Consider the following 57,671-nt stretch of genomic DNA (forward strand, 5'->3'; position numbering starts at 1 on the left):
AGGCCATGTACCGGCCTGTCCGCAAACTGTTTCTGAATGGCCACAAGGCTTTGGACAAAATGAACCGGCCGTTTTCGCGGTTCCAGATGGCCAAAATATCCCAGGAGAACTGCATTTTCCGGCGCACCGATTTCGTTCAGGATCATCCGACGCGCCGCGTCTGGATCCGGGCGCTGAATGCTCAGGTCGAAGGGGCTGCGGATGACCTGAAACTTTTTGTCAACCGAGCGTATCGGACGCGAGGGTTTCGAAAAATACGACACGCTTAGGATGCAGTTCGAAAACACCGGCGCGACATAGTTAACGCCTACCGCGCGCGGATCCTGCCTGTGGTGCCAGATATGCTTGATCCCCAACCGTCTGGCCGGAAACACCCAATTCACATGCAATCGGCCCTCATTTGTGTGGACGATATCTGGCTTTTTGTCCCGCAAAAACCGGACGAGCTGGCCGTAGGTCCGGGTCCAGTATTCCGGAAAGCCAACATCCGCATCCGTCTTATTGTTTGGAGGGCCCATAAGCCTGGGGCCCTGCAAAACATCGACATTTAGACCCAGCGATTGAGCATACTGCCCGACCGACCCGGCTTCGTTGTGGCAAAGGACCAATGGTTCAAACTGATCCCGATCCAGACAGGACGCAAGTTTGAGCGCGGAAACATGACTGCCGCCCAGATCTGCCCAACCTGCAAAGGGAAATAAAACGCGTATCTTTTTCATTCTGGCCTGCCGCCTTTTTGGCTCAGCGCCGGACATCAGGACCGCGCGCTGAACCATAAATCATTGAACTGAAATCTATTGTGTTTGCGTGACGAAGGTTCGAGAAACCGAAAGCGTATCCCCGGGGGACAAGACAGTATCACCCGAAATCGCCGTTGCGGCCCCTCCGGCCGCGTGGGTGACCGAGTATTCGATCACGATCTCTTCAACCGCATCAACCTCTTCAACAACGCCAAGCGCCGCCAACTCGGCCTGCAGGATTTTCGCGGTACCCAGCCGAGTCTGCAGGTCCTCCAGTTCAAATTGCAAGGCATTCAACCTGACAAGCGTATTTGACCGCGCGGTATCGAGCAACTCCAACTCATCGCGTTGCGCGCGGTTCAACTGTTGCCGGGCCAAGCCCAGAGCAATCTCGATATCTACGCTTTTGCTTTCCTGATCGTTCAGCGAGTTGGACAGAGATGACACGCGCGAACTGACCGTGAGGCCCTTTTTCTGTAGTTCCAGAGCATCATCTAGATCCTTACGCGTGATCGCGATCTGATTCGCCCGCAATGCCAGCTGCCGTTCGAGACTTTCAATCTGATCTTTGAGGGTCTCCTGCAATTGGATGATCCGTTCACCCTGCCCTTTCCGGGCCTGTTGATCCGCTTGCAGAATCTCCCCCTGCAGACCTTGTGGGGGTTCAATTTTGGCATCACCGCCGTCCGGAGACAGTGTTGACAGATCAGCCAGCAATCGGCGTTGTTCGGCTTGCAAAGCTTCAATCTGTTCATTGTACAACTGAACTTCACCCTGAACCCGCAATCCGGTAAAGTTCGTTCCTACGTCATTTTGCAACGGCAACCGGTATTCCCCGCCCGCAAGCGCCATCGCCTGTTGCGCGGTCAGTTGTGGCCGATAGGGGTACGAGCCTGGAATCTGGACATCCCCCAATATGTATACAGGCAGATGGCCGATGACTTCGATCGCCAGATGAGGCGGTTCTGCCATCCCCACGCGAGTGCGCATCTGAGTTTCCAGCAGCAGTACCAGTTCTTCGGTCGTTCGCCCTTCAGCATGAACCTGGCCGGCCAGAGGCACCATCAGCATCCCTCCCGAAGAAAGCGCATATTCACCGGAAACGCCTTGCCAGTTCACAAAAGACGCAACCACCGGATCCCAACGCATCGCACGCAAATTGATCTTGTCCTGCGGTGCCAGAACATATTCCTCGGCCTGAAGCGCACCGATAAAACAAGCCGAAGCCGCGATCACAGAAAGCATCAGTTTTTGCAATAATTTCACGACAATCTCCTAAGTGTATTCGTTGGTCCTAACACCGGCAGGCGCGACACGCTAAGCGCAATGGCAAGGACAAAGGGTACGTTCCAGAACCGGGCATAAAAGGTCGTCGCCCCGGCAAGCAGCACGACATACATCAGCATGGCAACGATGGTCAGTGCCCCGACCGATGGCGAGCGGCCGACAGAAATGGCCATCCAGGCCAAGTATATGCTGGCCAAAATAAAGCCGACCATACCGAGCAGAGAAATCAAGCCACCTTCGGACAGAGTCAGCAAATAGGCCGAATGAACCACGATTCCCTGTTCGCTGGCCAGGCTGTACTGGTTTGCACCCAGCCCGATCAACAAAGTGCCACGGGATACCTCGAAGGCCTCTTGCAGCAGGAATAGCCGGTCAGAGAACGTGCCCGCCTGGCTAATGTCACCTGCAAGAACGGCATTCAGAACTCGTTCGCGAAAGACCTCGGGCAAGAAAAGCTCACCAAAGTTCAGGACCACCAAAACCGCAATCAACGTGCTGGCGATCAGGATCACAACATGACGCGGGGACCCGCTGCTGAGGATAATGGCGACAGTCCCCACTATGGTCACGATCAGACCAGAATTCGAACCGGTCAGAATGATGCCGTAAAACAGGATTGGCAGCACGATCAGCCCCCAGATGCGGCTGCTTTGCTTCTGCAGGATCAGGCTAAGCAGGAAAACGATGGCCATCGCCAGCATGAGCGCGCATTCATTTGCCCGCTCGACCAGCGAAAGCATGCGACCATTTGCGGATACAAACCGGTGTGTCGGGTCTTCCATGAAGTTGATTGCATAGATGCCAAACAGCACAACAATGCCCATTCCAATAATAAATGCCTTCATCAGCAGGACGATCTGATCAAAGCTTCGATTGCCGATCAGGATTGGCAGCACGATCAACGAAAAGAAGTACTGAACAAACACAGTCAGCAGCTCGGTCGGATCTCCGTTGATCAACGAACCTACGGTCAGGCCCCCTGTGAAAAACAGGAACGAACTGTACCAGAACCCGCTTGCGGGACCGAATATCTTAACCGGCAGCTGGCCAGTTGCCAGCATGACAAACCCAGCCAGCACAAAGAAGAAATCCGAGAGGGTGAAATAGACGAAATCCACTCTGAGATAGTTCATCGGCGCCAGGGCTACAGCCGCCATCAGGAAATAGAGAGCTGCCATGTCTACGCTTGGCAAATAGCCGATTCCATTGGTCGGCTTGCCAAAGGAAACTGATTGGACCGATGCAGGTCTCATGGGCGCACCTGCTCCTTTCCGTGTAATGCAGGGTTCAGCAATGTACGCCGCAAGTGTAACACACACAGCCCTAACCAAACGGAATTACACAGCATATGCGCCACTGCGGCACCGACCACGCCCAAAACAGAAACCATCGGTGCAATGAGGATCAGAAACAAAATAGTGTTCAACAAACCGATCCGAACCAAGGCCCGGTCTTGCCCCAGACTCAGCAGTGCAGGGTTCAGCAGTATCCCACCAAGATAAATACCTACCGCGATTGCCTGCACGCGCACGACCGGTACTGCAGGGGCATAATCCACACCAAAAATCGCAGTAACGATCGGTTCCAGCATCAAGATCACTGGAATCAAGACAAGGGCAATTACCCCCCAGAACCCGGCGCTGAGACCCGTTAGCATTTTTTGCAAACGGTCAAATTCATTTCGGGCGGCAAACCGGGTGAACTCGGGATAGATCGCCTGGCTTAGCGGTCGTCCAAGACGCAGTGCAGCTTCGCCGCACCGTTTCGCGATATGGTAATATCCCACCATCGTCGGTGAAATCAGAACACCCAATATGATCACGTCCAGGCGCTGCGTGGTCTGACGCAGGATGACAGAGAGATTGCTGTTCCAAACAAAGCGCAGAAACCCGGAATTTTCACCCAGAGTTTGTTTTATTCCAAGCATCGGACGACCATAGCCATTCCGCGACATTTCTCGCAGCCCCGCGGCAAAGGCCAGAACGCCGTCTAAAAGGCTGACAGCAACAAATATCGCGACAAAGCCAGGCAGCCCAAACCCCAGTTGCCAGGCAATCACCCCCAGCACCATCCGCACAGACGCTGCGAAAATATCCAGTTTGGCCAACAGATCGAACCGGTCGAAGGACCGCAACAAAGCCAACCCGGTTGGCCTCAGCGAAACCAGAATTCCCAGCGATGCGACCGGCAGCACCCATGCAAGATCCTGATCCAGCCCCAGCCATCCGGCGATGATCGGTGCGAATGCGATCGCAGCGCCGGCGGCCAATACGCCCCCAACCACGTCAATCAGGACCGACAGCCCGACAAGTCGGCGAAATCGTTCGCGGTCTTCTTCCTCCAGCGCAGTGCTTCCATATCTAATCACCGCCTGCCAGGGCTCAAGATGAAGGAATCGGGAAACGATCCGCGCATAGGCCTCGCCTATTGCCATTACCCCCAAGCCTGCGGCCCCAAGTGCGCGGGCGGCCACCGGCAGAAACACAAGGCCCAGCAAAGCGACTGCTATCTGAGAGGAAAAGATCCATTTCAGATTGCGCAGTAAACGCCGAAGCACAGCAGTCGGGATTGAGGTTGCGCCGGGCTGAGAGGTCATGTCTGACCCACCCGCCCGCCGCACAAACGACCGGCCAATTCCACCCCTTGGCGGCTGCCGGTCATTGGACCACGCCGCAAAAGCGTCGCGGGCGCTGTGCCCTCATATTCGCAAATAAAAACCAATACCCAATCACCAATCTAACAAATCCTACAAGGGTCTGCGAACCGTAATCAGCTGCTTTTCCCAGGCTCATCCGAGTAATGATATGTATAGGCACCATACCCATATTGCCTTTGCTTCCGCATGTTCACACCATTCATGATCGTACCGGAAATCTTGATATTGCTCATCCGCAGCTTTTCGATTGCATCCTTGAGAATTTTTTCGGTGGTCTGCCCCCAGCGCACCACCAAGAACGTACCGTCGACAAGCGGCCCAAGTCGGATCGTGTCATCAATGACCAATGTCGGCGGCGTATCGACCAACACAAGATCGTACTGATTGCGCAACATGCGCCCGTATTCGCCAAGTTGCTGCATCAACTGTTTGCGGGATATTTTTGGACGCAGGTTCAGACTGATCGACGAAACCCCCGGTACCCGTTCGCCATCGACATAAATCTGGCTGGGTTGCACGGCACCGCTCAGCGCGTCCTCGATTTCGACCGGGGCCGCCCCGTTAAGACCCAGTGTTTTTGAGGCACGGCAACGGTGGTTATCCATATCCAACAATAGAACGCGCATCCCATCTGTACCCGCCACTAGGGCCAGCGAAACCGCAACCACGGTCTTGCCTTCTCCAGGAACACCAGAGGTAACCATGACGATGCTGCCGTCATCATTTGTGTTAAACCACATGGTCAAAACACTGCGCAGCGCCTCTACATAAGGCGAGCGGCCCTGATCACGGATAAAGCGCAACAACTCCTGCTGACCATCCGTGTCCGAATCCATCACCGTATCCGGCAGGAAACCCAGATTGGTCAGATCGGTTTGCTGTTCGATCTGGTTTTCGTTTACGATCCGCGTGTTGCTGCCCTCCATCAACAGGGCGATCACAAAGGCCAGAGAGAACCCGACAATCGCGCTGACTGCGACGGCGACTTTGGTATTCGGCCAGAATGCCGAAGTCGGCGCATGAGCAACCGAAACCTGCTGAACCGCCTGGCCAAGAAACTGTTGCTGGGTTTCGAAATCATTCAGCTTTTCAATCGTCGTCTGATACCGGATCCGAAGAAGCTCTAGCGCGCGTTCCATCCGCAGCAATGCAATTTCCGAACCGGTCCGGCTGCGCAATGCCTGTTCAACAACGGCAATCTGGTCAGCAATTTTGTTGACCTCTTCGCTGCTGGCTCCGTTGATCTCATGCACATCTTTTTGCGAGTTCAGCCGCGCAAGTTCCGACCGAAGCCTACCCGGCACGGATTCATCCGCCAGATTTTCTTCAAGAATAAAGGCCGCCATCTGAAGTTCGTCACGGGTCAGTTCGTCACCCAGTTCATTTACGCGGTCCTTAAGAAAAGAAATGGAAGATGAAAGACCTTGCTGCCGCCGCTGCTGCAGGCGAAGGATAAAGGTTTCTGCAACTGTATTGGCAATATCGGCTGCCAGCTGCGGGTCTTCGGCTGTTGAGATGATCTCAATCGCAAGGCTCTCTCCTTGCCGAAGTACGTTATATGTCGACAGTGTATTGTCGATTACACGATTGCGGATAACGGATGTGGATTGCGGGTTTGCGGGATTTTGTGCCCCGGCAAAAGCCTCATTCTCGAACAGGTCCAGCGCTAGGGCGACCTCTGCCGCAAACTCCCGTGACCGCAGGATGTCGATCTCGGTTTCAATTAGGGTGCGGGTCAGTTCATAGGATTCAAGTTCGACACTGTCGGCGCGGACGCGCATATCCAGAGATGTGAGAACGATTTCGGCGCGGGATTTGTATCTTGGGTCCAGTTGATTGACGACCATAAACGTGCCGACGATCACAGCTGCGGTCACTCCGAGGATCAACTTCAGATGACGGTAAATCATCCGCCATATGCCATCCAGACGCTGCTGGCCAAATTGGTTTGCGATATGGTTTTGATCCATTCTCTATCGTCCCTTGTAGCGACCAAGATCACCGTCGCCTGAAATACAAATCTTTGATGCTGCGCCCATGTTCGAACGAATTCTTATCCTATTGATTGGACAGCTTGGCCATTTTTCCGAGTTTTCTTGTCGTTATTTGCTCAATGTTTCCACACAAGAGACAATAGGCCGGAATCCTTGCTGTTGCAGAAGCTAAGAGGCGGCGTCTTTCAAAGTTTTGCAGACCTGATTCATACGACAAAGTACTTAACCTCCAAAAGTGCGGCGACACCGCAAGCGCGCCAATATTACTAGTTAAACCTGTAAAACGTGTTTCCTGCGACAAAGCCGTCCAGCTTTGCCGATCTTGCATAGTGATGCAGATCACTGGTTTTGTTTATGAACCCCGCTCCGCGAAAGTTCAGTGACGTATTGCACAATACACCCGTGCCCGAAGCCGACTTGAATGCGTTCAGCAGGTCGTAAAAGAAAGCATTCTGATCCCGGCGGACTGTTTGGACCCTTGCTGTCCCGTCTACATGCGTGATCGCGGCCAGGTTCTGATTGGTCACCTTCTGCAGATGCAACATATAAGGCGCGGAGTTTTCCCACTCAAAATGTTGGCTGACATCTTCCTCAAGGCAGGATGGGGCCACGGGGCTTGTATCCGGCCGGTTTTTAGCCCTGTTCAGGCGCACGCGGGTTTCGGCCCGGAACGGGGCCGCCAGAATCGAGCGGTTGCCCAATGCGCGCGGACCGATTTCACAGTTCCCTCTGGCCCAACCGATGATCTCACCGGACATCAACGCATCCGCGACATCGTTCAGACGTAGCTCGCTGACCCGCATGCCGCTACTGTCGATTTTATCATCCACAAAGGACTGTCCGGAATAAACCGTCCAATCCAGCTTTGCCTGGCCCGTATAGTGGCGCATGGCATCAACCGCAGTTCCTATGGCGCAGCCGGAATCACTGCTGCAAGGTGGTACAAATACATCTCGGAACAAGCCGCAATTCTGCCACTTGGTGTTCCAATCGCAGTTCAATCCACATCCGCCGGCAATCACCAGCGGATAACCCTCTGTCAGGTTCTGTTCGGCAAAGGCAAGGAACCGTGAAAAAATCGCATCCGAGAGTTTCTGTGCAAGATTACTGAACTGCTGGCTGTGCATTCCGACATTGAAAAACGGGGAATCGGTCAACCGATCCTTGCGCAGAATTTCGGCCAATGGTTGATCTGACAAAAGATAATCTATCAGCGCATGTTCATCCGCGTCATGTGAACCGGGCTCTGCATAGGCACATGCCGCCATCATCCTCCCGGGATCCTCACGCCGTTGTTCACGCGAAAGCACGGGATAATCGGGATCAACCAGTGCGCTCAGGAACGAATATCGGGCACCGGGCCCGGTCATCACCCGACCGACATGAGACAGCTTTAGATCTTCATCAATCTTGTAGAAATCGCCAAGCGTGTCTTCCCAAACCAACACATAACAAGGTTCACCTTGACGAAACGGAGACATCCCATAAGCGCCCCAGATATGTGCCCTTTCATGGGTCGATGAGAAATAGTCGATCTCTTTGCCAAAAAACGTCCGTTTCCCCACGGTCTGAGCATCTTCGCCAATGCCGAAATACCCTGCCCCCGAGGTCGTCACATGTTGTGTTCCGGTCGTTGACCAGCCGCTAAGGGCCAGGATATCAGGCAAGTCCCGGAACCACAGGCCAGAGTCGATAAATGTATCCGGTGTGACTGACGTGTTGCGGGGAAAACTGTCTTTCTCGGATTCATAGGAAAACAGCAGGTTACCGTTTTGGGCATCAATACCCGCAACCGTACCGTCGTGACCCGACTTGAATGACAAAATCTTCATTTCACACCTCTTTACCGCGCTTGTTGCGCGGTCCTGGCAAAACACACCAATTCGTTACTGTTCTATCAAATTGCGTTGGCGCAGCCCCTCTGTAATTGCCCGAGCGGCCAGTTCTGCGCCTGCTTCGTTGAAATGAGAATCCGGCGCATAATACGATGCCGGATCCTCTTGCATTTCGATAACATCCGTTAAGTCTATCACGTCCAGCCCAGCCTGCGCAGCCGCATCTTTCACCAATACTCGCAGCGGGTCGTGGATAAAGGGCTGGGCGACCAGACCCATATAGCGGCTGACCGTCGGAACATACACAATGGCAATCTCACCATCCCATTCTGATGTAATCTGTTTTGCCCGCATCAGAACATCGGTAAATACCGGATTTTCATCAGTTGCCTTGGGATAGTGAATCCCAAGGATCTCGGCCGTTTTCTGCAATGCCAGAAAGTTTCTGAACACCCGTTGCGCCCGCAGGTAATCGCCCCAGGATAAAGTAGTCTCTGCCCACCATCCGGATATCACCGGTGCGGTTAATTCCGACTGGTCCGGATGCTCGATTGGGCCAAAATCTACAGCCGGGTCTAGTGCTGCGCTCAACCATGGCTTCTCAAGCTCTCGTTCCAGATTGCGCCAGTCATTGCCCGCAAAGAAAGAGAAAAGCGTGAGGTCGGGCTGGAACTCTGGCCCGTACCGGCCCAAAACCGCCAGTTGATACAGCGGGCCAATGCCCCTGTGGCCGGTGTTAAGCAGGTTCGGCATGCCCTGACGCAGCTTATCCGCCAGATGCTCACCCTCTCTCAGGCAGAACCCCTCGGAAAACGAGTCACCCAGCAGCATCACACTCACATCGTTTTCATAGACCGATGGTGGATTGCGAAACCCCAGACGATCCGGCGTGTAGGTCACCGGCTCGCCCAGCACCGAGCACAATAGCATCTTGTCACCCGGCATGGGGGCCAGATACGCAGTTTCGAGCAGTTGTGTATCCAGCGCATCGTTTACATGTTTCATTGTCCTGCCCGGAGGCAAGTTTTCCTTGTATTCTTCGACGCTTACCTCATCGCCGACAAATCCGACTAGCCCTAGGCGTCCGGGGATTATTTTGATGGTCAGATAGGCCTCAAATGCAAACAGAGCCGCCAAAAGCGATACCGCGCTCAAACCAACAGTCAGCCTGGCTTCGTTCGACAAGAAGGCCGCGCACAAGGCCAGGGCCAGCCCAATCGCGCCCGGAGCCAGTATGTATCGGATCAACCGCGCTGTTCCATTGGCAAATTCCGCTGAATTTACCAGTGCATATGCGACGACCCCAAAGAAATAGAGAGCGGCGACCAGACATAGGATTGACCCGAAACGCGAACTGCGGGTTTTTTCAGTCATTCCATCTGGTCCCTTTCGACCGATATCGACATTTGCCGTCATTAACGGCGAAACCGGGCGAATTCAGTTGAACCGATTTGCGTATCATCGGCAAGCTTTTCTGCGGCGGCCTGAAAAGCGCAGGAAGCAGACGCATCGCCTGACCCTCTAGAATATGAAAAACGCTCAAAAACAACAGGATAAATACACACAGCACACAACACTCGAATACAAAACAAAACCAGATTTTTTTACCACCGTTATGCCGAAAAGCAAATCACCCGCTCTTTCAACGCCTAGTGGGCGCACGGCGCTATCACATTGCACGCATAATCCGTCCTTGTACGGCCTATTGTTCCCGAATTCAGTACGGCGACATAGTCCTTTCCGTCGCCGGAGGACAATGATTTTGGCGGGTGTATCGTCAGCGGCACAGCAGACGGATGAATATACGGGAAACCCCTAATATCCAGCCAGCAGGGTTTTGTTACAGTTAACGCAACTACACCGGAGAGGCTTCGGCCTCCCCACTCGCTCAAAAAGGGACTGACTTTGGGGGTCGGTCCCTTTTTAGTTTTTACGTCAGGTTCAGAACCCTGCCCAAATCAGGACAGGGCACCTGGATTACCCGTCAATGATACCATTGAGTGTCGCGCTCGGGCGCATGACTGCTGCAGTCTTGGTCGGGTTGGTGTGATAGTAACCACCCAGATCTGCCGCTGCCCCTTGTGCGTTGGCCAGTTCGGATAGGATCTGCTGTTCTTTCGCGGCCAACTCTGCAGCAATCGGCGCAAACTCGGCGGCCAGATCAGCATCATCGGATTGCGCGGCCAGCGCCTCGGCCCAATAGCGCGCGAACCAATAGTGGCTGTCGCGGTTATCCGGCTGCCCGACTTTGCGGCTGGGCGACTTGTTGTTGTCCAGAATGCCCTGCGTTGCGGCCTCGGCAGCGGCGCCAAGAACTCCGGCTTTGGCGTTGCCTTTGCTGTCGGCCAGGAAATTCAAAGACTCGCCAAGCGCGCAGAACTCACCCATCGAGTCCCAGCGCAGGTGGTTTTCCTCGACCAGCTGCTGCACGTGTTTCGGGGCAGAGCCACCCGCGCCGGTTTCGAACAATCCGCCGCCCTGCATCAGCTTGACGATCGACAGCATCTTGGCCGATGTGCCCAACTCAAGGATCGGGAACAGGTCGGTCAGATAGTCACGCAGCACGTTGCCGGTGATGGCGATGCTGTCGTTACCGGCGGTGATGGTCTCCAACGACTGGCGGGTCGCCTCACGCGGTGCCAGGATTTGGAACTTGTCCGCCACGCCAGCAGCTTCCAGTGCGGGTTGGACGGATTTGATCAGTTCGGCATCATGGGCACGGTTTGCATCCAGCCAGAAGATCGCCTCGGATCCGGTCAGACGCTGACGGTCCATCGCCAGTTGAATCCAGTTCTCAATCGGAGCCTTCTTCACGGTGCAGGCACGCCAGATGTCGCCCTTTTCAACCGCATGCTCGTGCAGTGTCTCGCCATTTGCCAGAACGATACGAATGGTTCCATTCGCAGGCGCCTGGAATGTTGTCGGGTGGCTGCCGTATTCTTCGGCTTTCTGAGCCATCAGACCCACATTGGCCACAGCTCCGACGGTGGCTGGGTTCAGCGCGCCATTGGCTTTGAAGAATTTGACGGATTCATCATAAATAGACGCATAGCAGCGGTCGGGGATCACACAGTTGGTGTCACCCTTGGACCCGGTTTCGTCCCAACCCTTGCCACCAGCACGGATCACGGCAGGCATCGAGGCGTCGATGATCACATCAGACGGCACGTGCAGGTTGGTGATACCCTTGTCGCTGTCAACCATATACATGGACGGGCGGTCGCCCTTGATCGCGTCAATGGCGGTCATGATATCGGCGTTGCCTGCAACCCGCTCCAGCAGATCGCCCAGACCCGAGTTCGGGTTCACACCCAGCGCATCCAATTCAGCGCCATAGGCCTCGAATACCGGGGCAAGCCACGCCTTGACCGCATAGCCGAAGATGATCGGGTCGCTGACCTTCATCATTGTGGCCTTCAGGTGAAGCGAGAACATGGTGCCGTCTTTTTTGGTGTCTTCGATGGCCTCGGCCAGGAAAGACGACAGCGCATTGACGGACATGAAGGTCGCATCGGCAACGGTGCCCTCGGCCAGCGGCCAGCCGTCTTTCAGAACCGTAGTACTGCCGTCTTGTCCGACAAATTCGATTTTGGCGTCACCGGCTTGCGCCGCAGTAATGGTGGCCGATTTCTCGTTCGCGTAGAAATCATTGCCGGACATGGACGAGACTTTAGTCTTGCTGTCAGCGGCCCATGTACCCATCGAATGCGGGTTCTTCTGGGCATAATTCTTGACGGCGCGCGCGGCGCGACGGTCGCTGTTACCTTCGCGCAGAACCGGGTTCACAGCCGAACCCTTGATGGCATCATACCGCGCGCGGATCGCTTTTTCTTCGTCAGTCGCAGGTTCTTCGGGATAGCTCGGGATGTCATAACCCTGTGCTTGCAGCTCTTCGACGGCGGCCACCAGCTGCGGCACCGAGGCCGAGATGTTGGGCAGCTTGATCACATTGGCATCGGGTGTCTTCACCAACTCACCCAATGCGGCCAGATCATCGGTGATGCGCTGCGCATCTGTCAGCTTTTCGGGGAAGGTCGAAATAATCCGCCCAGCAAGTGAAATATCCTTGGTTCCGACGCTGACACCGGCGGCGGATGCAAACTTTCGAATGATGGGCAGGAATGAGGCGCTGGCCAGCTCGGGCGCTTCGTCTACAATGGTATACAATATGTCGAAGTTCGATTTATCTGCCATATTCTTTTACCTTTTTTAAGCCTTTCGGGGCGTGCGATCCAAGAGTTGGGGCCACATCGGCGTGGCGCGTAAGGGACGTAACAAGACTGCCGTCCCGGGATGACTCTGTATTGACAGGGCCTCCCTTAAATGACGTTTGGCTTGGGATCAATCGCCAGAGACCGCGCATTTTGACACGGTTTGCGGAAAATCATCAAAACTGCTTGCCAATGGGCAAAATTCAGACGCCCCAGGTATCGCTGAGCTTATATCCGCCCGGCCAGGGATCGTCCGGGTCAAGCATGTGTTGATGTGTACCGGTAATCCATCCGCGGCCACTGATCTCGGGAATGATCGCGGCACGCCCCCCGATCGTTGTGGCCTCGACGATCTGTCCGGTGAAAGACGAACCGATGATCGAAACCGCCTGGAAAGTTTGCCCGACTGCCATTTCTCCCTTGGCGGCCATCAAGGCCATACGGACAGAAACTGCGGTACCGGTAGGGGACCGATCAACTTTGCCCGGCTGGATCGCCACGGCGGATTTTCCGCGCAGGCCATTTGCGACCCGCTCGGTCGGGCCACAAAAAGCGCAGAATGAAATGTGATTCCAGTCCGGGTTTTCGGGATGCGTAAACCCAATTTGTTCGTTGGCCGCATTGGTGATCGCTACACCCAGCCGCGCAATGTCACGCGCCTCGTCCTGCACGATGTCAAACCCAAGCGCCGCCGCATCGACCACCACGAAACTGTCGCCCCCATAGGCCGTATCCACGGTCAGTGTGCCAAGGCCCGGCACTTCAAGCGGAACGGCGAGCCGGTCTACAAAACTGGGCAGGTTCTGCACAAATATGCGCTCGGCCTTGCCATTCCGGCATTCGGCGCGCACCGGGACCAGCCCGCCCGGTGCCTCAAGCGTCAGATGTGTAACCGGTTCCTGCATCGGAATGATCCCGCTATCCAGCAGCACGGTGGCCACGCAGATCGAGTTTGAACCAGACATTGGCGGTGTGTCTTCGGGCTCCATGATAATGAAGCCTGCATCTGCTTGCGGATGTTTGGGCGGCACCAACAGGTTTACATGACGAAATACACCCCCGCGCGGTTCATTCAGGACAAAGTTGCGCAAGGACTGGTCGCGCGCGATGAACGACCGCTGCTCCCATAAGGTATCACCGGGTGGCGGAAGAACACCGCCAACGATGACATCTCCGACCTCGCCTTCGGCATGGGCGGAGATCACGTGGAGAGTTTTGATACTGCGCACGACCCCCTCCCTCAGAACCGGCCAGCAGCAAAGGGGGCTGGCGAAATCGGGGGGGCCTGACGGTCAACCATGGCCCCAACAAGCTCGGCCGTGCCTGCGGATTGGGTCAGCCCAAGATGCCCATGGCCGAACGCATAGAACACGCAAGACGCATTTGGAGAAACACCGATGACCGGGATGCTGTCAGGCATCGACGGCCGGAACCCCATCCATTGCGTGCCTCCTTCGGTCTTGAGGCCGGGTAGAAACTCTTCGGCTTTGTGCAATAACGTGTCGGCTCGTTTGAAATTGGGGGCGAGGTTCAGACCGCCCAACTCGACCGCGCCGCCGATCCTGACGCCATTGTTGATCCGGCTGGCAACGAACCCATGCCGCGAGAAGGACAGGTGCATCCGCAGATCAAATGCACCTTCGGGCAGGGTCGTGTTGTATCCACGCTCGGTTTCAAGCGGGAATCGGTCACCAAGAGTTCGGGCGATATGATGCGACCATGCGCCGGCAGCCACGACCACTTTCGTCGCGTCCACGGGCCCTTCCGCCGTTTCAAGGCGCATGCCACTTTGCTGTGGCACCAACGCCTGAATATCGCGCCGCTCGATCCGGCCTTGCCGGTTTTGAAAGGTCTGGGCAAGGCGCTCGACCCATTTCTTGGGATCAACAGTATTCAACCAGTTGGGCGTAAATCCCGCATGAGTGAACCGAGGACTGAGACCCGGTTGTTTTTCGGCAATCGCCTCGGGGTTTTCCAGCAGCTCAAAGTCTATTCCGTGCTGGCGGCGCACTTCCCAGGCCGGCAGGCTCGCGCGGAATTCGGCATCGGACTCGTAAAGCTGCATCTGCCCATCCCGCTGCATCATCGCCTCGCCGTCAACTGCTGTAATCAACCGCTCAAGCGCGGCACTGGACAGTTGCATGAGGCTGGCCTGAGCGGCCAACAGCTCGGCGTAGCGACCGGGCTGACTGGCGCGCCAGAAACGGTACATCCAGGGCGCAATCTGCAACGCATAGGCAGGCGGGATAGACAGGGGACCCAACGGGTCCAGCAGCCACTTTGGTGCCTTTTTCATGATGCCGGGCGTTGCCAGAGGCTCAACCTCGGAAAAAGCAAAGGCCCCGGCATTTCCGGCTGATGTCTGCGCCGCAACGCCTTCCTTGTCCAGAACCAGCACGGCATGACCCCGGCGCTGTAATTCCAGCGCAATGGTCATGCCAATCACGCCAGCTCCGATGACGACGATCTGCTGGGTCATACCTCAATCCCCGAACGGAATGGATCAGCCTCGGCAAACATCAACCGCGATTCCGCCATGACATAGGCCTGCCCGGTGATCGAGGGGATGACACCGCCGTTGGGCCCAGCCTGATAGGACAGGCGATAGGTGCTGCCAATGACACTTTGCTGGACGATTTCCTGCCCCGGGGCCAATAGACCCTCAGCGGCCAGACAGGCCAGCCGAGCAGAGCTGCCGGTGCCACAGGGCGACCGGTCGTAATTGTCATCCGGGCACAGAACAAAGTTGCGGCTGTGAATCGCTTGCTCGGGCGATGCGTCCTGAAAGATTACATGATCAATCGGTTCACCCTGCTCGCCGCCAACCCCCTGCGCGATCGAGGCTTTGCGGATAGCAACGGCCCTATCGGTCAGCTCCCGAATATTGGCCGGAATGACGGAAAGCGGGCTTGGATCGACGATAAAGAACCAGTTTCCACCATAGGCCACATCCCCTGCAACCTCACCGAAACCGGGCACATGAAGTGAAATGTCGCTGTGAACGCGGCGGCTTTCGATATTCGTGACCGTGACAGTATTGGCATCGTGCAGCTCGACCGTGACAACTCCGGCTGGCGTTTCGATCCGATGTATTCCAAAATCGATCCGACCAAGATGCGCCAGTGTCACGGTCAGGCCAATGGTTCCGTGGCCGCACATTCCCAAAACAGCATCGACATCAAAATAGATCACGCCGGTGACACAGGTTGGATCAACCGGTTCCACCAACAAGGCCGCGACCATGGCCGGTTGTCCGCGCGGTTCAAGCATGACCGAACGATAGAAATCCCTGTATTCGGTGTCCAGCCGCCGGGCGCGTTCAGCCAGAGGGCCAGAGCCCAGATCTGGTGCGCCATCGAGGATGACCCGGGTCGGTTCTCCTCCGGTGTGGCTGTCGATCACATGCATTCTGCGATCACCCCACCTTGTTTCAACCAATCGGCGAACCAAGCCCCAAACAACGCGTATTGCTGTTCGCAATAATTCCGCTGTGCATCTGTCAGGGCATCAGTTTCATTGAAATGCAGGCGGTATTCCTCTTCCCCGTTCAACACCAGAAGATGCTTGTAATACAGCACAAGATCCGGACCCTCATCAAAACTGGACAGCACCTGAATGGCCTCGGTCAGTTCTTGCGCCCGTAACCGGGCTTCGGCATCGCCCCGCGCGGCCTTTTGAGAAAGCGCAGCCAACAGCAACGCCTCACGTGGGAGGGCCGTTCCAATCCCGGTGATCGAACCGGTTGCACCACAGTTGACGAAACCGTGGTAAACCTCGGTGTCCACACCCACCATCAACGTCACATCATCATCCTGACTGGTGATGTTTTCCGCTGCATAGCGCAGATCGTCCTTGCCTCCGAATTCCTTGAACCCAATGAGGTTAGGGTGTTCGGCGCGCAGGGCAAAGAACAGATCAGCCTTTGTTGCGAAACCATAATATGGGCTGTTGTAGATAATTGCCGGCACGTCCGGCGCAGCGGACAGGATTGCCTTGAAATGGTTCTTTTGCGCAGTTGATGAGCTCCCGCGGGACAGAACCCGGGGAATGACCATCAACCCGACAGCGCCGACCTTTTGCGCATGTGCAGCGTGGGCCTCGGCGGATTTGGTGTTGATTGCCCCGGTTCCGACCACAACCGGCAGCCCGGCATCCACCAGACGTTCCACCCCTTCCATGCGCTGCGCATCCGTCAAAAGCGGCCAGTCGCCCATGGATCCGCAATAGACAACCGCAGACATGCCTGCGTCGATCATTTGCTTGCCCTTCCGAACAAGTGCGTTGAAATCCGGCTGCCGATCCGCCGAGCAAGGGGTCATGAGCGCGGGCATCGTACCGCTAAATACATTGGTCGACATACGGTGCTATCCTCTAGTTACAGGGGTCCAGATAGGCGTCATGCGCCCGTTTTCACGCGATAACGGATATTGGATACAAAATCCATACATAATTCGACGCAAAAAGCCCGCGTTGGACCTTTCGTTTGACGCGGGTGTTTTTGACTGTCTAAACGGCGATTATCTCAACCGCAGGCCGGTTTCAGGATCAAACAGCATGGTGCGTTCCGGGCGGATCGAAATACCGATGCGTGTACCCTGCTTACTGCGCTCGTCTTCGCGCTCTTCAACGATCAGCTTGTCGCCATTCGATGTCAGCAAATAGGAATAGCTGACGCCGCCAAGCGCCTCGGTCAGATCAACGGTGCAGGTATCGCCCGACCGATCAACCTGAATATGTTCGGGGCGGATACCCAGCGTGACCCGAGATAGACCCAAAGGAACCGATGCTGGGACGGGCAGAGGCTGAGTGATCGCCGGATGAGTCACCTGACCATCAACGATGTCGCAATCCAGAAAGTTCATGGCAGGCGAGCCAATGAACCCTGCTACAAACTTGTTATCTGGATCCCGATACAGATCCATCGGCGCACCGACCTGTTCGATCCGACCATCTCGCAGCACTACGATCTTATCGGCCATGGTCATCGCCTCGACCTGATCGTGAGTCACATAGATCATGGTCGCGCCAATTTCATTGTGAAGCCGGGCAATTTCCACACGCATCTCAACGCGCAATTCGGCGTCCAGGTTGGACAGAGGTTCGTCGAACAGAAACACCTCGGGGCCGCGCACAATCGCACGCCCGATGGCAACGCGTTGGCGCTGACCACCCGACAGAGCTTTGGGTTTGCGTTTCAGATACTGGTCCAGCTTCAGGATACCCGAGGCTTCCTGAACCTTCCTGTCGATCTCGGCTTTCGCCACGCCGTTCATCCGCAGGCCAAATCCCATATTCTCGGCCACAGTCATATGCGGGTACAGGGCATAGGTCTGGAACACCATCGCCACGCCCCGTTTCGCTGGGTCCTGATGTGTCACCTCGCGCGCGCCGATGTGAATTTGGCCCTCGGTCGTTTCCTCAAGCCCTGCGATCATCCGCAACAAAGTGGATTTTCCACATCCCGATGGGCCGACAAAGACACAGAATTCACCATCCTCGATTTCGAGGTCGATTCCGTGAATCACCTGTGTCTGGCCATACCGCTTAATCGTTTGGTTCAGAGTTACTCCGGTCATGTCGCTTGTATCCTGTCCTTCTGGCCATCGGGGCGTGTTTCAGGGAACCGCCAGGCCTGAGCTTCGGCCGCGATTTGTTCGGCCACCCGGCGCACGCGGGGAATCCAAGCCTCGAGCTGGTCGAAATTCATCCGCTCAGTCGAGCCGGTCACCGAAATTGCACCCAGCATCCGCCCGCCCGGCGTTCGGATCGGGCAGGCAACACAAATGATCCCCGTCTCGTGTTCTTCATCATCCAGGGCGTAGCCCCGGCTGCGGATCAGTTCCAGATCGGACCGCAGCGCAGCTTCCGAAGCTAGGGTCTTTTCCGTAAACCGGTGAAAGCTTTGCTGTGAGATCACCTTGTTCAGCTCGGCCTCATCCAGAAAGGCCATCATCGCCTTGCCCACACCCGTACAATAGGCCGGTCCGACCTTGCCCGCCTGTGAATACATCTCAACCGGCTGGGCGGCATTGCGCTTATCGACATACAGAACCTGACCAGAATCGAGCTGCGCCAGATGCACAGTCTCGCCCGTTTCACCGCTGAGCGTATCGAGAAAAGGCCTGGCAATCGGCGCCAGTGAGCTTTGCGTCCACGCCGCATGGGCCAGCCGAACCAGCCTCAAACCCGGTGCATAGGTCTGCCTATCCGGGTCATAGGACAACATCCCCTGATTGGTCAGGGATTGCAGAAACCGATAGAGCGTTGCCTTGGGAAAGCGGCTGCTTTCCAGCAGTTCCGCAAAGCGAACCGGCCGCTGAAACGCGGCCACCTGATCAAGCACGTCACATGCTTTCCCTATCGTTCCATCACCTGCCACGGGCGCTCTGTCTCCTCCAGTTAACCTTCGGCCTCAGCCAAGAGGGTCTTGACAAGACTAACCGAGTCGATGTGTAGTTTTCAACATATAAAACTAAGTTCCAATATATGGAACTAAAATGGAAGCTAAGGGAGGAAACCATGCATTCCATCTACAAGCGCACCACGGCCGCTCTGGCCATGAGCGTTGCACTTGCTGTTCCCGCCTCTGCCGAGCTTACCGGCGAATTGCGGATATTCCTGGACACATCGAACCCGGCACCCCGGGCCACGATGGAAGCAATGATCGACAGATTTCAGCAACAGCATCCGGATTTGGCCATCGAGACAACGGTGATCGACCGCGAGGCCTACAAAACCCAGATCCGCAACTTCTTGACTGCGGATACGCCGGATGTCGCCACGTGGTACGCGGCGAATCGGATGAAACCCTATGTCGAGGCTGGCCTGTTCGAAGACGTCTCGGACCTGTGGGCGGAACCTGCGATTGCGGACAATCTGGCCTCAACCAAAGGTGCGATGACGATCGACGGCAAACAATGGGGCGTGCCCTACACCTACTATCAGTGGGGCGTTTATTATCGTAAAGACATCTTTGACGAACTGGGCCTGACCGAGCCCACCACCTGGGAAGAAGAGCTGGCGAATTGCCAAAAGATCGTCGATTCCGGTCGCGCCTGCTATACGATCGGCACCAAGTTCCTGTGGACTGCCGGTGGCTGGTTCGACTACCTGAACATGCGCACCAACGGCTATGACTTCCACAACCAGCTGGCCAATGGTGAAATCAGCTGGGAGGATGACCGGGTCAAGCAGACCTTCGCCAACTGGAAACAGCTGATCGATATGGGTGCCTTCATCGACAACCACCAGACCTATAGCTGGCAAGAAGCTCTGCCCTTCATGGTCAACGGTGATGCGGCGGCTTATCTGATGGGCAACTTCGCCGTGGCGCCACTGCGTGAGGCGGGCCTGAGTGATGACCAGCTGGACTTCTACCAGTTTGTTGCCATCAACCCCGATGTCGAACTGGCCGAAGATGCACCGACCGACACATTCCACATCCCGTCAAACGCGGCGAACAAGGAAGCCGCCCGTGAATTCCTGCGCTTCGTTGTGTCTGCGGATGAACAGACCGAGATCAACAATGGCTCGAATCTCGGCCAGTTGCCGGTCAATGCTCAGTCCTCGGTAGATGCCGACAAGTTCCTGCAGCAGGGCTTTACCATGCTGTCGTCAAACAGCCCGGGCGGAGTCGCCCAGTTCTGGGACCGCGACGCACCGGCAGAAATGGCCAAAGCGTCGATGGAAGGCTTCCAGGAATTCATGGTCAAGCCAGACAATGCGGACAAAATCCTGGCCAAACTCGAACGGGCGCGTCAGCGCATCTACGACAACTGAACCGGTCAGGATTGGCAAAGCCCATCCTGAACCATGACCTGCGTAAGGCGGGTATCAACCCGCCTTACTCCGCCTACCAGAACCGGGGACGCCCATGACCGCCGTCGATACCCACGAACAAGAAAGCTGGTTCCACCGAAACCAACAGCGCATCGCGCCCTGGTTGTTTTTGGCCCCGGGCCTGTTGTTCTTTATGGTCTATGTGATCATTCCGGTCTTTCAGTCCTTCAACCTGTCGCTTTACGAATGGGACGGCCTAGGGGCTGCCGAATATGTCGGCTTTCGCAATTATGAAGACCTGTACTGGGAATGGTCGGACCGGGACGCCTTTTATATCTCGCTCAAAAACAACCTGATCTGGCTGCTGCTCTATCTGGCGGCGATTCCGGCGGGTCTGTTCATCGCGCTGTTCCTGAACCAGACGGTCTGGGGCATTCGCCTGTATAAATCCCTGTTTTTCTTCCCCTTTGTGATTTCTCAGGTGGTCGTTGGCCTTGTGTTCACATGGTTCTACGATCCCACATTCGGCCTGCTGAACGAATTCCTCGGATTCTTTGGCATGGGCCCGGTGAACGTGCTGGGTGACGAGCGTTTCGTCACCTATGGCATCATCTTTGCTGGCCTCTGGCCACAAACCGCCTATTGCATGATCCTGTACCTGACCGGCCTCAACGCCGTGGACCCCGAACAGATCGAAGCCGGGCGGCTGGACGGTGCCAAGAGCTGGCGGATGTTGTGGCATATCATCCTGCCGCAACTGCGCCCTGCCACCTTCATTGCCTTTGTCGTCACCATCATTGGCGCGCTTCGCAGCTTTGACCTGATCTCAATCATGACACAGGGCGGTCCGTTCGGATCATCGCGCGTGCTGGCCTATTACATGTTCGAGGTCGCCTTGTCCGAATACGGATTCCGCATGGGATATGGCGCGGCTATCGCGGTGATCCTGTTCCTTATCATGCTGTGTTTCATCGGTTATTTCCTGTGGTCAATGTACCGCGAAGAAAGGGGGCACTGAGATGTTTCCCAAGCCAATCGAAAAACAACCTCGTGCAGCGCAGATCACCTATCAGGCGTTGCTGCCGCTGGCCTTGCTTTTGTGGCTCGGGCCGTTGCTGGCCGTCGCCCTGTTCTCGGTCAAACCCGCCGCGGATTTCACCAATGCCAACTACTGGGGGATGCCGTCCAGCTTTGAGGGCGCATTCAACTATGGGCAGGTGTTTTTCAATTCGGATATGCCGCGCTATCTGATGAATTCCTTCCTGATCACCGTTCCCACGGTCATCGGGTGCGTCGCGCTCAGCAGCATGACGGGGTTTGCACTCGGCATCTACAAATTCAAATCGAACCTTTGGATCTTCTTCCTGTTCGTAGCGGGCAATTTCGTGCCTTTCCAAATCCTCATGGTGCCCGTGCGCGACCTGACGCTGGACCTGGGCCTGTACAACACCAAGACCGGGCTGGTCTTGTTCCACATCGCGTTCCAGACCGGGTTTTGCACCCTGTTCATGCGGAATTTCATCCGCGCCCTGCCCTTTGAACTGATCGAGGCAGCGCGGGTCGAAGGGATCAGTGAATGGCGTATCTTCTGGTACGTGGTGCTGCCGCTGATGAAGCCCGCCATTGCGGCGCTCAGTGTGCTGATCTTTACCTTCATATGGAACGACTATTTCTGGGCTGTAGTGCTGACGCAAGGTGCTGAGAGCCAGCCTGTAACCGCAGGGATCACCAGCTTTAACGCGCAGTTCCGCGCCGCCTATCAGCTGATGAGTGCCGGTTCCATTGTCGCGGCGCTGCCGCCGGTTGCCATGTTCTTCCTGATGCAGAAACATTTTATCGCGGGCCTGACACTCGGTGCCGTGAAATAACATCAAGCTAAAGGTTTGCCTGATGACCAAAATCACTTTTATCGGGGCCGGTTCCACGATCTTCATGCGCAATATCGTGGGCGATGCTCTTTTGACCCCCGCCCTGGCCGACAGCCATTTTGCCTTAATGGATATCGACACACAGCGCCTGGCTGAGAGCGAATCCGTGGCCCGCGCCATGGTGCGCTCGGTCGGCACGGGGGCTACCATAACCACCCATACCGATCGGCGCGCCGCATTGGAGGGGGCGGATTTCGTGATTACCGCCTTTCAGATCGGAGGGTATGACCCCTGCACAGTGACTGACTTCGAGATCCCCAAGCAATATGGCCTGCGTCAGACCATCGCCGATACGCTGGGCGTAGGAGGGATCATGCGCGGGTTACGCACCGTTCCGGTCCTGTGGGACGTGGCCCAGGACATGATGCAGCTCTGCCCCAACGCGACGCTGTTGCAATATGTGAACCCGATGGCGATCAACACCTGGGCTTTGGCCGAACGGTTTCCGACATTGAAACATGTCGGCCTGTGCCATTCGGTGCAAAATACGGTCGAGGAACTGGCCCATGATCTGGACCTGCCCAAGCACGAGTTTCGCTATAAGGTCGCAGGCGTCAACCATGTGGCTTTCTTCCTCAAGCTCGAGCATCAGGGCCGCGATCTCTATCCTGCGCTCCGGCAGGGATATGCCGGTGGACAACTGCCGAAACCGCCCCTTTTGATGCCACGCTGCCCCAACAAGGTCCGATACGAAGTGATGGATCATCTGGGCTATTTCTGCACCGAAAGCTCGGAACATCTGGCCGAATATGTGCCCTGGTTCATCAAGGACGGGCGCGACGATCTGATCGAGCAGTTCTCGATCCCACTGGATGAATATCCCACCCGCTGCGTCGAGCAGGTCGAGGACTGGAAAGAACAGGCCAAGACCCTGACCGCCGGGCGTGCGGTTGAGGTGTGCCGCAGCCACGAATTCGCGGCGGACCTGATGAACGCCATCGTGACGAATACGCCCTACACCGCCTATGGCAACCTGCCCAATACCGGCCAGATCCCGCAACTGCCCTTGGGGGCTGCTGTGGAAACGCCATGCCTGGTGGACAGCAACGGGGTGCAACCCTCGGTCGTGACCGACATCCCACCGCAGCTGATTGCGCTGATGCGCACCCAGATCAACGTGCAGGAACTGACCGTGCGGGCGCTGACCGACCAGAACCCCGAATACATATACCACGCCGCCATGATGGACCCACACACAGCCGCCGAGCTCGACCTGCGACAGATCCGCAATCTGGTCAGCGATCTTTTGATCGCGCATGCGGATTGGTTGCCGGATTGGTGCAAACCGGCCAAAGCGGCATGACCCTAAGATTACAAGGCTGACAATAATGACAAAAAAACGCCGCTCGCAGCATTGGTATGGCAAGCTGGACAAGGATGGTTTCATCCACCGATCCTGGATGAAGAACCAGGGCTTTCCCGACCATGCCTTTGACGGGCGTCCCATTATCGGCATCTGCAATACATGGTCCGAACTGACGCCGTGCAATTCCGGCCTGCGCGATCTGGCCGAAGGCGTCAAACGCGGCGTGTGGGAGGCCGGCGGCTTCCCGGTCGAATTCCCGGTCATGTCGCTGGGTGAAACCCAGATGAAGCCCACCGCCATGCTGTTTCGCAACCTACTGGCCATGGATGTCGAAGAATCCATCCGCGCCTATGGGATTGACGGCGTGGTTCTGCTGGGTGGCTGTGACAAAACTACGCCGGGGCAACTTATGGGAGCCGCCTCGGTCGATCTGCCCGCCATCGTTGTCAGTTCCGGCCCGATGCTGAACGGTAAGTATCGCGGGCAGGATATCGGCTCGGGCACGGATGTATGGAAGTTTTCCGAAGCCGTGCGCGCCGGGGAAATGACCCTGCAGGATTTCATGAATGCTGAATCCGGCATGTCGCGCAGCGCCGGTGTCTGCATGACCATGGGCACCGCGTCGACCATGGCATCCGTGGTCGAAGCAATGGGCATGAGCCTGCCCACCAACGCCGCGCTGCCCGCCGTAGATGCTCGCCGAATGGCGCTGGCGCATCTGACTGGCAAACGGATCGTCGAGATGGTGGATGAAGACCTCAAACCCTCGGACATTCTGACCAAAGAAGCCTTTGAAAACGCCATTCTGGCCAATGCTGCCGTGGGCGGCTCTACCAACGCCGTGGTGCATCTGCTGGCTTTGGCCGGTCGTGTAGGCATCGACCTGACACTTAAGGATTTTGAGATCGGGTCGGATATCCCGCTGCTTGTGAACTGTATGCCTTCGGGCCAATACCTGATGGAGGATTTCTGCTATGCAGGTGGCGTGCCTGTGGTTTTAAACGAACTCAAACCCTTCCTACGACCTGCCAAAACGGTTCTGAACAAGGATATTTCGGCCCATTACGAAGGTGCAGAATGTTTCAACCGCGATGTGATCCGTCCCTTCAACGACCCAATAAAACCTGCCGCAGGCCTGCGTGTGCTGCGCGGCAATCTGGCGCCGAACGGGGCCATTGTGAAACCTTCGGCGGCCACGGACGCACTGTTGGAGACCGAGGCTGTGGCCCATGTCTTCGAAAGCATCGAAGATATGAAGGCCAATATCGACAGGGATGACCTGCCGGTGACGCCCGAGACTATATTGGTGCTGAAAGGCTGTGGACCCAAGGGTTATCCCGGCATGCCCGAGGTTGGCAATATGCCGATCCCGGCCAAGCTGGTGAAGGACGGTGTGCGCGACATGATCCGTATCTCGGACGCACGGATGTCCGGCACGGCATTTGGCACTGTCATCCTGCATGTCAGCCCCGAAGCCCAGGCGGGCGGCACGCTGGCGCTGGTCAAAACCGGTGACCGTATCCGTGTATCCGCTAGCAAGGGCGCGCTCGAGTTGCTGGTTGACCAAGTTGAACTGGACGCCCGACGCGCCGCATGGCAACCGGATGCTCCGCATTACACCCGCGGCTATGCCAAGCTTTACATAGACCACGTCCTGCAGGCCGATCAGGGTGCGGACCTGGATTTTCTTGTCGGCAAAGACACCCGCCTTGTGACCAGAGAGAGCCACTGATGGACCAACCCGCCACTTTCCACGACCTGAACGGTGCATCCGTCTTTATAACCGGAGGTGGTTCTGGTGTCGGGGCCGCTTTAACGGACGGATTTCTGACGCAGGGTGCGCAGGTCGCCTTTATCGGGCGCTCCGACGCCAGTGCCTTTGTTGATGAGATGCGCGCCAAGCACGGGCGCGGGCCGCTATTTCTGCAAGGCGACATGACAGATACCGACCTGCTGCGCGCCTCAATGGCCAAAGCCGCCGAGGCCCATGGCCCCCTTGGTGTGCTGATCAACAATGCCGCCAACGACAAGCGCCATTCGCTTGACGAAACCACGCCCAAATTCTGGGACTGGATGATCGAGGTGAATCTGAAGGCGTATTTCTTTGCCTGCCAAGAAGCCGCACGTCAAATGCAGGACAAGGGCGGATCAATCATCAATTTCAGCTCGATCAGCTATATGATGGGTAATTCCGGTTATCCGATCTATACGACATCAAATGCCGGGATCACCGGGATGACCCGGTCGTTGGCGCGCGAGCTTGGCCCGCAGAAAATCCGCGTTAATGCGCTGGCCCCCGGATGGGTTCTGACACAGAAACAGCTGGACATGTGGGCCACGCCAGAAGATCTGTCCGCACATCTGGAACGCCAATGCCTAAAGGACCACCTGACGCCCGAGGATATGATCGCACCGACCCTGTTTCTTGCGTCGGAAGCCAGTCGCGCCATGACCGGGCAATGCATGGCCGTTGATGGCGGTGTTGTAGTAACAGGATGAGAACATGACAATCGAATGGATCGCTGTTGATTGGGGAACAACTCATCTGCGGGCATGGGCAATGCAGGGTGACACCATTCTGGACCAGGCTCAGTCCGCAAGCGGCATGGATCAAATTCCCCGGGATGGGTTTCAAAAAGCACTGCTGGACCTGATCGAGGGCTGGCTTGGCGATACGGTCATGGATGTGGTCGCCTGCGGTATGGTGGGTGCGCGCCAAGGCTGGGTCGAGGCACCATATTCCGCTGTACCTTCGGTTCCTGTTCCCGATGCACCTGTCCGCGTTCCGGCAACAGATCCCCGTATCCGCGCCTTTGTCGTACCCGGGCTAAAGCAAACAAGCCCCCCCGATGTCATGCGCGGAGAAGAGACACAGATCGCCGGTTTTCTGGCCCACCGGCCAAACTGGGACGGCATCATTTGCCTGCCCGGAACGCATACCAAATGGGTACAGGTCAGCGCGGATGAAGTCGTCAGCTTCCGCACATTCATGACAGGCGAAATCTTCGGATTGCTCAGCAATCAATCCGTCCTGAAACATACGGTCAGCGAAGGCTGGGACGACGCAGCTTTTGCCGAGGCTGTGGCGGATGCCCTGTCCCGACCGGAACAACTTGCCGCGCGCCTTTTCGGCCTGCGGGCCACTGATCTGCTGCAGGGTCAGGACTCCGGTGTCGCACGCGCGCGTCTGTCGGGATACCTGATCGGAGCGGAACTGGCCGCGTCCCGTCCCTATTGGTTGGGCCAGCAGATTGCCATTATCGGGGACCAAAGCCTCTCGGAAATCTATGCCATCGCGCTGAAACAGCAGGGTACATTTGTTGAAATAGCCGACAGCACGCAATCTACATTGGCAGGTCTTTTGCAGGCCCGAAATCTGACGAGGCAAACCGCATGAGCCGTCCTATCATTGCAATTCTGCGCGGTCTGCAACCCACCGAGGCCGCCGAAGTCGGGCAGGCCCTGATCGACGCGGGCATAGACCGGATCGAGGTGCCCCTGAACTCACCCGATCCGTTGACCAGCATTGGCATTCTGGCGGAACGTTTCGGCGATCGCGCATTGATCGGCGCCGGAACCGTCCTGACCATCGAACAGGTTGATGCGGTGGCCGGGGTCGGCGGCAAGCTGATTGTCTCGCCAAATTTCGACGCTGAGGTGATACAGCAGACGATCAAACTGGGCATACAAAGCTGGCCAGGCGTCTATACCCCGACCGAGGCCTTTGGCGCGCTCAGGGCAGGGGCAACCGGGCTCAAACTGTTTCCGGGCGTGATGGCGGGGCCCTCGGGCCTGGCCGCAATACGCCCGATCCTGCCCAAGGACGCGCTGGTCTTTGCCGTCGGTGGGGCAGGCCCCGAAAACTTTGCCGAATGGCTCAAGGCCGGGACGGACGGGTTCGGGATCGGGTCGGCCCTGTATAAACCGGGAATGGCCGTTGCCGACATTGCAGAGCGCGCGCGAAAGATCGTCTTGGCCTATGACAAGGCCGCCCAATGAGTGTCGTGTTTGACGACCGTCCCTGCGATCTGGGCGAAGGGCCTTTGTGGCACCCGGAACGGGCGCAGCTATTCTGGTTCGACATCACCGGCAACCGCCTGATGACCCAGAAGGACGGGCATCAGCAAAGCTGGCAGTTCCCGGAAAATGTTTCAGCAGCGGGCTGGGTGGACAGGGACACGCTGTTGATGGCTTCCGAGACCGGGCTGTGGCGCTTTGAACTGAAAACCGGCGCGCGTAGCTTGGTCACCCATCTAGAGGCGGACGATACGGTCACCCGTTCCAACGATGGCCGCGCTGATCCCTGGGGCGGTTTCTGGATCGGCACCATGGGCAAGAACGCCGAACCCGGCGCTGGGTCCATCTATCGGTTCTGGCGCGGAGAACTGCGGCGGCTGGTGCCGGATGTCACGATCTCGAACGCCATCTGTTTTGCGCCGGATCGCTCTTGCGCCTATTTCACCGACACGGTCACCAGACAGGTCATGCGCTGGAGTTTGGACCCGGAAACCGGGTGGCCAGAAGGCCAAAGCACCGTGTTCCTCGACCTTACCAAAGACCAGCTGAACCCTGATGGAGCAGTGGTCGATACGAGCGGGAATATCTGGATCGCCCAATGGGGCGCCAACCGCGTGGCTGCTTACTCGCCTGAGGGTCGGTTCCTGAAGGCGGTCGGTTTTGACGCGGCCCATGCCTCGTGCCCGGCTTTTGGCGGGCCAGACCTGACAACGCTGTTCTGCACCACCGCTCGCCAAGGGCTGGATGCGACACAGATTGAAACCCAACCTACCAACGGAATGACCTTTGCCGCGCCCGACGCAGGCAAAGGTCAGGCAGAGCACAGAGTCATCCTATGAACCCCGAACTTGGCGTTTGCTATTACCCCGAACATTGGCCAGAGGCGATGTGGGCGGACGATGCAGCACGTATGGTCGAAACCGGCCTGACATGGGTGCGGATAGGCGAGTTCGGCTGGAGCCGGATGGAGCCCACGTCGGACGATCTGCACTTCGACTGGCTGGATCGCGCAATCGAAACCTTAGGTTCTGCCGGGTTGAAAGTGGTGCTGGGCACGCCAACAGCGACGCCGCCACGCTGGATGCTGGACAAACACCCGGACATGCTTGCCGTGGATGCGCAGGGTCAGCCGCGCAAGTTCGGCTCACGCAGACATTATTGCTTTAGCCACACCGGGTATATCGAAGAATGCGTTCGGATCGCATGTGTCATGGGCGAACGCTATGGGCGCAACCCGCATGTCGCAGCATGGCAGATCGACAATGAATATGGCTGCCACGAAACCACTGTCAGCTATAGCCAACCCGCCCTACACGCCTTTCAAAACTGGCTGGAAGGTCAATACAGCACGATTGAAATCCTGAATGCAGCGTGGGGAAATGTGTTCTGGTCAATGGAATATGACAGGTTTGATCAGATCGACCTGCCGAACCTGACTGTGACAGAACCCAACCCGGCCCATGTTCTGGCCTTCCGGCGGTTCAGTTCAGATCAGGTGGTGGCCTTCAACAGGGCACAGGTCGAAGTGCTGCGGCCCCTGACCGATGCGCCTTTGCTGCACAATTACATGGGGCGTGTGCTGGATTTCGACCACTTCGCAGTGGGTACCGATTTGGATATCGCCACATGGGACAGCTATCCGATCGGGTTTCTATCTGACCGGCTTGAGGCGGATAAGGCGCATAAGTCGGCCTTTCTGCAGCAAGGCGATCCTGACATGCAGGCCTTTCATCACGATCTGTATCGCGCTGTGGGGCGCGGGCGTTGGTGGGTGATGGAACAGCAACCCGGCCCGGTGAACTGGGCCCCTTACAACCCTGCACCTCTGCCCGGTATGGTGCGCCTGTGGTCGCTTGAGGCCGTGGCGCATGGGGCCGAGGTGGTCAGCTATTTCCGCTGGCGGCAGGCGCCCTTTGCGCAAGAACAGATGCATGCAGGACTGCTGATGCCGGACAACCGCTCTGCCCCGGCTTTGGCCGAGGCGCGCCAAACCGCCGATGATCTGGCCGGGCTGGGAGCAATCACACAGGCCCGAACGGATGTCGCGATCCTGTTCGACTATGCCTCGGATTGGGCCTGGGCGACGCAACCTCAAGGGGCTGGGTTCGACTATTTCAAACTGGTCTTTTCCACCTACCAAGCGCTGCGCCGGGCTGGATTGTCAGTGGACTTCCTGCCTGCGGATAACATCCCAAAGGCGGGGTATAAGGTAATACTTGCACCGGGTCTGGCAACCATCAGTCCAGATCTGGAACAGCGCCTGACCGATGGTTGTGATCTGGCTGTTCTGGGCCCGCGCTCTGGCGCCATCACGCTGGACTTTCAGATACCCGCAACTGGTCGCCCCGGGCTGACTGCACTGGATTGCACTGTCGATCTTGTGGAAACCCTGCCCCCTCAGGTGACCCGGGAAGTTGATGGTGGCGGCGCCGCCCTTCACTGGGTCGATCGCCTGTCAGGAAAGGCCCCGGACATTTTGACATTTCAAGACGGAACACCTGCCCTGAAAGGGACCGACCACATGTGGTATCTGGCCGGGTTCCCGAATGACACGTTATGGGATCGCGTGATCAGCAAGGCCGCTGCTCGGACAGGCATTGCCTTGCATCCGATGCCTCAGGGTCTGCGGCGGCGCCAGACGTCCGGGCATACATTCCTGATCAACTACAATTCGGCGCCGGTTGAATGGAACGGCCGGATGATCGAAGCCTGTGATGTGTTCATTCAGGAAAATGACACGCCCGCCGAGGGGTAACCTCGGCGGGCGCAAACTGCGAGGCGCTTAGTTCGCCTGCAAACTGTTGGGATCAAAGGCACCGCCATTGCCCGAAGGCGTTTCAGTACCAGAATCCTCTTCTTCGTCACCCAGAGCATTCGGCGCAAACACATTGCCGAAACCGCTGTTATTCGAGGGTTTCGGGGCCGATTCCTGCGCACCCTCTCCCTCTTGCTCAGCCGCTTCCGCCTCGCGCTTTTTGCGCTGTTCTTCGCGCTGATTGCGCAGCTCTTGAATACGCAGGTCAGCTTCAAGGCGCTTTTGCTCTTTGACATCTGCGACACACTGAGCCGGATTATAGGCGGTAGCGGTTCCGACCACAGTGATCGTGGCAACCGCAAAGACAACCAGCAGAACCGCAGCAAGGTTCCCGGCAAAGAAACTGGGAAGCTTGATCTTGCCCGCCAGTTCCTCGACCGTGGCGTTCTTGCGTGCAGCAGCCACCAGTTCCTGTCGCTTCAGCTTGGCTTCGTTCAGCAGGGCAAAGAACACCGTCAACGCCACGATGATGAAGGCCAGCGCCGAGATCGAGGGCGTGATGCCATAGCGCACCTTCTGCGCCAGTTCGATGGTCAGCGTCGGGTATTCACCAAAGGTGAAAGTGGTGGTGTTATAGTTCTCAAACGAGGCCAAGAACGCCAGCACTGCCGCGCTGGCAATCGCCGGACGCATGAACGGAAGCATGATCTTGCGGAACGCCTGAGCATGGGTTGCACCCAGATCCAGCGCGGCCTCGGTCAGCGCCATATCATAGCGCTGCAACCGTGCCACCAGCACCAGCATGCAATAGCTGGCGATAAAGGTGGATTGGCCGATCACCGTCAGGAATATCCCGTTTGACAGGAAACTGTCGGCTCCCAAGCCCAACATCCGGTTGATCCGGTCCCAGAACACCAGTGTCGAGATACCCAGAACAACGCCCGGGATCAGGATCGGCGCGATGATGACCGTATAGTAGGTCGCACGCAGTTTCGGCCAGATCTGCGTCAGCATCAGCGCGCCCGCAAGACCCATCGCCACCGATAGAACCACCGTTCCGGCGCCGATGATCAGTGAGTTCTTGATGCCGTTCAGGATACGTTGGTCCTGAAACAATTCGCCAAACCACTGGAAGGTTAGACACTCCCACGGTGTCATCCTTGGGAATTCGGACGAGTTGAAGGCCGTGACCGACATGATCACCAGCGGACCCAGAAGGTACAGGAAGAACAGCACCAGGTAGACCCAGATGCTTACACGGAGGAAGGACAAATTCATTTCCCGATATCCCCCATATTCACCTTGAACAGGCGCATGACGGCCAGCACGAACAAGATACAGGTCACCAGCAGAACGATGGCGTAGGCGGCACCCTGCGGCCAGTCATTGTTGTCGTTGAACTGCTGATAGATCAGCTGCGTGAACCACAGGGAGGACGGCCCGCCCAGTATTTGCGGCGCGGCCAGCGCACCCGCGGACAGCATGAACACCATAGTACAGCCCGAACTGATCCCTGGCTTGGCATAGGGAATGACCACGCGCCAATGGATACGCCACCAGGGGGCTCCCAAATCTCGCGCCGCCTCGATCTGGTTTTTATCCAGACTTTCTATGACGTTATACATCGGGAAGATCATCAGCAAGATATAGGCATAGCCCAGCCCCGCATAGAGCGCGATGTCATTGCGGATGAAATCAAACGGCATATCCCAGACCCCCAGCCCAGTGAACAGCGTGTTCAGTACACCGGTTTCGCCAAAGATGATTCGCAGGGCAAAGGCGCGCAGGATCTCATTGATCCAGTAGGGGATGATCAGCATGATCGCAAAGATGCGGATGTGACTGCCCTTGGACTGACCCAGATAATAGGCGATCGGATAGCACAGGATCAGGTTGAAGATCGTAACGCATACCGCGGCCAGAAGGGTGCGGAAAAACACCCTCAGATCGACGGCGTTATAGTCCTGGCTGCCGCCTTCCGGGCCATAGATCAGGTATTTGTAGTTCTCCAGCGTATAGACATCTTTTGGCCCCCCGATCTCGGGCGGGGGCAGGTTTGGCCGGAATGAGAAATCCAGCATCGACAGCTGCGGCAGGATGATCAGGCCGATGGTCCAGAACAGGACCAAACCGAGTATCATCAATCCCATGCCGGTGCCGTTGCGGTTGAAGAATTCTTTCAGAAAATGGGGCATATTTTTATCCCCTTATTCCGCGGCCAGCTCACCCGCTGGAACCAGAACCGCATTATGGGTCTGATATTCCAACGTGATGGTCTGCCCGGTATGGTCATCGAAAGATTGGCCTAGATTGGGCAGCGATACCTTAATTTCCTTGCCGCCATCGCCTTCGGTGAAAATATTGAAGGCGTTACCTTCGAATTCTTCATGGTTCACACGGGCGGTTACAAAATGGTCGCCCACTGCACCGTCCGGGGCAATCGCCAGCGCCTCGGGGCGAATGAACATCATCGCGTCATCGCCTTCTTTCAGCTTGCCCTGATTTACAGTGGAAATCCGTGCAACCAGATCGCCGGATCGGTTGGTTGCAATCAGCGCCTCATCTCCCATGACTTGCTTGATCTTGCCGCGGAAAACGTTGTTTTCGCCCACGAACGAGGCCGCAAAAGCCGTGTTGGGGTCATTGTAAATTGTCTTGCCATCGGCAATCTGGTCGATCACTCCTGCACGCATTACGGCGATATTGTCCGACATGGTCAGCGCTTCGCCCTGGTCGTGGGTGATATAGATGAAGGTGATACCGACACGCTTCTGAATCTCGCGCAGCTCGGTGCGCATATGCTGGCGCAGCTTGAGGTCCAGCGCCGAAAGCGGTTCGTCCAGCAGCAGTACATCGGGTTCGGCACATAGGGCGCGGGCAATCGCCACGCGCTGACGCTGACCACCCGAAAGCTCGCTGGGCAGCTTGTCACCCTGTCCCGGCAGCGCGATCATGTCCAACAGCTCATCGGCCCGCTTGCGGCGCTCGGCCGCGCTGGCGCCTTTGATCTCCATCGAGAAAGTGATGTTTTCCCAGACTTTCATCAGGGGGAACAGCGCGAGGTTCTGAAAGATCAGGGCAGTCGGGCGCTTGTTGGGCCCGATGCCGCGCATGTCATTACCACCGATCAGAACCTTACCCTCGCTGGGGTCCAGAAACCCCGAAACAGCGCGCAAAATCGTTGTCTTGCCGCAACCGGATGGTCCCAGGAACGAAAAGAAATCGCCCCCGTTTATGTTCACATTTGCGTCCCGCACCGCGACAAAATCGCCGAAACGGATCCACAGGTTTTCAAGATCTACACCGACCCCTGCACTCATTTTTGGTATCTCCGATTGATGCGCTGGTGGTGCGCACCCAAATGGGTTCCGTCACGCAGTGGCGTGCGGGTTGGGAGCCCCCCGCGTTTAGCGGAGGGCACTTCTTTGAAAAGCTATCAGGCGCTTTTGAACTTGTTGACGAACTCGGTCCGGGTTTCCGCATACCAAGGCGCTTCGGCCGGCCACGGGTTGAGGTTGGCCAGCGAGTCGCCCGGATAGGCTTCGGCGAAGTTCTTCTTGTAGGTGTCGCCCGAATATTGGTCGGCACCCAGAACGGGCGAGTTGTACCCGTGGCTGTCGATCGCAACACCGGCCGGTTTGGCCTGGTAGGCAAAGTCGATGAAGGCATAGATCTGGTCGATATTGGCAGCACCTGTTGGAATTGCCATACCATCAACCCAGGCCATCGCCCCTTCAACCGGAGCCTGATAATGCACGGGCTCACCTGCAGATTTAAGTGCAAGCGGCGGGCCATCCCATGTCTGGCCAACAATCACGCCTTCGTTCAACAGACCGTTTTTCTGTGTGTCGGCGTCGTTCCAGATCAACTTGATGCGGTTCTTACGTTCGATGCACCAATCTGCGATCTGACCCCAAACCTTGCGCATGGTATCTTCGTCGCCATAAGCGGCCCAGACGGAACCGGGCTCCATCTCGCCTGCGCGCTCCATGTACAGGCCTGCGCCCAGCATCATCGAGTGCGCGCGGCCCATGGTCTTACCTGCGTTTGCTTCGGACCAGACATCGCCATAGGACGGTGCATCACCTTCAGGCAGCCACAGGTCAGTCCGATATGCGATGCCTTCGGTGCCCCAGATATGCGGCAACCAGTGCACGCCCGAGTCGGCAAAGTTCCAGGCATCTGTACCAATCGCGGCCATCGCCGGGTTCACCAGATCAATCGGAACCTTATTCATGTCAAAAGGCTGCAACAGCTCAAGCGGTTCCCACTGCAAAGACCGGTTATTGGTCGGCGACACGATGTCGAAACCCTGACCCTTGGTGGCCTTCATCTTGTTGATGATTTCTTCGTTCGACCCGATACCGGTATAGTTCACCTTGATTCCGGTCAGTGTTTCGAATTCCTGCAAGAATGCTGGTGGCAGGTAATCGGACCACATCAAGATGTTGATCTCACCCGAGGACGCCAGCGCGCTTTTGCTGTAAAGCGGTGCAGCAAGTGCTGCCGCCCCTGCGCTCTTCAAGATAGTACGTCTGGAAAGGTTTTTCCGTTCGGCCATATTCGATTCTCCCATAGTTGGACTTTCAGTCCTATTGTTATGCAATCACAGGCTAGAGGGTTGCTGCAAAGCTGTCAGTCCAAAAGGGACAGTTTGCAGAATTCATAGGTCCAGTTTGCAATCATGTCCGCAAGCTCTGGTTTACTTCCACTTCCAGACTGAGACACCATAGGATGGGATTTCTGAAGTACCAACAATATATTGCCGATTTTCGTCATCCGGCAGAACCTGTGCGGCAGCCCCGAAGTTGAACCCAAAGCCGAGGTCACCCCGCTGTGTAACACGAAGGTCCGGGCCACATTCCCGTATCGGAAGGCCCGCCCATGTCAGCGCTTTAATCAGGATCGCCCGTAGCAACGGCCCGTTTGGGATCATCGCCAGATACATAGCCCGGTCCGATTGCACAATCGCCGGGCTGCCAGCCCTGTAAGCACTTACGAAATGCGCGATTACCTGATTTTCGGTCTCGATGACTTCCCGCCAGCCCTTAAAATCAAAGGTTCCGGTGCTCTCGAGGCTTACGGATTCACCCGCCAGATCCGGCAGGGATTCGACGCGTATGACTTTTATCCCTGCAAGATCGGCCAACTCTCCGGGAGCGAGATTTTCAGGGGTCCACATGTCCACAGTCTTGCTGCCCGCACGGGCACCGATCAGCAATTTGGCCTGGCTGTGGTGCAATCTCTTTGCCAGATCGGGCGAGATGATCATGTTTTGCGGCAATACGATCAATGAATATCCCGTCAGATCATCATCGGGACCAACGAAATCCAGATCGACCCCCAATGCACGCAGGCCAGCATACCAAACCCGGAAAATCCCGGCATTCGGGAATGCGTCGTCATGTGGCAGGATATCTGCAGCCCAGATGGATTCGTAATCCAACAGAATTGCCACAGCTGCCTTCTGCCGGGTGACTTCCGGCAGGGCAGCACGCTCTTTTGCAACCTGCGCCAGTTCCAGCGCGGCCTGATCCGGGCTGCCATCCGATCGCAGAAGCGCCGTGTGGAATTGTTCCTGCGCGAACTTCGCCTGACGCCATCGGAAGAACATCACTGCCTGTGCACCGTGGGCAAAAGCGGCCCACGTCCAAAGCCTGACCATCCCATCCGCTGGTGAGGGGTTTTTTTCGGCCCAGTCCACCGGGCCGGGCTGTTGTTCCAGAACCCACATTCGGCCCCTGCCCTGGCTGCGATACAAATCGCAGTGAAACCCCTGATAGTCCGGCGCGCCTGTTCGCAGGTATCGACGTTTGTCTTCATCAGACAGCGACGATCCCAACAGGTTGCCAAGCGGATAGCTGTCAAAACCGACTACATCCAGATCCGCCGCAACAGCGTGATGGTCGAACTCAAAGCTGCCTGCCATGAAATTATGGGTAATATCGCGCCCCGGCGCAAACCTGCGCAGAATATCCGCCTGAGCACGATTGAAATCCCGCACCCGATCCGAAGAATAGCGGGCAAAATCCAGAGCATGGGTCGGGTTCGGGCTGGCCACCAAACTTATAGGCAGTTCGATCTGATCAAAATCGGAATAGAGCGACCCCCAAAACACTGTCCCCCATGTTCGGTTAAGCGCCTCAATCGTGCCATAGCGGTCTTGCAACCATCTGCGAAAACCGGTGCGAGCGGCATTGGAATAGCTCAGAACCGTATCGTGATCGTTATATTCATTGTCGATCTGCCAGGCACGAACAAATGGATTTTCGCCATATCGACGGGCATATTCCGTGGTGATCCGGCGGGCCTCGGTCAGGTAGATATCGCTGGAAAAACAATAGTGTCGGCGCGACCCGAACCCACGCACCCGGCCATCCGGCCCCACTGGCAGGATCTCAGGGCAGTCATCCACTAGCCATTTCGGAGGTGCAGCCGTAGGCGTTGACATCATCACGCGCAAACCGGCATCGCCCAGAATGCCGATCACCTCGTCCAGCCAACCCCATTGGAACCGGCCTCTTTCCGGCTCGATCAGGCCCCAGGTAAACTCGGCAATCCGAACCCAATCCAGACCCATATCGACCATGCGCTTTGCATCGTCGCGCCACAGCGATTTGTCCCATTGCTCGGGGTAATAGCAAACGCCCAGCTCAAGCCTGCTCATCGGTTTTCCCGTGCGCTGCGGCGTTCGATCCATTTGAGGAAACTAGCGCAACCAAGCGTCACCACGACATAGAGGATCGCCGCTGTGTTGAATGGCGCGAAGGGCAGAAAACTTGAGGCCTGAAACTCGCGCATGCGCTGAGTCATGTCGCGGACCGACAGGATGGACAGCAATGAGGTATCCTTGATCATCGCGATAAATTCATTGCCCAAAGGTGGCGTCACTATGCGCAATGCCTGTGGCAGGATAATAAGCCGAGCAGTTTGCCAGCGGGACAGACCAAGCGAGCCGCCTGCTTCGATCTGACCTCGTGGGATGGCCTCAATCCCTGATCGGAAAATCTCGGCCATATAGGCCGAATACCCTATGGAAATGGCGATGATGCCGCGAGTCATGTTGGTCATGTCGATGCCGCCACCTGTCGCATCCTTGACCGCACCGGCAAGCGGCAAGCCGATATAGAGGATGATGACCAGCATTGGAATGCCGCGAATGGTATCGACAAAAAACTCGGCCCCTACAGCCAGCGGATGTAGCTTATGCTGTGCGCCTCCGACCGTCAGTGTCAGAAGCAAAAACCCGAAAACCGCAAAAGTCAGCGCCGGGTTACGAAACTTGTCCGGCAGAAAACTGGATTGCCAGATCACCGGATAGCCCTGCGTATGAACGCCGGCCGGAACAAAAGCACCAGATACGCTGTCGACGGTTGTGATCTGATCCAGCGCAGAGGCGGCATCGGGGGCGCTGCGAATGCGATACTGTTGGCCTTCACCTCCGTCGAACTCTCCGAACCGGATCAAATCCGCCTGGGCCTGCGGCGTACCCCGAACAATGGCAATTCTTGCTTCAGTACTGCCAACCAGAACAAAGCTCACCTTTGGTTGCATAAAAAAGAACGCCGACACGGCCAATAGTGTCAGGCTGATGGACCCATAGACAACGGTTGTCCGAGCTTTGGGCTTGAAGGACTGCAAACCGACCCAGACCAGACCCATAATGGCCGCAAAGATATAGGCAAAGATCGCTGCACGGAACGTTATCGCGACCCCGGTCGCAAATTGCCAATGCGCAAGAAACAACAGGTAAAACAAAACCAGCCCGGTCAGCAGTTCGAGTCCAATCTGAACATAGGCTTTCATGGATCGTGGGAAACGGGCCGTCAGAGGGATCACCGCGACCACCATCGCAAACCCTACCAGCAGGGCCTGTAGTCTCATTTGCACCTTTGCGACGATCTCGGGAAACAAGACCCAAGGTTGCGAAGATCGGTCAATGAACTCAGACGTATTTTCGCTGAGCGCATTAAAGAAGACGGATTCCGCAAAGGGCATCAGCACCTGAGGCTGGAAAAGTCCAAGGATCGCCAACCCGGCCGAGGCCGGGATTGCCAAAACCGCCGCAATCCTCAACCAGTTCGGCGCGATGGTTTGAAACCGGATGCGGCGCGCCGAGAGATAGGCCAATATGGCCACGGCCAGTATCAGAAGAAACCCAACAAAAATGGGCCCCGCATTTTCACCAATCCCCAAAATGGCAACCAATGACCTCAGATATTTCGAGGATGAGGCAAACAGGTAGATGATGAACGGGGCAGCGGCGAGCAAAACAAGATTACTCGGCCGGATCGAGCTTAGGCGGATCATGGCGTCCCTCGGGTTATGCGTGACCCGGCAGGTTTTCCCGCCGGGTCAGAAAGGGTTTCAACGGCTCAATCAGTGCCCCAGTATTTGGCAACCAATGCGTCCATCGTACCGTCAGCCTGAATGGCGGCCAGCCCTTCGTTTATGGCGTCAACAGTTGCGTCACCTTCCTGAAACACAATACCCAGCGGATCAGACTGAAGGCCTGTGATGCCTACAGCCAATTCCCCGGCAAATTCCTGTTCATATGCCGATGCCGAGGTTCCATCAATGATTACCCCCTGTACGTCAGCATTCTGCAACGCCAGGATCGCAGCAGAGAAATTGTCATACAGGCTGACATTCTCGCGTCCCACCAGTTCTTCGGCCAGCTGGGCATTGGTGGTGCCAGTCTGCGCGGCTAGCTTCTGACCACCTGCTTTGAAGTCATCCAACGTCATGTCAGCATTGTCGACCTGCAGCAGGATCGCCTGACTTACAATGATATAAGGCTCGGAAAAATCCATGTTTTCTTCGCGTTCAGGCGTGATCGAGACGCCCGAGATCACGAGGTCGAACTCCCCTTGCTGAAGCGCGGCAAAGATACCATCCCAGGCTGTATTTACGAAATTCGGGACGCAGTTCACCTTTTCACAGATCGCATTCATGACATCGACATCAAATCCCACAATCTGACCCGTGGACTCATCGACCGTCTCCATGGGCGGATAGGTGGCATCTGTTCCGATCTTAAGTACGCGCCCTTCAAGATCCGCTGCAAACACAGCAGGCGCGGCAAGCGCGGTCAGGGCGGCGGCGGCAAATAGGTTTCTTAACATCTCCGGTTACTCCTTTGTTGGTTCAGGTGTTTAGCGCCGCTTCCGGCGCGACTGTGTCAGGTTGCCGCTCGATCAAAATGGCCCTGATCTTTTTTTGTGTTTCGGACGGGTCAACCCCGTCCAAAGCCTTGAGCATATACTCGCCCAGCAATCGACTGGTTTCCTCAATAGGGACGTAATAGGTGCTGGGCGGAGGGACAAAATAACGGCTAAGTTGCAGATCATCGGTCGAGATCACGGTCAGTTCGCGACCGACCTCAACACCCGCCGCATGGGCAGCAGAAAGCACACCCAGGGTCATGGCTTCGTTCGCGCAGATGATCGCGGTTGGCCTGTCGGATAGCCGCATCAAGGCTTCAAAGGCATTATACCCCGTTCGTGCGGTCGTAGGCCCGCTGAAGATCAGGGCCGGGTCAACGGTCAGACCGGACGCTCTGAACGCCTGGGCATAGCCCGTTCGGCGTTGCGTCGCATAAACCAGGTCATCCGGAGGGTTCACCAGGGCAATCCGGCGATGCCCCAAGGCTAGCAATCGTTGTGTTGCATCGTGACCTGCTGCCTGACTGTCGATATCGACATAGGCATGTGATCTGCCGCTGTCGCTCATACCCATGGTGACAAAGGGGAAACCATTCTGTTGCAGATAGGCAATGCGCGGATCGGCGTGGCGCGTACCCGAGAATATCACCCCGTCCGCCAATCCGTTCTGAACGATTTCCTTCAGCGTCGCCATCGTTCCCTGCAGGCCCGCCACGCTGTGAACGCCAAGTTCATAACGCGACCCTTTCAAAGCCCGCGAAATACCCGCGACAATGCGTGTGAATTCGACACCTTCCCATTCTTCATCTGAATCAGGTGACACGCTGACCAGAACGCCGATGCGATAGGACTTTTTTGTCCGCAGCTTCAGCCCGTCCAGATTGACCCGGTATCCAAGCTGTTCGGCGGCGGACTGAATCTGCTGCCGCGTTTCTTTCTTGACGGTTTCCGCACCACGCAGCGCGTTCGAGACGGTTCCGACAGAAAACCCCGTCTGCTTTGCAATCGACTTGATCGTCGCGCGCGCCACTATGTCACCTCAACGCTGCGCATTCGCATCAACAGGTCATGTCCCGTCTGCAATGTTTGCGCGTGATCGGCAGTTTCGTCATGTTCCACAAAAAGGTCAGCGCAGGGACTGTCAGCCAGAACACGCAGGACCAGAGGCCAGTCCACAACCCCCTGCCCCAGATTTCGCCAGCGCTCGTCGCCTTGTCCGGCCAATGGATCAACGTCTTTAGCATGGACGGAAACGATCCGGTCGGAATAACGGCTCAGCAGTGCAGCGGGGTCAGAAAGCGCCGAATACAGCCAACCGATATCCGGCTGCCATCCAATGGCCTCATGCGACAGGACCATATCCAATGGCGAGCCCTGCCCAAGATCGACAAGGTCAAAATCGTGGTTATGATAGGCAAGGCGCACACCGTCGGCAGACAGGGCATCAGCCCATTTCGCCAACCGGCCCGACACTGCCTTCCACCCCTCGGCGGTGCCGGGCCGAGCCTTGGGCGACAGCCAAGGCATGACCGCCACAGGGCATTCCAAAGCTTCAAGCATTCTAAGAATGTCATCAAGCCGTGTTTCAAATTCTTCCCAGTCAAAATGGGCCGATCGAACGGTGAAACCAGCCTGTCTAACCACATTGGTAACCTGCTTGGGGGTAAGATCGTGGAACCCGACCGTTTCAATATCGGTGAACCCGCAGGCACGCACCAAGTCAAGCTGGGCCGCCAAATCCCCAACCTGCCGGACTGTGTATAACTGCGCTGAAACTCGCATTTTCACGGGTCTGCCACAAAATGAAACGTTTCAATCAAGTTGAAACAGCATCAGGGGTCTTGTCAAGAACCGTGTTGGAAAGGGTTATTTCCGCATGGAAACCCCCTGATGGAACAAATGAACCTTGTCAGGATTCGCTGAGACCATCACAGTCTTGCCCCGCATATTCTTCTGAACGCCCGGAAGCTTGGCAATAAGGGCATCCGTCCCATTCTCTACCGCGAAGTATAACAGCGTCACCTCGCCCAAAGCCTCGGTAAAGTCTACGACCCCTTCAAGGATTGGGTCGCTGTCCACGGACACAAAATCTTCCGGGCGGACGCCGATATTCACCTGCTTGCCTTCGTCTCCAGCCTCGGTTGGTACCGCTGATATCGCCGTGCCGCCACCGTCCAGCTTGACGACTGTCTGTGCGCCGGTGGCGGTAATGACCCCCGACATCAGGTTCATTGCTGGTGAACCGATGAATTGCGCGACAAACTCATTGTCGGGCGTCTCATATAGTTCCAACGGCGTCCCAACCTGAGCGATCCCTTTGTTGGCCAGCACGACGATCCGACTGGCCAATGTCATCGCTTCGACCTGATCATGGGTGACATAGATCATCGTGCTGTCCGGCATCGCCTCTTTCAGGCGGGCGATTTCGATCCGGGTGGCGACACGCAGCGCCGCGTCCAGGTTCGAAAGCGGTTCGTCGAACAGGTAAACCTTGGGGTCACGAACAATGGCGCGCCCGATTGCGACACGCTGACGCTGACCACCGGATAGCGCTTTGGGCAACCGGTCCAGATAAGGTTCAAGCTGTAGGATGCGGGCCGCCCGATCGACCGCGGCGCCAACTTCAGCCGCCGGCATTTTGGCTATCTTCAGCGCAAAGGCCATGTTTTCGCGAACGGTCATATGCGGGTACAGCGCATAGCTTTGGAACACCATCGCGATACCTCGCTGTGCTGGCGGCACATCGTTCATCACCTGCCCTTCAATCTCGAGCGTTCCGCCCGAGATCTTTTCCAACCCGGCGACCATGCGCAGCAAGGTGGATTTGCCACAGCCCGAAGGCCCGACGAAAACGATCAACTCGCCCCGCTCAATCTCAAGATTGATGTTCTTCAGAACATCCACATTGCCATAGGTTTTGGCTACATCTGTGAGGTTTAGCTCTGACATGGTTTATTCCTTCTCCCTCAACAGCAGGCAGAATTGTGCAGCACCCAGAGACACTGTCCCCGTTCCCGCGACGCCACCCAGCTCTTCTCCGATCACGCGCCAGTTCCCGCCTGGCAAGATTACTTCGGAACGTTCGGTACCGAGGTTAAATGCGCAGAACACCTCTTCCGCTTGATCTTCACGTGTGAAGGTCAGAACGGTCCCGATCTGCGTCATGTTCTTTTGCGCCCCCAACATCAAAGCCGGATGGGCATGGCGGAATGCAATCGCACGACGATAATGGTGAAGCATGGACTTGGGCTCGGCCTCTGATCGATCCACGGCACGCTCGGCCTGAGGGTCACTGACAGGCAACCAAGGCTTGCCGGTGCTAAAGCCCGATTGTTCATCCTGCGCAGCCCAAACCATCGGCGTCCGGCATCCGTCGCGGCCCTTGAACTCAGGCCAGAATTCGACGCCATACGGGTCTTGCAGATCGTCAAAGGCCACGTCCGCCTCGGGCAGGCCCAACTCTTCGCCTTGATACAAGCAGGCCGAGCCGCGCATGCACATCATCAAAACTGCATGCTGTCTGGCGGCTGCATCGTCCAGACGCCAGCGCGACGCGTGACGTTCCACGTCATGGTTCGAAAATGCCCAGCAAGGCCAGGCATCACCTGCTTTGTCCTCGAGCTGATCAAATACCTGCTGTGCATAGCTGGCAGTCAAAGCGCGCTTTTCAAGGAACTCAAACGCATAGCACATGTGCATGCGCTTATTACCGCTGGTGTATTCGCCCATTATCTCAAGCCCGCGCTGTGCGTCGCCCACCTCGCCCAGACAGGCGCGACCTTCATATTGATCGGTCAGGGCCCGCAGGCGTTCCAGAAAGGCAATGTTCTCGGGCTGGCTTTTGGAGAACAGGTGGTCCTGATGGTTATACGGGTTTACCATCGGCGCGATTGAGGCATTGCGCTGATCGACGGGCAGGGCAGGATTATCTCGCAACTGTTCGTCGTGGAAATAGAAGTTGATTGTATCCAGACGAAACCCATCGACACCCAGATCAAGCCAGAACCTGGCAACATCCAGCAAGGCGTCTTGCACATCCGGACAGTGAAAGTTCAGATCCGGCTGCGAGGTGAGGAAGTTGTGCAAATAATACTGCAAACGTCGCGAGTCCCACTGCCAGGCCGAGCCCCCGAAAATCGACAACCAGTTGTTCGGCGGCGTACCGTCCGGTTTTGGATCGGCCCAGACATACCAATCGGATTTGGCGTTTTCACGGCTGGCGCGGCTTTCGCTGAACCAAGGGTGCTGGTCTGACGTGTGCGACAGAACCAGATCAATCATCACCTTCAACCCCTGGGCATGGGCGTGATCCAGCAGGTCCCGAAAATCCTCCATCGTGCCGAACATCGGATCAACATCGCGATAGTCGCTGACGTCATATCCGAAATCCTTCATCGGAGATTTGAAGAAGGGCGAAATCCAGATCGCATCAACGCCGAGAGAGGCAATGTACCCCAATCGCTGGGTGATGCCTTTCAGGTCTCCGATCCCGTCACCATTGCTGTCCTGAAAGCTGCGCGGATAGATCTGATAGATGACGCCACCACGCCACCAGTCAGCGGCCACCTTGGTTGCATTGGAAAGTTCTGCTGTGTTCTGCACGTTCATCAGACGCCTCTATTTGACCGACCCGGCCAGCAGACCACGGACCAGGTATTTTTGCATTGCGAAGAAAACAGCCAACGGCACAGCGATCGAGACGAACGCCGCCGTGGCAAGGATTTCCCAGTTTCCACCCCGCGTTCCAAGCAGCTCGACAATCCGGTTTGTCATCACTGTGGTCTGGCCGGACGCATCGATTAGGAACACTTTGGCAACCAACAGATCATTCCAAGTCCAGAGAAATTGGAAGATGGCAAAAGACGCCAATGCCGGAAAGCTGAGTGGCAGGATCAGTTTGGTAAAGATCTGGAACTCGGTCGCGCCGTCTACACGTGCGTTTTCGATCAGATCGCGCGGCAGCCCGGCCATGTAGTTGCGCAACAGGTAGATGGCCAATGGCATCCCGAACCCGGTATGGGCCATCCAGACGCCCAGATAGCCTTTCTCAATTCCGATGCTCAGGTGAAATTTCAGCAGTGGGATCAGTGCCAGTTGCAGCGGCACCACCAACAGGCCAACAACCGCGGCGATTAACAGTGCCCGACCTGGGAAATCCATCCAAGCCAGCGCATAAGCGGCAAAGGCGGCTACTAGGATCGGAATGATCGTCGCCGGTATCGTGACCGTCAGCGTGTTGAAAAACGCCCGCCCCATACTGTCAGTGCTGTCTTCAGCAAGCAGGACCTTGTGGTAATTGGCCAGGGTGAACTCGGGAGGCAGTTCCGCCGTCACAAAGACGCGCGTGCCGCGACTGCCGGTGAATTCTTCGGTGTTTTCCATCCGGTATTTGCCGTCGGCATCCACCGTGATCGTGCCACCCTTGCGCAGCTCTGCCGTGTCACCGGGTACAAAATCATCAATCGCCCGGGAACTGGTGCCCCATTTTGAGATCGCCGCCTGTGTGCCCGCCTCGAACAGGTTGCCTTCGATCACGTAAACGCCATTCTCCAGCACCTGAGTTTCAGGTGCTGCAGCGCGCAGGGTCAGGTTCTGCTCGGATGGGAACAACGACCGCCACCAGCCGCTTGTGGCAATCTGGTCGGCAGTACGAAAGGATGAGATCAACAGCCCCAGCGTCGGCACCACCCAGAGCACGACCAGAAAAAGAACCGAGGCATGGACAGCCCAGCGAAGGGCGGGTTTGGTTCCTGCTATTTCGCTCATGGCCTACTCCATCTCTTTGCGCGCATTGCGCACATTCCAGACAAGGATCGGTGCCACCAGCAGCATGATCACCATGGCCGAAGCCGAGCCCACGCCCCAGTCATTGGTGCGGAACAGCTTGTCATACATGTAATTGGCCAGAACCTGCGTTTCCCACTGGCCGTTTGTCATGGCAAACACGATGTCAAAGACCTTGAGCACGGTGATGGTGATCGTGGTCCAGACCACCAGGATGGTGGTCTTGATCTGCGGCACCTTGATACGGAAGAAAATCTGGAATGGATTGGCCCCATCCAGAATGGCAGCTTCGATGGTTTCCTCGGGAATGCCGCGCAGGGCGGCTGACAGGATGACCATGGCAAAACCAGTCTGAATCCAGACCAGCACAACCATAAGAAAAAAGCTGTTCCAGAAGGGGATGGTCAACCATGTCTGCGGCTCGACCCCTCCGAAAAAGATGTAAAGCGCGTTCAGCATCCCGATCTGGTCCTGCTCAACCGGACGGGTGTCATAGACCAGCTTCCAGATCACCGAGGCCCCCACGAACGAGATGGCCATCGGCATGAAAATCAGAGACTTGGCGATGTTGCCCCAGCGGATGCGGTCGGTCAGCTGAGCCACCAATAGGCCAAACGCTGTCGACATTGCAGGCACCACGATCAGCCATAACATGTTGTTGCGCATGGCTTCCCAAAACTTGGGCTCCTTGGCCATCTGGATATAGTTGTCCAGCCCGACCCATTTGTAGCCGCCGCCCGGGACACGATCAGTCAGTGACAGGCGTAGGGTTTCGACAACCGGATAGGCCAGATACAAGCCCAAAGCAGCCAGCGCTGGGAACAGAAACAACCAAGGCCGGATCATGTTCGCGCGGTTGATATTCCGGCCAGCATTCGGCCCCCGAGGCGGGAACAGAACTTTGTCCAGAAACTGATTGGATAGATAGAAGTAGCCCACGCAACCTGACACGCCGATGGCGATGGTCAGCAGGCCTTGAAATGCCGGGTGCATGCCGCTCTCCCTTGCGACGATAGGTTCGGGCAACCCGGCAGAGCGGGTTGCCCAATCTCAGACGCTTTAGTCCAGCGCGTCCCACGAGGATTGGATTTCGTCGGCGACGTCCTGGGCAGGTGTTCCGCCCGTATAGTCGACCATACCAGTCCAGAAGGTGCCTGCACCCACGCCGCCCGGCATCAGGTCAGAACCGTCAAACCGGAACGTCGTTGCACCAAGAAGAATGTCGTTCATCTTCTTCAGCGTTGGGTCTGAGAAGACCGAGGTATCGACGCCTTTGTGCGGCGTCAGGAACCCGGTCAGAGCCATCCAGGCTTCATGCGCCTCGGGTGTCTCTAGGTATTTCATCAGCGCATGCGCGCCCGGGCTGTCATTGGTGATTGCCCAAACTGTTCCGGCCCCAAGGACCGGGCTGCCGAGATCCTTACCTTCATAGGCCGGGAAATAGAAGAAATCGGCATCCTCGCCCACAACCGTGCCTTCAGGGAAGAAGGCCGGAATGAACGAAGCCTGACGGTGCATGTAGCATTGCGGAGGCGAGCTGAACATGCCCTTCGGGCTGTCACGGAAGTCAGTCGTTGCAACCGCGCCGGCTCCGCCGGCCACGTAATCATCGTTGCGCGCAAACGCTCCGAATTCTTCAATCGCGGCGACAACCTTAGGATCGTTAAATTTCAATTTGTTGGCGACCCAGGCGTCATAATCTTCGGGCGGCAACGTGCGCAGCATCATGTCTTCAACCCAGTCAGTCGCTGGCCAACCTGTCGCTCCGCCGGAACCCAGCCCGATGCACCATGGCGTTTCGCCATCAGCAACGATCTGATCGGACAGCGCCTTGAGCTCTTCCATCGTAGTCGGAATCTCATAACCGGCATCTTCGAAGTTTTCCGGCACGAACCAAACCAGCGACTTCACGTCGACCTTGTAGAAGAAGCCATATAGGTGATCCTGCCCGTCCGGACCTTGGTAGGTTCCCAGATCCACCCAGGACTGACCAGCCGCATAGTTGTCGCGAATCCAATCCGCGGTTCCTTCACTCAGGGGAGTCAGGAAACCTGCCTTGGCCATATCTGACGCCAGACCGGGCTGAGGGAACACTGCTACGTTGGGCGCCGATCCGGCTTCGGCATCAATTCTGATTTGCTGCTCAAAGCTGTCCGAGCCGACATAGCTGTACTCATGCCCGGTCGCCGCCGCGAACCCATCCAGAACCTTTTCGACATTCTCTTGGTCCGGCCCCAGCCACGGGCCGAATACGGTAACCTTGTCGGCCTGTGCGACGCCCCCGATCAGGGTAAATGCGGCGACGCCAGCATAAAGCGAGTGTTTCATGAATTTCTCCTCCCAACGATATCTCGCGCCTTTGGTCTCAAATATCCAAAGCGCTTTGGTTGGAGTGAGTTTATGCGCTAACAGCCTCCACCTGTCAACGATTGCTTTGCGAAGGCCCATAAATATAAATATCAAACAAGATGTTCGTGAAATCTGTTGACCACCAGCGAAAATGCCCGCAAAAACAGGAATACGCAGTAATTTGTAGGCGCTTTGAACAAATATGAACCTAAAGCAGCTCTCTGAAATCCTTGGTTTGTCTCAAACAACCGTCAGCCGCGCGCTGAACGGATACCCCGAGGTCAGCGAAGCCACGCGCACAAGGGTTCAGGCCGCCGCAACAAAACACGGGTACCGCCCGAACAGCCGAGCCAAGGGTCTTGCGACAGGTCGATCACACGTGATCGGGCACGTGATTCCCAGCTCATCCCAGCATGAAATGGTTAACCCAATCTTTGGCGATTTTGTCGCCGGGGCTGCTCGTAGATATGCTGAACACGGCTATGACATGATGTTCACTAGCGCCGACGACACATCTATTGAACGCGCCTATCGCGACCTGTTTCAGCGTGGTGCCGTGGACGGTGTCGTTCTGCAGGGCCCCAAGGTGAACGAGCAGCGGATTGAAGTCCTCAATCGCATGGGCGCGCCCTTCATTGTGCACGGACGATCCACTGGAATAGACGCACCCTATGACTGGGTTGATGTGAACAACAAAAGCTCGTTCAAGCGCGCCACCCAGTTTCTGATCGACCTGGGGCATCGACGGATCGCCCTTATCAACGGACTTGAAGATATGGATTTCGCCCAACGCCGCCGGGCCGGTTACCTGCAGGCCCTGAATCAAGCCGGTCTGTCACCGGACCCTGAATTGATGCGCAGCGCCGAGATGACAGAGGTATATGGCCACCACGAAGCGCGCGATATGGCTCAACTTAAGAACCCTCCGACCGCCATCCTGGTTTCGTCAATGATTTCGGCCATCGGAGTTCGGCGGGCATTGAACGAAGCAGGGCTGCAGATGGGCCGCGATGTTTCGGTGATCGCCCATGATGACGACCTGTCCTATCTGAAAAACGGGCAGGATGTACCGATCTTCACCGCCACGCGATCCTCGGTTCGGTTGGCCGGTGAAATAGCTGCCGAAATGCTGATCGAACGAATAAATGCGCCCGAAGACCCGGCCAAAACTAGATTGCTAGAGGCTGAGCTGGTAGTTGGCGGCTCGACCGGCCCCGCCCCCAACAGGTTCTGAATATGAAATACAACCGCACTGATTTCCCCAAAGATTTCCTCTTTGGCGTCGCAACCTCGGCCTATCAGATCGAAGGCCACGCACAGGGAGGGGCCGGGCAAACCCATTGGGATACCTTTGCCAGGACCCCCGGCAATGTTGTGCGAAATGAAAACGGGGATCTGGCCTGTGACCACCTGAACCGGTTCCCGCAGGATCTGGATCTGGTGCGCGATGGCGGCTTTGATTGCTACCGGTTTTCAACCAGCTGGGCGCGGGTTCTGCCCGAAGGCCGTGGTCAGGTGAATGAGGCCGGGCTGGATTACTATGATCGGCTGGCCGATGCGCTGCTGGAACGCGGTATCCGCCCCTGCGCCACGCTTTACCATTGGGAACTACCTTCGTTTCTGGCCGATCTGGGCGGCTGGCGCAATCGAGATATCGCCGGGTGGTTCGCCGATTTCACCGAGGTCATCATGGGCCGCATCGGCGATCGGATGTACAGCGTCGCCCCCATAAATGAGCCGTGGTGCGTCAGCTGGCTGAGCCATTTCGAAGGCCATCACGCCCCGGGTCTGCGCGACATCCGTGCAACCGCCCGCGCGATGCACCACGTCCTTCTGGCCCATGGCAGCGCCATCGACGCGATGCGGGGCCTTGGCATGTCCAACCTGGGCGCGGTTTTCAACCTGGAATGGGCCGAACCCGCAGATGACAGCCCCGAAGCGCGCCGCGCGGCTGATCTGTATGACGGCATCTACAACCGGTTCTTTCTGGGCGGCGTTTTCAACAAGGCCTATCCAGACAACGTTCTGGAGGGGTTAGAGCCCTACCTGCCCGCTGGCTGGCAGGATGATTTCGACATCATCGGTACGCCGGTCGATTGGTGTGGTCTGAACTACTATACCCGCAAGTTGATTGCGCCTTCGGAGACCACCTGGCCCAGTCTGCAGGAAATCGCCGGACCGCTGCCCAAAACTCAGATGGGGTGGGAGATCGAACCCGCCGCCCTGACCCGGTTTCTGACCCGCACCAAGCAGGATTACACCGGGGACCTGCCGATTCTGGTGACGGAAAATGGCATGGCCAGCCCCGAACGGCAGCAGGATAGCGACCGGATCGACTATCTGAACCAACATCTTTCGGCGGTACAGGACGCCTTGGCACAGGGCGTGCCGATCAAGGGCTACTTCATCTGGTCCCTGCTGGACAATTACGAATGGGCGCTGGGATATGAGAAGAGGTTTGGCCTTGTGGATGTGGACTTTCAGACGATGGAGCGCACACCCAAGGCGTCCTATACCGCAGTACAAAACGCCCTGACGGGAAGCACAGTGTCCTTACCGCTGGCGCAACCGGCTGGGGCCATGCACGACCATTGGAACCTCGTGGCCGATATCGGCGGCACCAATACGCGGCTTGGCGTTATCACCAATGGTGAACTGACGGACCTGCGCAAATACCCCACCGGCAAACTGCCCGAATTGCTTGAGGCCTTTCATAGCCTGCGCGACGAGATCGGAACCGACCCACGGGCCGTGGTTGCCGCCGGGGCAGGACCTGTCCGCAACGGTACAATCAGGCTGACCAACGCCCAACTTGATCTGTCAGAGGATGATATCGCCCGGGCAACGGGCGCCCGACATACCTTTGTGATCAACGACTTCACTGCCGCTGCGTGGTCTGTTGCCGAAATTTCCCATGACAATGTTGAAGTCTTGCAAGGGGCCAAGCATCCGCCGACCGGCACTCGTCTGGTCGTCGGGCCTGGAACCGGGCTAGGTGTCGGATCGCTGCTATATTCGAATGGCCGCTATCACACGGTGTCCGGCGAAGGCGGCCATATCGGCCTCTCGCCCCGAAGTCAGGACGAGGTCGAAATATTCAACGCCGCGCGGCAGGTGGCCCCCGAGTGTTTTTTTGACGACACCCTGACACTTGAGGCGGAAATGTTCCTCAGCGGTACGGGTTTGCCGATCCTTTATCAGGCCATCGAACTGGCAGGGGGTCGGGCAAAGGCCGAGCCCCGAACCGCGCGCGATATCCTTCAGGATGCACGCGACGGAACCGATGCCCATGCCGTCAAGGCCGCGCATATGTTCACCACACATCTAGGCGCGGTCATGGGCGATCTGGCGGTCGTCATGATGCCTGCCGGTGGCGTGTTCCTTGTGGGTGGCGTGGCCGAAAAGAACCGCTGGCTGTTCAAGGACGCCTTCCGAGACGCCTTTAATGCCGGAGGCCGGTTCAGCGAGTTGCGCCGATCCATGAACCTGTATGTCTCGGAACAGGATGAATTTGGCATTGTTGGCGCTAACAATTTCTGTAAAAATGCGCTAAGGCGGTAGTCTGACCGCACGTTTCAGAAACAGAAAGGTCCCGGCATGATCCTATGCTGTGGTGAAGCCCTGATCGATATGATCGAGACGCCCACGATCTCGGGCGAACTGGGGTTTGTGCCCCATTCTGGCGGTGCGATTTTCAACACGGCTATTGCCCTGGGTCGATTGGATACGCCGGTGGGTCTGCTGACCGGGCTTTCCTCTGACATGTTCGGGCAACAGCTTATGGCCGCCCTCAAGGCCAGCCATGTTGACTCCGACCGGGTAATCCATTCGGACCGCCCGACTACATTGGCATTTGTACAGCTCAAGGATGGGCAGGCAGCCTACAGTTTCGTCGATGAAAACTCGGCCGGACGGATGTTGACGCCAGAGGATATGCCAACCCATCTGCCCTCGGTCTCGGCGCTGTATCTGGGCGGGATCAGTCTGGCATGCGAGCCTTGCGCAGATGCCTATGCGGCGGTGCTTGACCGCTTTGGATCAGAGCGCGCCGTCATGTTGGACCCAAACATTCGCCCGGATTTCATCCGGGATCAGACCCGGTATCGCACCCGGCTGAACCGCATGATTGCGCAAGCGGATATCGTCAAGGTCTCGGACGAAGATCTGAACTGGATCATTCCGGGCCCAGAAAGCCTTGCTGAAAAAGTTCCGCTGTTGCTGCAGGCAGGACCTTCGGTGGTGATCGTCACCCGGGGCAGCGAAGGCGCGATCGGGTATCTTGCAGACGGGTCCGACGTTTCTGTTCCCGTAAAAAAGGTCGAGGTCGTCGACACCGTTGGCGCCGGTGACACTTTCAACGCAGGCGTCTTGTCCGCCCTAGATCAATCAGGCCACTTAACAAAATCCGAATTGCGCACATTGCCAGCAAACGCCCTGCGCGTAGCCCTTTCGAAAGGGGCGGAAGTCGCCGCTGTAACTGTCGCGCGCGCCGGGGCAAACCCGCCCTGGGCCCATGAACTCTGACCCAACGAAGAAGCCGATGAAACGTTCCGAAATCAACGAAATCAAACCCGAGGCCGAGGCCTTTATCCGTTCCTTTGGCGCGGTGCTGCCGCCCTTTGCGGATTGGTCGCCCGAGAAAATGCGCAGCGAACAGGCCGCCGGTATCCGTGAACGCGGGCTTGGGTGGGACATAACCGACTATGGCCAGGGTCGGTTTGACGAACTTGGCCTGTTCCTGTTCACCCTACGCAATGGCGATGTCAGCGATCTGAACAAGGGGCAAGGCATGCTCTATGCCGAGAAACTGCTGGTGTCGCGGGACAAGCAGCTTTCGCCGATGCACCGGCACATCGTCAAAGCCGAGGATATCATCAACCGGGGCGGTGGCGATCTGGTGATGGAAATCTACGCCTCAGACCCTCAGGGCGGCATTGACCGCGATACCCCTGTGACCGTGCCTAGCGACAACTGCCCTGTGACGCTTCAACCTGGCGAACTGCTGCGGCTAAAGCCCGGTCAAAGCGTGACCTTGATGCCGGGTATCTGGCACGCGTTCTGGGCGGAAAAAGGCGATTGTTTGATTGGCGAAGTGTCTACCGTCAATGACGACCGAACCGACAACGTCTTCGAACAGCCGATCCCTCGCTTTGCGACAATCGAGGAAGACGCCATCCCGGATTTCCTGCTGGTTGCGGATTATTGACATTGGCGCATAGGCGCGCTGGCACCGGCTTTGAACCCGATAAGCCCCTTTTACTAAATCGGAAAATCAGTCTACCATGGGCGATACTGGCACGCAGATAGTGGTCTGCCGGGAAGGAGCCTGAGCAATGGTGACAAAAGCCGAGCTTGAAGCAGAGATCGCAGAGTTGCGACGGCAGCTTGCCGAGCAGCCACCGGCAAAAAACGCTTCGCCAGATAAAGGGGCTGACGCCCCGCCGCGCGAAACCATCGCCGACCGGCTTACAGATAACCTCGAATCCTGGTCCACACAGCTTGACGATATACTTGAGGAATTCGAAGATCTGCCGCACAGAAAATCAATTCTGTTTGCCGCTGGTATTTTTGCCCTAGGCTACATGCTTGGCCGGTCACGCTAGGAGACGCCCATGAGCCGCATATCCCGCAATGTCTCAGTCATTTTGCGCGCTGAACGCTTGATCGCACGCGCACAGCTTGCGATCTCCGTGAAACGGGCCGGGTTTTACATAGCCGCCGGAGTGGCGGTGGGCCTGGCGATCATCATGCTGAATCTCGCCGGATTTTTCTGGCTTTCCGCGATCCTGTCGAAACCCGTTGCTGCGATACTTGTGGCGGGGACCAATCTGGTACTTGCTTTGATTCTGGTTCTGCTCGCCAATTCGATAAACCAACACGGCGATGCCTCGGCCGCAGTCGAACTTCGGGATATGGCGCTGCAAGACATTGAATCTGAAATCAGGGATTCCCTGGCCGAGGTCCAAAACACCGTAGCCGGAATTCGCCGCGACCCGGTTGGCGTACTGGCGCCCGAAGCCATCACGACCTTGCTGAGCATGCTGCTGAAATACGCCCGGCGCCGGAAAGAAACGCCGAACGAATAAGACCTATTCCAGAAAATTCACCGCAGCCCGCGCGATCACCATCTCCTCATTTGTGGGGATCGTCAGAATCCGGACACGGCTGAAATCCGTGGACAGGACTGTTCCACCATCGGCATTCCTGGCGTGATCCATTTCAATCCCGATCCATCGCATTCCATCACACACCATCTGCCGGATCTGGGCAGCGTTCTCACCAACGCCACCGGTGAAGACAAGCGCATCAATCCCTTCAAGTGCAGCGGACAGGGCGCCAAGCTCTCGCCGAATACGGAAGACGTAATAGTCGATTGCCTTTCGGGCTTCGGGCGTATCAGCGGCCAGCAACGTGCGCATATCCGATGATATCCCCGACAGGCCCAGCAGACCGGATTTTCTGTACAACATTTCGGCAATCTCTTCTGCGGTCATTCCGTCCTGCTGCAGCATATACAGCACGACACCTGGATCCAGCTGACCGCAGCGCGTGCCCATCGGCAACCCGTCAAGCGCCGAGAACCCCATGGTCGAAGCCACAGCGCGCCCACCTGAAACCGCGCACATGGATGCCCCGTTTCCAAGATGGGCGATAACCACACGGCCATCATACAGACCCGGTGCCGTTTTTTTCAGCTTGTTCGAAATGTAGTCATAGCTCAGCCCATGGAACCCATAGCGGCGAACGCCTTTGTCATAGTAGCTTTTCGGCAAGGCAAAGGTGTCGTTTACCCACGGATGGGTACGATGAAACGCCGTGTCAAAACAGGCAACCTGAGTTGTTCCGGGGAAGGCAGCGCTGGCTGCGCGAATACCCGCAAGACTGTAGGGCTGATGCAAAGGAGCAAAGGGAATAAACCCTTCTAAAGTGTTGATGACGGTGTCATCCACGCGCACAGGCTCGGAATAGACCGTGCCCCCATGCACTACGCGATGACCTATCGCGCACACATGAATGTCAGGAAGATATTCCCGCGCCATTTCAAGAAATGCGTGGATCGCTTCATCATGGCTTTTGGTGCTCGACAGGGGACGATCTACTGATCTGCCGCCTGCCGACTGGGCCAATAGGCGTGGTGCATCACCTAAACGTTCTATTTGTCCGCGCCACCGCATGCTGGGACGGTTGTCATCAACCAGTTCGTACAGCGCGAATTTCAGTGATGAGGACCCGGCGTTCAGTGCCAGAACATGGTCAGCCATGGAGTTTGCCTTTACTTGCATATGCATGAAGCGCCGCCACCGCGCAGGACGCCAGGCGCGAGTCGTCATCATCCGAACGCGAGGTTAGGATAATCGGAGCAGCAGCCCCGACCACGATCCCTGCCGCCTCGGCATGAGAGATGAAGGTCAGCTGTTTCGCCACCATATTGCCTGCTTCTATGTTTGGGGCGACAAGAATGTCCGCAGCACCAGCCACCTCGGACGTAATCCCTTTGGTGCGTGCCGCATTCAGATCGACCGCGTTGTCCATAGCCAAGGGGCCGTCAACCAACCCTCCTGTGATCTGACCCCGTTCGGCCATCTTCGACAGCAAGGCGGCATCAACTGACGACGCCATGCGCGGGTTGATCGTCTCAATGGCTGAAAGCACGCCTACCTTTGGGGTCTCAATCCCGATGGAATGTGCCAGATGGATCGCATTCTGAACAATATCAGCCTTGGTTTCGAGGTCAGGGGCAATATTCACGGCCGCGTCAGTGACCATGATCGGACGCGACATCCCTGGAACATCCATAACGAATATATGTGACAGCCTTCGCCCGGTTCTCAACCCGTTTTCGCGGCGCAGAACCGCGCGCAACAGGTCATCGGTGTGCAAATGCCCCTTCATCAGTGTTTGCGCCCTGCCCTCAACCACCAGGTCAACCGCGCGATGGGCGGCGGCTTGGTGGCCATAGGCCTCGATAATTTCAAATCCGGACAGATCGGCACCCAGTGCCTCGGCTGCGGCGGCGATCTTGCCGGGATCACCCACAAGGATCGGCGTGATAATGCTGTTGCTATACCCCAGCAAAGCACCCCCCAATGAGTTTGGCTCTTCAGGTGCAACAACAGCAGTTGGCATCGGGTCAAGGGGTCTGGCTTTCGCCAGCAACGCTTCGAAATGGCGGTGGCGTTGTACGATAAGTCCCGGCACCTCTATCGAATCGAATTCCATATGCTTTGCGGGCGGCGTGACTCGGACATCTCCGCTCAGGACCAGGGTGCTGTCGCCAACACGCCGAACCTCGGCGGTGCAGATAACATCACCATCGTCGGATTTTTCTGTGACCCGAACAACTGCGGTCAACTCATCTCCGGCCAGAACGATCGCGTGAAACCGTAGATTGGCCGCGCGGGTCTGGGTTCCAGCGCCCGGCAAAATATTCCCCAAGACGGCCGCCACCAGACCGGCGGGCCAAAGCGCAGGGGCCACCGCCTCGGGGTCTCCGTCGCCGTCACCGTCATAGGCCGCCAGATGCAGAGGATTGTGATCCCCCGATGCCGAGGCGAAGGCGTAAAGATCGTCAACCGTGCACAATCGTGTCAGCTGGGCTTCGTCTCCGACCTCGAGCTGTGAAAAGGTTCGGTTTTCCTGGATCTTCATTTGGTCAGGCCTTTTTTCAGACGGTGCATCGGCATGCCTCGGAATTGGCGGCGGGTCGCGGAGCGGGGCATTCTCGGTCACTATTCGACCTGCGCCAAATCCTCCAGATCGGATGACGGATCCATACCTTCGCCAATAACACGTTAACCTACCTCTAGCCGATCCTCTGCTGACGGCAATAGGCCGGATAATGTTTCAACAGCCCAATTTAAAATGATGGTTTGTTCGACAACAGCACTGCCCGGACCCTTCGAAGGAGTACTGCTCCTGAGGTGGCTTGCCATCCACACCGTCAACCAAGAATAGTTTTCACAAATTGCGAGTTAAACTTTTGATTTAAGAACCACTTTTGACATATATACGACCCGGCAAAACACCTTGCCGCCCTCAGACCTGTTCCCACTAGCCAGTAATGCGGGGGCAAAAATGGGACGGGCATTCACATCTGCACAGGCAAAAACCTGCGGAAGCTAGTATTCAATGCGGCAGACCGGGCATTTTGGTCTGATGGCCCTGTTTGGACTACAGCGCCGCTGTCCAAACTCTGTAACGTCCCTGCCCTGTCACCTCGCGGATCAAGCCCCTCCGGCTGAAACGGTCAATGTTGCGCTGAACCGCAGCGCGTGAGGCTTTAGTCAGCTCTTCCGCCAATGGGGCCGAGACCATTGGCCAGGCCGTAAACACGTCGATCAGTCTTGGTGGTGTGCGCCCGCTCAACTCTGCAGTGGTCTCTCTGGCGCGCTGCTCCCAGGCGCTGACCCGGTCCAGGTGCAGCAAGGCGGACAATACCGCCTGCCCTGTTCCCCTGATCCAGGCAGCAAGCTTTTCTGATGGTTCACCAACACCTCTCAACGCACCCGGACCCGACAGCACCAAGGGCATGAACACAGCCCCGCCCCGCCCCATCTTGGCCGCATGACGGGCGGCAATGATTGCAGCCTCGGTATCCTGTCCGATGCCTTGAGACAGGGCCCGCCAGGCATGAAAACCGATGGCGGCCTGCGTCACCGGGTGCAGCCCCTCGGAATAGCGCATGACTTCGGCAAGATCGGCGATGGCTTCGGGGACTTCGTCAATCCCCTGCGCAATTCGATCTAAAAAGGCTGTCAGGCCGGTTTCCCACCCGCCATCCGATGGCGCGGCGCCGGATGTTAGCCGCCGTACGGCCCAACCCGCGCGGTACAGGGCCTGCACATCATCCCCGGTTGCACCAATGC

General features: G+C 56.9%; 47 protein-coding genes and 1 pseudogene (2 of these 48 running past the window's edge). 17 read left to right on the plus strand and 31 right to left on the minus strand.

All coding sequences use genetic code 11. The features are described 5' to 3' along the window. The 14 genes from AC2FH2_RS07850 to AC2FH2_RS07915 all read right to left on the minus strand — a co-directional run. Positions 1–719, minus strand: partial view of a glycosyltransferase family 4 protein gene (locus tag AC2FH2_RS07850; RefSeq protein WP_496823269.1) — the 5' portion only. The gene continues 445 nt to the left of window position 1, outside the view; the window shows 719 of its 1,164 coding nt (coding positions 1–719); its start codon is at positions 717–719; its stop codon lies beyond the left edge, outside the window. A 75-nt stretch (positions 720–794) separates the two neighbouring features. Beyond that, positions 795–2,006, minus strand: a complete 1,212-nt coding sequence (locus AC2FH2_RS07855; RefSeq protein WP_496823270.1) for a polysaccharide biosynthesis/export family protein — start codon at positions 2,004–2,006, stop codon at positions 795–797. Next, positions 2,003–3,205: an O-antigen ligase family protein gene (locus AC2FH2_RS07860; protein ID WP_496823271.1), complete on the minus strand. Its 1,203-nt coding sequence runs from the start codon at positions 3,203–3,205 to the stop codon at positions 2,003–2,005. Before AC2FH2_RS07860 ends, AC2FH2_RS07855 begins: the two co-directional genes overlap by 4 nt. Before the next feature lie 71 nt (positions 3,206–3,276). Then, positions 3,277–4,623 (minus strand): lipopolysaccharide biosynthesis protein, encoded by a 1,347-nt coding sequence (locus AC2FH2_RS07865; RefSeq protein ID WP_496689392.1) that lies wholly within the window; start codon positions 4,621–4,623, stop codon positions 3,277–3,279. 173 nt (positions 4,624–4,796) lie between these two features. Next, a complete protein-coding gene (locus AC2FH2_RS07870; RefSeq protein WP_496823272.1) occupies positions 4,797–6,653 on the minus strand; it encodes a GumC family protein in 1,857 nt (618 codons plus the stop codon). 290 nt (positions 6,654–6,943) lie between these two features. Beyond that, positions 6,944–8,509: a carbamoyltransferase C-terminal domain-containing protein gene (locus AC2FH2_RS07875; protein WP_496823273.1), complete on the minus strand. Its 1,566-nt coding sequence runs from the start codon at positions 8,507–8,509 to the stop codon at positions 6,944–6,946. Between the two features lie 54 nt (positions 8,510–8,563). Continuing rightward, positions 8,564–9,886 (minus strand): alginate O-acetyltransferase AlgX-related protein, encoded by a 1,323-nt coding sequence (locus AC2FH2_RS07880; RefSeq protein ID WP_496691356.1) that lies wholly within the window; start codon positions 9,884–9,886, stop codon positions 8,564–8,566. A 603-nt stretch (positions 9,887–10,489) separates the two neighbouring features. Next, complete coding sequence (locus AC2FH2_RS07885) at positions 10,490–12,706, minus strand: NADP-dependent isocitrate dehydrogenase (protein WP_496823274.1); 2,217 nt, start codon at positions 12,704–12,706, stop codon at positions 10,490–10,492. 220 nt (positions 12,707–12,926) lie between these two features. Continuing rightward, on the minus strand, positions 12,927–13,952 hold the full coding sequence (locus AC2FH2_RS07890; protein WP_496823275.1) for a trans-3-hydroxy-L-proline dehydratase: 1,026 nt from the start codon (positions 13,950–13,952) through the stop codon (positions 12,927–12,929). 11 nt (positions 13,953–13,963) lie between these two features. Beyond that, the gene (locus AC2FH2_RS07895; RefSeq protein WP_496823276.1) at positions 13,964–15,202 is read right to left on the minus strand and encodes an NAD(P)/FAD-dependent oxidoreductase; all 1,239 of its coding nucleotides are present in this window, start codon (positions 15,200–15,202) and stop codon (positions 13,964–13,966) included. Beyond that, positions 15,199–16,131, minus strand: a complete 933-nt coding sequence (locus AC2FH2_RS07900; RefSeq protein ID WP_496823277.1) for a 4-hydroxyproline epimerase — start codon at positions 16,129–16,131, stop codon at positions 15,199–15,201. The genes AC2FH2_RS07895 and AC2FH2_RS07900 overlap by 4 nt, the downstream gene beginning before the upstream one ends. Next, positions 16,122–17,081, minus strand: coding sequence for a dihydrodipicolinate synthase family protein (locus AC2FH2_RS07905; protein ID WP_281995060.1), 960 nt, complete (start codon positions 17,079–17,081; stop codon positions 16,122–16,124). Before AC2FH2_RS07905 ends, AC2FH2_RS07900 begins: the two co-directional genes overlap by 10 nt. Before the next feature lie 159 nt (positions 17,082–17,240). Then, positions 17,241–18,299 carry an ABC transporter ATP-binding protein gene (locus AC2FH2_RS07910; protein WP_271948765.1) on the minus strand — a complete coding sequence of 353 codons (1,059 nt, stop codon included), beginning with the start codon at positions 18,297–18,299 and terminating at the stop codon, positions 17,241–17,243. Beyond that, positions 18,296–19,102, minus strand: coding sequence for an IclR family transcriptional regulator (locus tag AC2FH2_RS07915; RefSeq protein ID WP_281972961.1), 807 nt, complete (start codon positions 19,100–19,102; stop codon positions 18,296–18,298). The genes AC2FH2_RS07910 and AC2FH2_RS07915 overlap by 4 nt, the downstream gene beginning before the upstream one ends. Before the next feature lie 140 nt (positions 19,103–19,242). On the opposite strand from AC2FH2_RS07915, the gene AC2FH2_RS07920 reads away from it, so the two are divergent. The 10 genes from AC2FH2_RS07920 to AC2FH2_RS07965 all read left to right on the plus strand — a co-directional run bounded on the left by AC2FH2_RS07920 (position 19,243) and on the right by AC2FH2_RS07965 (position 30,508). Beyond that, positions 19,243–20,502, plus strand: a complete 1,260-nt coding sequence (locus tag AC2FH2_RS07920) for an ABC transporter substrate-binding protein (RefSeq protein ID WP_496749760.1) — start codon at positions 19,243–19,245, stop codon at positions 20,500–20,502. A gap of 94 nt (positions 20,503–20,596) precedes the next feature. Beyond that, entirely contained in the window at positions 20,597–21,520 is a 924-nt protein-coding gene (locus AC2FH2_RS07925) for a carbohydrate ABC transporter permease (RefSeq protein ID WP_142636168.1), read from the plus strand. A 1-nt stretch (position 21,521) separates the two neighbouring features. Further along, positions 21,522–22,370 (plus strand): carbohydrate ABC transporter permease, encoded by an 849-nt coding sequence (locus AC2FH2_RS07930; protein ID WP_142636166.1) that lies wholly within the window; start codon positions 21,522–21,524, stop codon positions 22,368–22,370. Positions 22,371–22,392: 22 nt separating this feature from the next. Beyond that, on the plus strand, positions 22,393–23,733 hold the full coding sequence (locus AC2FH2_RS07935) for an alpha-glucosidase/alpha-galactosidase (protein ID WP_496823278.1): 1,341 nt from the start codon (positions 22,393–22,395) through the stop codon (positions 23,731–23,733). 25 nt (positions 23,734–23,758) lie between these two features. Continuing rightward, the gene (locus AC2FH2_RS07940; protein WP_496823279.1) at positions 23,759–25,468 is read left to right on the plus strand and encodes an IlvD/Edd family dehydratase; all 1,710 of its coding nucleotides are present in this window, start codon (positions 23,759–23,761) and stop codon (positions 25,466–25,468) included. Next, complete coding sequence (locus AC2FH2_RS07945; protein ID WP_496823280.1) at positions 25,468–26,235, plus strand: SDR family NAD(P)-dependent oxidoreductase; 768 nt, start codon at positions 25,468–25,470, stop codon at positions 26,233–26,235. Before AC2FH2_RS07940 ends, AC2FH2_RS07945 begins: the two co-directional genes overlap by 1 nt. Before the next feature lie 4 nt (positions 26,236–26,239). After that, a complete protein-coding gene (locus AC2FH2_RS07950; RefSeq protein ID WP_496751816.1) occupies positions 26,240–27,133 on the plus strand; it encodes a 2-dehydro-3-deoxygalactonokinase in 894 nt (297 codons plus the stop codon). Beyond that, positions 27,130–27,735, plus strand: a complete 606-nt coding sequence (locus tag AC2FH2_RS07955) for a 2-dehydro-3-deoxy-6-phosphogalactonate aldolase (RefSeq protein WP_142636156.1) — start codon at positions 27,130–27,132, stop codon at positions 27,733–27,735. The genes AC2FH2_RS07950 and AC2FH2_RS07955 overlap by 4 nt, the downstream gene beginning before the upstream one ends. Then, a complete protein-coding gene (locus tag AC2FH2_RS07960; protein WP_496823281.1) occupies positions 27,732–28,592 on the plus strand; it encodes an SMP-30/gluconolactonase/LRE family protein in 861 nt (286 codons plus the stop codon). The genes AC2FH2_RS07955 and AC2FH2_RS07960 overlap by 4 nt, the downstream gene beginning before the upstream one ends. Then, entirely contained in the window at positions 28,589–30,508 is a 1,920-nt protein-coding gene (locus tag AC2FH2_RS07965; RefSeq protein ID WP_496823282.1) for a beta-galactosidase, read from the plus strand. Before AC2FH2_RS07960 ends, AC2FH2_RS07965 begins: the two co-directional genes overlap by 4 nt. A gap of 27 nt (positions 30,509–30,535) precedes the next feature. On the opposite strand, the gene AC2FH2_RS07970 is transcribed toward AC2FH2_RS07965, so the two are convergent. The 14 genes from AC2FH2_RS07970 to AC2FH2_RS08035 all read right to left on the minus strand — a co-directional run bounded on the left by AC2FH2_RS07970 (position 30,536) and on the right by AC2FH2_RS08035 (position 47,784). Then, entirely contained in the window at positions 30,536–31,786 is a 1,251-nt protein-coding gene (locus AC2FH2_RS07970; protein ID WP_496823283.1) for an ABC transporter permease, read from the minus strand. Then, positions 31,783–32,703, minus strand: coding sequence for an ABC transporter permease (locus tag AC2FH2_RS07975; protein ID WP_142636148.1), 921 nt, complete (start codon positions 32,701–32,703; stop codon positions 31,783–31,785). The genes AC2FH2_RS07970 and AC2FH2_RS07975 overlap by 4 nt, the downstream gene beginning before the upstream one ends. 12 nt (positions 32,704–32,715) lie before the next feature. Continuing rightward, positions 32,716–33,828 carry an ABC transporter ATP-binding protein gene (locus AC2FH2_RS07980; protein ID WP_142636146.1) on the minus strand — a complete coding sequence of 371 codons (1,113 nt, stop codon included), beginning with the start codon at positions 33,826–33,828 and terminating at the stop codon, positions 32,716–32,718. 116 nt (positions 33,829–33,944) lie between these two features. Beyond that, positions 33,945–35,084 carry an extracellular solute-binding protein gene (locus AC2FH2_RS07985; RefSeq protein WP_281972968.1) on the minus strand — a complete coding sequence of 380 codons (1,140 nt, stop codon included), beginning with the start codon at positions 35,082–35,084 and terminating at the stop codon, positions 33,945–33,947. Positions 35,085–35,210: 126 nt separating this feature from the next. Next, the gene (locus tag AC2FH2_RS07990) at positions 35,211–37,208 is read right to left on the minus strand and encodes a beta-galactosidase (RefSeq protein WP_496823284.1); all 1,998 of its coding nucleotides are present in this window, start codon (positions 37,206–37,208) and stop codon (positions 35,211–35,213) included. After that, positions 37,172–38,818 (minus strand): amino acid ABC transporter permease, encoded by a 1,647-nt coding sequence (locus tag AC2FH2_RS07995; RefSeq protein ID WP_281995053.1) that lies wholly within the window; start codon positions 38,816–38,818, stop codon positions 37,172–37,174. Before AC2FH2_RS07995 ends, AC2FH2_RS07990 begins: the two co-directional genes overlap by 37 nt. Before the next feature lie 65 nt (positions 38,819–38,883). Continuing rightward, on the minus strand, positions 38,884–39,633 hold the full coding sequence (locus tag AC2FH2_RS08000; protein WP_142636138.1) for a basic amino acid ABC transporter substrate-binding protein: 750 nt from the start codon (positions 39,631–39,633) through the stop codon (positions 38,884–38,886). Between the two features lie 22 nt (positions 39,634–39,655). Further along, complete coding sequence (locus tag AC2FH2_RS08005) at positions 39,656–40,702, minus strand: LacI family DNA-binding transcriptional regulator (protein ID WP_271948740.1); 1,047 nt, start codon at positions 40,700–40,702, stop codon at positions 39,656–39,658. After that, a complete protein-coding gene (locus AC2FH2_RS08010; protein ID WP_271948738.1) occupies positions 40,702–41,454 on the minus strand; it encodes a sugar phosphate isomerase/epimerase family protein in 753 nt (250 codons plus the stop codon). Before AC2FH2_RS08010 ends, AC2FH2_RS08005 begins: the two co-directional genes overlap by 1 nt. 84 nt (positions 41,455–41,538) lie before the next feature. Next, the gene (locus AC2FH2_RS08015; protein WP_496693719.1) at positions 41,539–42,621 is read right to left on the minus strand and encodes an ABC transporter ATP-binding protein; all 1,083 of its coding nucleotides are present in this window, start codon (positions 42,619–42,621) and stop codon (positions 41,539–41,541) included. A gap of 3 nt (positions 42,622–42,624) precedes the next feature. Next, positions 42,625–44,280, minus strand: coding sequence for an alpha-amylase family glycosyl hydrolase (locus AC2FH2_RS08020; protein WP_496823285.1), 1,656 nt, complete (start codon positions 44,278–44,280; stop codon positions 42,625–42,627). A gap of 9 nt (positions 44,281–44,289) precedes the next feature. After that, complete coding sequence (locus tag AC2FH2_RS08025) at positions 44,290–45,438, minus strand: carbohydrate ABC transporter permease (protein ID WP_142636129.1); 1,149 nt, start codon at positions 45,436–45,438, stop codon at positions 44,290–44,292. Between the two features lie 3 nt (positions 45,439–45,441). Beyond that, on the minus strand, positions 45,442–46,449 hold the full coding sequence (locus AC2FH2_RS08030; RefSeq protein ID WP_142636127.1) for a carbohydrate ABC transporter permease: 1,008 nt from the start codon (positions 46,447–46,449) through the stop codon (positions 45,442–45,444). A 66-nt stretch (positions 46,450–46,515) separates the two neighbouring features. Beyond that, complete coding sequence (locus AC2FH2_RS08035; RefSeq protein WP_142636126.1) at positions 46,516–47,784, minus strand: ABC transporter substrate-binding protein; 1,269 nt, start codon at positions 47,782–47,784, stop codon at positions 46,516–46,518. A gap of 223 nt (positions 47,785–48,007) precedes the next feature. On the opposite strand from AC2FH2_RS08035, the gene AC2FH2_RS08040 reads away from it, so the two are divergent. From AC2FH2_RS08040 to AC2FH2_RS08070, 7 genes and pseudogenes are all read left to right on the plus strand, one after another. Then, complete coding sequence (locus tag AC2FH2_RS08040) at positions 48,008–49,039, plus strand: LacI family DNA-binding transcriptional regulator (RefSeq protein WP_271948730.1); 1,032 nt, start codon at positions 48,008–48,010, stop codon at positions 49,037–49,039. 2 nt (positions 49,040–49,041) lie between these two features. Then, positions 49,042–50,346 (plus strand): annotated as a pseudogene (locus AC2FH2_RS08045) (GH1 family beta-glucosidase); the annotation flags it as partial. Positions 50,347–50,385: 39 nt separating this feature from the next. After that, positions 50,386–51,366, plus strand: coding sequence for a glucokinase (locus tag AC2FH2_RS08050; protein ID WP_496689483.1), 981 nt, complete (start codon positions 50,386–50,388; stop codon positions 51,364–51,366). Between the two features lie 36 nt (positions 51,367–51,402). After that, positions 51,403–52,329 carry a carbohydrate kinase family protein gene (locus AC2FH2_RS08055; RefSeq protein ID WP_142636120.1) on the plus strand — a complete coding sequence of 309 codons (927 nt, stop codon included), beginning with the start codon at positions 51,403–51,405 and terminating at the stop codon, positions 52,327–52,329. Positions 52,330–52,345: 16 nt separating this feature from the next. Further along, a complete protein-coding gene (locus AC2FH2_RS08060) occupies positions 52,346–53,011 on the plus strand; it encodes a D-lyxose/D-mannose family sugar isomerase (protein WP_496689431.1) in 666 nt (221 codons plus the stop codon). A 127-nt stretch (positions 53,012–53,138) separates the two neighbouring features. Beyond that, positions 53,139–53,408, plus strand: coding sequence for a hypothetical protein (locus AC2FH2_RS08065; protein ID WP_496677238.1), 270 nt, complete (start codon positions 53,139–53,141; stop codon positions 53,406–53,408). 9 nt (positions 53,409–53,417) lie between these two features. Then, positions 53,418–53,891 carry a hypothetical protein gene (locus AC2FH2_RS08070; protein ID WP_281972981.1) on the plus strand — a complete coding sequence of 158 codons (474 nt, stop codon included), beginning with the start codon at positions 53,418–53,420 and terminating at the stop codon, positions 53,889–53,891. A gap of 3 nt (positions 53,892–53,894) precedes the next feature. Here AC2FH2_RS08070 and AC2FH2_RS08075 read toward each other — a convergent pair whose 3' ends face one another. From AC2FH2_RS08075 to AC2FH2_RS08085, 3 genes are all read right to left on the minus strand, one after another. Then, a complete protein-coding gene (locus tag AC2FH2_RS08075; RefSeq protein ID WP_496823286.1) occupies positions 53,895–55,094 on the minus strand; it encodes an acetate/propionate family kinase in 1,200 nt (399 codons plus the stop codon). Next, positions 55,060–56,454: a bifunctional enoyl-CoA hydratase/phosphate acetyltransferase gene (locus AC2FH2_RS08080; RefSeq protein ID WP_496823287.1), complete on the minus strand. Its 1,395-nt coding sequence runs from the start codon at positions 56,452–56,454 to the stop codon at positions 55,060–55,062. Before AC2FH2_RS08080 ends, AC2FH2_RS08075 begins: the two co-directional genes overlap by 35 nt. 522 nt (positions 56,455–56,976) lie before the next feature. Continuing rightward, a protein-coding gene (locus AC2FH2_RS08085; RefSeq protein ID WP_496823288.1) for a helix-turn-helix domain-containing protein crosses the window boundary here: on the minus strand, positions 56,977–57,671 show its 3' portion. 382 nt of this gene lie beyond the right edge of the window; 695 of the gene's 1,077 nt are visible here — the last part of the coding sequence; the start codon falls outside the window, past its right edge — the gene reads right to left on this strand; the stop codon is at positions 56,977–56,979.

The organism is Ruegeria sp. YTSA105 (assembly GCF_059610225.1).

Bases quoted from the DNA above. Each gene is read 5' to 3' on its own strand.
- AC2FH2_RS07860 (WP_496823271.1), bottom strand. From the start codon at position 3,205: ATGGCAGCTCTCTATTTCCTGATGGCGGCTGTAGCCCTGGCGCCGATG.
- AC2FH2_RS07865 (WP_496689392.1), bottom strand. From the start codon at position 4,623: ATGACCTCTCAGCCCGGCGCAACCTCAATCCCGACTGCTGTGCTTCGG.
- AC2FH2_RS07870 (WP_496823272.1), bottom strand. From the start codon at position 6,653: ATGGATCAAAACCATATCGCAAACCAATTTGGCCAGCAGCGTCTGGAT.
- AC2FH2_RS07875 (WP_496823273.1), bottom strand. From the start codon at position 8,509: ATGAAGATTTTGTCATTCAAGTCGGGTCACGACGGTACGGTTGCGGGT.
- AC2FH2_RS07880 (WP_496691356.1), bottom strand. From the start codon at position 9,886: ATGACTGAAAAAACCCGCAGTTCGCGTTTCGGGTCAATCCTATGTCTG.
- AC2FH2_RS07885 (WP_496823274.1), bottom strand. From the start codon at position 12,706: ATGGCAGATAAATCGAACTTCGACATATTGTATACCATTGTAGACGAA.
- AC2FH2_RS07895 (WP_496823276.1), bottom strand. From the start codon at position 15,202: ATGACCCAGCAGATCGTCGTCATCGGAGCTGGCGTGATTGGCATGACC.
- AC2FH2_RS07900 (WP_496823277.1), bottom strand. From the start codon at position 16,131: ATGCATGTGATCGACAGCCACACCGGAGGAGAACCGACCCGGGTCATC.
- AC2FH2_RS07905 (WP_281995060.1), bottom strand. From the start codon at position 17,081: ATGTCGACCAATGTATTTAGCGGTACGATGCCCGCGCTCATGACCCCT.
- AC2FH2_RS07910 (WP_271948765.1), bottom strand. From the start codon at position 18,299: ATGACCGGAGTAACTCTGAACCAAACGATTAAGCGGTATGGCCAGACA.
- AC2FH2_RS07920 (WP_496749760.1), top strand. From the start codon at position 19,243: ATGCATTCCATCTACAAGCGCACCACGGCCGCTCTGGCCATGAGCGTT.
- AC2FH2_RS07925 (WP_142636168.1), top strand. From the start codon at position 20,597: ATGACCGCCGTCGATACCCACGAACAAGAAAGCTGGTTCCACCGAAAC.
- AC2FH2_RS07930 (WP_142636166.1), top strand. From the start codon at position 21,522: ATGTTTCCCAAGCCAATCGAAAAACAACCTCGTGCAGCGCAGATCACC.
- AC2FH2_RS07935 (WP_496823278.1), top strand. From the start codon at position 22,393: ATGACCAAAATCACTTTTATCGGGGCCGGTTCCACGATCTTCATGCGC.
- AC2FH2_RS07940 (WP_496823279.1), top strand. From the start codon at position 23,759: ATGACAAAAAAACGCCGCTCGCAGCATTGGTATGGCAAGCTGGACAAG.
- AC2FH2_RS07945 (WP_496823280.1), top strand. From the start codon at position 25,468: ATGGACCAACCCGCCACTTTCCACGACCTGAACGGTGCATCCGTCTTT.
- AC2FH2_RS07950 (WP_496751816.1), top strand. From the start codon at position 26,240: ATGACAATCGAATGGATCGCTGTTGATTGGGGAACAACTCATCTGCGG.
- AC2FH2_RS07955 (WP_142636156.1), top strand. From the start codon at position 27,130: ATGAGCCGTCCTATCATTGCAATTCTGCGCGGTCTGCAACCCACCGAG.
- AC2FH2_RS07960 (WP_496823281.1), top strand. From the start codon at position 27,732: ATGAGTGTCGTGTTTGACGACCGTCCCTGCGATCTGGGCGAAGGGCCT.
- AC2FH2_RS07965 (WP_496823282.1), top strand. From the start codon at position 28,589: ATGAACCCCGAACTTGGCGTTTGCTATTACCCCGAACATTGGCCAGAG.
- AC2FH2_RS07970 (WP_496823283.1), bottom strand. From the start codon at position 31,786: ATGAATTTGTCCTTCCTCCGTGTAAGCATCTGGGTCTACCTGGTGCTG.
- AC2FH2_RS07975 (WP_142636148.1), bottom strand. From the start codon at position 32,703: ATGCCCCATTTTCTGAAAGAATTCTTCAACCGCAACGGCACCGGCATG.
- AC2FH2_RS07980 (WP_142636146.1), bottom strand. From the start codon at position 33,828: ATGAGTGCAGGGGTCGGTGTAGATCTTGAAAACCTGTGGATCCGTTTC.
- AC2FH2_RS07985 (WP_281972968.1), bottom strand. From the start codon at position 35,084: ATGGGAGAATCGAATATGGCCGAACGGAAAAACCTTTCCAGACGTACT.
- AC2FH2_RS07990 (WP_496823284.1), bottom strand. From the start codon at position 37,208: ATGGATCGAACGCCGCAGCGCACGGGAAAACCGATGAGCAGGCTTGAG.
- AC2FH2_RS07995 (WP_281995053.1), bottom strand. From the start codon at position 38,818: ATGATCCGCCTAAGCTCGATCCGGCCGAGTAATCTTGTTTTGCTCGCC.
- AC2FH2_RS08000 (WP_142636138.1), bottom strand. From the start codon at position 39,633: ATGTTAAGAAACCTATTTGCCGCCGCCGCCCTGACCGCGCTTGCCGCG.
- AC2FH2_RS08010 (WP_271948738.1), bottom strand. From the start codon at position 41,454: ATGCGAGTTTCAGCGCAGTTATACACAGTCCGGCAGGTTGGGGATTTG.
- AC2FH2_RS08015 (WP_496693719.1), bottom strand. From the start codon at position 42,621: ATGTCAGAGCTAAACCTCACAGATGTAGCCAAAACCTATGGCAATGTG.
- AC2FH2_RS08020 (WP_496823285.1), bottom strand. From the start codon at position 44,280: ATGAACGTGCAGAACACAGCAGAACTTTCCAATGCAACCAAGGTGGCC.
- AC2FH2_RS08025 (WP_142636129.1), bottom strand. From the start codon at position 45,438: ATGAGCGAAATAGCAGGAACCAAACCCGCCCTTCGCTGGGCTGTCCAT.
- AC2FH2_RS08030 (WP_142636127.1), bottom strand. From the start codon at position 46,449: ATGCACCCGGCATTTCAAGGCCTGCTGACCATCGCCATCGGCGTGTCA.
- AC2FH2_RS08035 (WP_142636126.1), bottom strand. From the start codon at position 47,784: ATGAAACACTCGCTTTATGCTGGCGTCGCCGCATTTACCCTGATCGGG.
- AC2FH2_RS08040 (WP_271948730.1), top strand. From the start codon at position 48,008: ATGAACCTAAAGCAGCTCTCTGAAATCCTTGGTTTGTCTCAAACAACC.
- AC2FH2_RS08050 (WP_496689483.1), top strand. From the start codon at position 50,386: ATGCACGACCATTGGAACCTCGTGGCCGATATCGGCGGCACCAATACG.
- AC2FH2_RS08055 (WP_142636120.1), top strand. From the start codon at position 51,403: ATGATCCTATGCTGTGGTGAAGCCCTGATCGATATGATCGAGACGCCC.
- AC2FH2_RS08060 (WP_496689431.1), top strand. From the start codon at position 52,346: ATGAAACGTTCCGAAATCAACGAAATCAAACCCGAGGCCGAGGCCTTT.
- AC2FH2_RS08065 (WP_496677238.1), top strand. From the start codon at position 53,139: ATGGTGACAAAAGCCGAGCTTGAAGCAGAGATCGCAGAGTTGCGACGG.
- AC2FH2_RS08070 (WP_281972981.1), top strand. From the start codon at position 53,418: ATGAGCCGCATATCCCGCAATGTCTCAGTCATTTTGCGCGCTGAACGC.
- AC2FH2_RS08075 (WP_496823286.1), bottom strand. From the start codon at position 55,094: ATGCATATGCAAGTAAAGGCAAACTCCATGGCTGACCATGTTCTGGCA.
- AC2FH2_RS08080 (WP_496823287.1), bottom strand. From the start codon at position 56,454: ATGAAGATCCAGGAAAACCGAACCTTTTCACAGCTCGAGGTCGGAGAC.